Here is a 57,671-nt window from a genome sequence, read left to right as displayed (position 1 = left end):
TCGCCCCCGGTCCGGTGCGTACCGAGGAACCCGATCCGGCCGAGGCGTCGATCGTCGACAAATTGGTCCCGGACTTCCTGTGGATCTCGAGCGAGCACACCGCGAAGGTCTCGCTCGACGCGCTCGCCGCGAACCGCATGCGCATCGTGCCCGGCGTGATCAGCAAGGCCATGTCGGCCGCCGGTCAATTCTCGCCGCGATCGGTCTCCGCGCCGATCGCCGGAGCGTTCTACAAGAAGCTCGGCAGCAACTGACACAGCAACACCTCACCGCCTCGGCGGCAGCAACACTTCACCGCCTTCGGCGGCGTCCCGTGCCGAAGAGGCTCCGGCCGATCTCGCGGCCGGCCGCGGACGCCGCCGAACGGATGAAGCTGCGCACCGCCGCGCTGCCGAGCACCTGCTCCACGACCGACGGCCCGGCTTCGTCCGGCGCCGGCGACGGCACGTCCGGGACGGGCTCGACATCGGCCGCCCCGACCATCGACGCGGTGAGCTTCTCGTACGCCGATTCCCGGTCGATGGTGCGGCCGTACTTTCCGTACAGCGGGTTCGCCTGCGCCGACGCGCGCATCGCGCTCTCCCCCACCGTGCCCGTCAGCGAACGCGGCGGTCGCAGACGCGTCCAGGCGACGGGCGTCGGCGCGCCCAGCTCGGACAGGACCGTCACGATCGCCTCGCCGGTACCGAGCCCGGTCAGCGCCTCGGCGAGGTCGTAGGCGTCCGTCTTCGGGAAGGTGCGCACGACCTTCGCGAGCGCGGCCTCGCCCTCGGGGGTGAAGGCGGGTAGCGCGTGCTGCACCCACGCGCCGAGTTGCGACAGCACGCTCCTGGGAAGGTCGGTGGGTAGCTGCGTGCAGAAGACCACGCCGACCCCTCTGGAACGAATGAGCTTCACCGTCTGCTCGATCTGTTGCACGAAGGCCTTCGACGCGTCCGTGAAGAGCAGGTGCGCCTCGTCGACGAAGAAGACGAGCCGGGGCTTGTCGACGTCACCCACCTCCGGCAGCGCCTGGAACAGGCCGGCGAGCAACCACATCAGGACGGTCGAGAACAGCGCAGAACGGGTGGCGTCCTCGCCGAGTTCGAACAGGTTGATCGTCCCGTGGCCGTCGATCACACGCAGCAGGTCCTCGACCTCGAGTTCGGGTTCCCCGAAGAATCCGTCGCCACCCGCGCTCTCGAGGCCGACGACGGCGCGAAGGATCACACCGGTGGTCGCGGGCGACACGGCGCCGAGTTCGTCGAGTGCGTCGCGTCCTTCGTCGCTCGTCAGGTACCGGATCACCTGCCGCAGGTCGGCGAGGTCGAGCAGCGGAAGTCCGTTGCGGTCGGCCCAGTGGAAGATCAGTCCGAGCGTCGATTCCTGAGTCGTGTCGAGGCCGAGCACCTTCGAGAGCAGGATCGGGCCGAAGGAAGTGACGGTGGCACGGACCGGGATGCCGACGCCGTCGGTGCCGACCGAGTAGAAGGCCACGGGATGACCCGTCGGGGTCCATTCCTCGTCCCCGGTGTCGGCCGCCCGGGTGAGGACGCCCTCGTTCGGCTCGCCTGCGGCCGACAGGCCGGACAGATCGGACTCGACGTCCGCCATCACCACCGGAACCCCCGCCGACGACAGCTGTTCTGCCATCATCTGCAGCGTCTCGGTCTTGCCCGTGCCGGTAACACCGGCGACGAGAGCGTGACGGTTGATCGTGGCGAGCGGGATGCGCACCTGCGCGTCCGGGTCGGCGACGCCGTCGAGAACGACACTTCCCAGTTCGAGCGCCTCGCCGATCACGTCGTATCCGGACGCGATGGCAGCAGTGGAAACTTCCGGGTTCTCGGTCATGCTCGCCCCCTCCGGCGTCGACCTGCCCACCGTGACGGTACCGGCCCCTCACGCTACGGAAAGACCATTTCTATCGAGCGCCAGAATTGTCGCATTACAGTGATTCCGATCACAACCGATGTCGCGCGAGCGTTTAGCCCGACACCCTTCATGACCTGCATGTTCTTCGGGAGAACTCGAAGCGGCGAGGAAACGAAGATCATTCGCAAAAACAATGACTTGTGCTAGCAACGAACTACGCGAAACATTTCACGAGCACAGGAGAAGCACATTGACGCCGAAGATCGCCATTCTCGGAGCAGGTCCCAGTGGACTCGCGCAGCTGCGCGCATTCGAAGCAGCCCGAAAGGCCGGTCTGGAGCAGATCCCCGACATCGTCTGCTATGAGAAGCAGCCCGATTGGGGCGGAATGTGGAACTACACCTGGCGCACGGGACTCGACGAGAACGGTGAACCCGTCCACGCGAGCATGTACCGCTACCTGTGGTCCAACGGCCCCAAGGAATGCCTCGAGTTCGCCGACTACTCCTTCGAAGAGCACTTCGGCCGCCCGATCCCGTCGTACCCGCCACGGGCCGTCCTGCTCGACTACATCATGGGCCGCGTCGCCAAGAGCGACGTGCGCAAGTACATCCGCTTCAACACTGCAGTGCGGTGGGTCGACTGGTCGGACGAGACGCAGAAGTTCACCGTGACGGTGATGGACCACAACCGCGGCGTCCTCGAATCCGACGAGTTCGACTACGTCGTCGTCGCGACCGGCCACTTCTCCACTCCGAACGTTCCCCACTTCGAGGGCCTCGACCGGTTCCCGGGACGCGTACTGCACGCCCACGACTTCCGCGACGCCCGCGAGTTCACCGGAAAGCGCCTGCTCCTCGTCGGCAGCAGCTACTCCGCCGAGGACATCGGCACCCAGTGCGTCAAGTACGGCGCCGAACAAGTGACCTTCAGCTACCGCACTGCCCCCATGGGTCACGACTGGCCCGAACAGTTCTCCGAGGTACCGCTGCTCACCCACGTCGACGGCAAGGTCGCCCACTTCCAGGACGGCAGCACGCGCGAGGTCGACGCCATCGTGCTGTGCACGGGATACAAGCACCACTATCCGTTCCTGCCCGACGAACTGTCGCTGCGCACCAACAACCGGTTGTACCCGCGCGACATCTACAAGGGCATCTTCTTCCAGCGCAATCCGAGGTTGATGTACCTCGGCGCACAGGACCAGTACTTCACGTTCAACATGTTCGACGCGCAGGCCTGGTACGCACGCGACGTCATGCTCGGCCGCGTCGACCTGCCCGATCTCGCCACCCGCGAGAAGGACATCGACGTGTGGCGGGCACGCGAGGAGAAGCTGTCGTCACCGGTGGAGGACATCGACTTCCAGGCCGCCTACATCCGCGATCTCGTCGACCGCACCGACTACCCCGAATTCCACGTCGAACGCCAGGGCGAGGTGTTCAAGCAGTGGAAGAAGGACAAGAAGAACGACATCATGGGGTACCGGAACAAGAGCTACGCCTCGACGTTGACCGGCACCCTCGCTCCGCCGCTGCCGGCGCCGTGGATGGAGATCCTCGACGACTCCCCCGAGTCCTTCCTGAGTCAGGATTTCACCCGCAACGGCTCGGGGCAGCTCGGGCCGGCAGTGCAGAACGGGACCGCAGTGCAGAACGGGACCGGCGAAGGCCGGACGATCGGCCGGCACCGTGCCCCGGCCGCGCGCCGCCCGGTCCGGCCGACCGCATCACGCACCGTTCCCGTCAAGGCGTGATGTCGGGCATTTCGTCGCCGGCCCTCGATGCCGCCCCTCGGGAGTGCGCATCCGATGGCTAGTCTGTCTGTCGTGCAGGACAAACTCGTATGGATCGACTGTGAGATGACGGGGCTGCGTCTCGGCAGCGACAAATTGATCGAGATCGCAGCTCTGGTCACCGACAGTGATCTCAACGTGCTCGGCGAGGGCGTGGACATCGTCATCCACGCCGATGACGACGCCCTCGCCGACATGCCGGCGGTCGTGCAGCAGATGCACGAGCGGTCCGGGCTCACCGAGGAGGTGCGGCGCTCGACGGTCAGCCTCGCCGAGGCGGAGAAGCAGGTCCTCGCGTACATCCGCGAGCACGTCACCGAGGCCGGCACGGCCCCGCTGGCGGGCAACTCCATCGCGACCGACCGCGCATTCATCACCCGCGACATGCCCGAGCTCGACAACTACCTGCACTACCGCATGGTGGACGTCAGCTCGATCAAGGAGCTGTGCCGGCGCTGGTATCCGCGCATCTACTTCGGCCAGCCGGAGAAGGGACTGTCGCACCGGGCACTCGCCGACATCAAGGAGTCGATCCGCGAACTGCGCTACTACCGACGCACGGCGTTCGTGGCGCCCCCCGGCCCCACCCCGGCCGACCTCGCAGCCGTCGTGAAGGACCTGGGACCGGCCTGACCAGCCGATTCGTCTTTTCCGTCATCGTCAGGCTAGTATCTGTACCGCAGGCGCAAGCGGCCGAGAGGTTGCCGGCGAATGCGATGGTGAGTGTAGTTCAGTTGGTAGAGCACCAGGTTGTGATCCTGGCTGTCGCGGGTTCGAGTCCCGTCACTCACCCCGAAGAAACCCCCGATCGGATTCCCGATCGGGGGTTTTCTCGTCCACGACGGATCTTCACGCGCCGAACCGGGGTTCGCCGACGTTACAGCGCGCGCACGGCCCGGTTCGGGGCGCGAGGCGGGTCTATTCGAACGAGCGGGCCACGAACGCGTCGACCTCGGGCAGCGAACGCTCGACCGTCGTGTAGTGCCCGGCCATGTAGACGCGATAGTCGACGTCCGCTCCTGCGGCCTTCATGTCGGCGGCGAGGGCCGCAGAAAGCGGCAGCGGGACCACCACGTCGTGGACGCCGTGGGCGAGGAACACCGGCCGGTCGTATCCGTTCGCCGGAGCGGCGAGATAATCGGCGAGCAGCGCCGCCATGGGCTCCTCGGCCAACGGACGCGCGAGCAACTCACCGACCCGGATGCCGCGCACCGACTCCTCGAGATCGTCGTAACACAGCTCTTCGGCCCGGTCGACGACCTCCCGGCCGACAGGAGTCAGGAAGCTGTCGACGTCCACCTCGGGGTAGGCATCGCGCAGCCCCGCGAAGATGTAGCCGCTGAAACTGACCAGACCCCCCAGCCCGGGATCCGGGAAACCCGGCACGCCGATCGTGAACGCCCGCTCGAGATTCGCCGGTGCGCCCGTGGCGACCGTTCCGCGGAAGTCGAGTTCGGGTGCCCGGAAGGTCGCGATCGTGGCGGTGTGCAGCGCCGCGTGCCCTCCTTGCGACTGGCCCATCACGAGCCACCGCTCGGACAGCGGTGCCCCGCCCGCGCGGGCCGCCCGGACGATGTCGACGATACTGTTCGCGGCACTGGGGCCGTCGAGATAACGATGGAGACCTTCGGAGCCGAGACCGGGGAAGTCGGCAGAGACGATCGCGTAACCGGAGTCGAGCCAGTGCCGCAGATAGGTGCGTTCCAGAGCGGATCGCGGCGTGCGGGTCGTGAGTGCGCAGTCGTCGCCCACGCCGGTCGTGCCGTGTGCCCACGCGATGACGGGCCAGCCACCTTCGGGGGCGTCACCTTCGGGCAGGAACAACGCCCCGGTGGCGACGGTCGGCTCTCCCGACCGCCACTCGGTGCGGTATTCGAGCTTCGTCGCGGTGCCCGCGCCTGGCAGCGACACCTCCTCGGGCAGCGGCTGCTGTGAGACGACGGCACCGGGCGTCGATGCGGTCGACGACGCGACCGGAGCCGCCGCAGCCCCCGTCGGCGTCAGCGATGCGAGCAGTACGGCACCGCAGAATGCGGCGCGCAACGGTCGCCCCCGAACGGCCATCGATCCCCTCTGATCCGTCACGCCGCAGCGTTACCGGCCTTCCATGTGGACCACGGAATGTTCCAGTCACCGAGTCCGTCCGTCCCCGGGAGAACACCGCCGACCGTGTTACGGACCACGACGATGTCGCCGCGCTTGGTGTTGTCGAAGATCCATTTCGCGTTGGCGGGGCTCAGGTTCAGGCAACCGTGGCTGACGTTGCGGACGCCCTGGTCGCCGAGTGACCACGGTGCAGAGTGGAAGAAGATGCCGCTGTAGGACATCCGCGTCGCCCAGTCCACCGGAGTGCGGTAGCCCTGCGCCGAGTCGGAGGGAACGCCGTAGGTGGACGAGTCCATGATCATGTTCTCGAACCGGTCGCCGATGATGTAGACGCCGTTCGGGGTGGGCGTGGAGTCCTTGCCGAAGGACGTCGCCATCGTGATGACGTCGACACCGTTTCGGGTGACGGTGACCTGCTTGGTCGCGTCGTCGGCGGTGATGATCACCGCATCGCCGATGGTGAAGGACGAATGGACGTCGGACTGGCCGAAGAGACCGTCGCCGAGATCCTTGCCGTAGACGTTCACGTCGACGGTGACGGTGGTGCCGGGAGTCCAGTAGTTTTCCGGGCGCCACCGCACCTCACGGTTGTTGACCCAGTAGAAGGCGCCCTCGACCGGAGGGTTCGTGGTGACGGTGACGGCCGATTCGGCCGCGAGCCGGTCCGGGATGTTCTCGTCGAACTGCACGGCGATCGGCTGACCGATGCCCACGACCGAGCCCTCACCGGGCAACACGTAGGGCTGGGTGAGATTCGCGGGCGACGACGTGGTGAACGCCGCGGTCGAGGTGGTCGCGCCGCCGAGTCCGTACGCGACCGTCTCGAGGGTGTAGGAGCGGTTGTAACCGAGGGGTTCGGTGTTCACCCAGGTCAGTCCGTCGGCGGCGAGTTCGCCCTGCACCGGCTCCCCCGCCGGGTCGAGCAGGGTCACCGAATCGAGCCTGCCGTTGACGACCGAGACGGTCACCGGATCGATCGGCGAGAAGCCGACCGAGCCGTCGGCCACACTCGACGACACCGTCGGCTTGATGAGCGCGGCCACGGGATTGGAGTCGATCGGCACCTCCTCGGCGCCCGAACCCGTACCGCCCGCACATCCGGTGACAAATGCCACAACGCCGACGACGACCACTCCGAGGATCCCTCGCACCCGACGACCCCGGGGGTTCCGCGCACTCGATTCCGCCACTGTCATACTCCGATCCCGCCTCCCCCAAGGCACAGAAAACGCACGTCACAACACCGAACACGATGATGCCAGCCTCTGGTGCGGCCGACCCGACGCGACTCCCCCGTACGTCGGTAACGTTCGCATGACAATCGCTCCGACCACCCGAGCCGTTACGGCGACGACTTTACCGAAAACATTCTGACCAGGCGATTTGGTACGTCGCGAGACGGTGTGTAATGTTCTCTTCGTTGCTGGGACGGCATCCTGGGAACAGATCGTCCAGCGCCATTAGCTCAATTGGCAGAGCAGCTGACTCTTAATCAGCGGGTTCGGGGTTCGAGTCCCTGATGGCGCACAACACGAAGGCCGGGCACCCAGTGTCCGGCCTTCGTTCTGGCGGTCACGCCGTACCCTCTCGCCGAGACGACGACCGGGATACACACCGCCACGCGCCATTAGCTCAATTGGCAGAGCAGCTGACTCTTAATCAGCGGGTTCGGGGTTCGAGTCCCTGATGGCGCACGACACGAAGGCCGGATACCGGAAACGGTATCCGGCCTTCGTCGTTCGCGACCGATGACGCCGTCGCACGGTACTGTCCCCGCACTCGATGGCATTGTTCCCCGGAACGAGGAACACCCACGCCGAGTCGACGTGGGTGTTCTGCGAAGCGGTGGAGCGCGAAGGTCAGCGCAGGATCCTGCGCAGCACCAGCAATCCGACGACCGTGCCGGCCGCGACCGCCGCGTACTTCTTCACCTGCGGCTGGTTCACCTTTGCCAGGAGGGTCTGCTTCGTGCTCGCCACCAGATTCTTCGGGTTGGCGCGGACGCTCAGTTCGTCGAGTGTGCTCGCGAGCTGATTGCGGGCCTTCTCGATCTCCCGCTCGATGTCCTCGGTGTCCCTAGCCACGTGTCCTCCAGAAGGTCGCTGCAGTGTGCTGCGACCACGGTAATGGACGCGCGCCGGGAATGGCTGCACGGTCCACTACTGTCGCCCTCATGACGGAGAACAGCAGACTCACGCCCGGCGATCCCGCCCCCGATTTCACCCTCCCCGACGCCGACGGCAACGAGGTGTCGCTATCGGACCATCGCGGCCGCAAGGTCGTCGTGTACTTCTATCCCGCCGCGAGCACCCCGGGATGCACGAAGCAGGCGTGCGACTTCCGCGACAACCTCGCCGAACTGAACGAGGCGGGCCTCGACGTGATCGGCATCTCACCCGACAAGCCGGCCAAGCTCGCGAAGTTCCGCGACGCCGAACAGCTGACCTTCCCGCTGCTGTCGGATCCCGAGAAGACCACCCTCCGGGCGTGGGGTGCCTTCGGCGAGAAGAAGATGTACGGCAAGACCGTCACCGGCGTCATCCGGTCGACCTTCCTCGTCGACGAGGACGGGAAGATCGAGGTCGCGCAGTACAACGTCCGCGCGACCGGGCACGTGGCGAAGCTGCGCCGCGACCTGTCGGTCTGATCGGTCCTGCCGTTACCGCGGTGCCAGCGAGGTCAGCAACAGCGCTTCGGCGACGGCGAGATTCTCGATCTCGGTGGGGTCGACACTCTCGTTCGGCGCGTGGATGACGCAGCGCGGTTCCTCGACGCCGATCAGGGCGATCTCGGCCTGCGGCACAGCGCGTTGCAGCGCGGTGCACAGCGGGATCGAGCCGCCCTGCCCGGCAGTCCCGACCTCCCGGCCGTAGGCGGTCTCGAGCGCGGTTCGCAGCGCGGCGTAACCGGGCCCGTCCGTCGGCGCACGGAAGGGTTCGCCGAGGACGTCGCGGTCGATGCGCAGATGCGCTCCCCAGGGCACGTGGGCCTCGAGATGAGCGACGAGCGCGTCCTGGGCGGTGCGGGCGTCGATGCCCGGCGGCACGCGCAGGTTCAGGCGTGCGGACGCTCGCGGCACGACCGCCGCGGCCGAGCCGACGACGGGCGGGGCGTCGATCCCGAGGACGGTCAGGGCCGGTCGCGCCCACACCGCGTCGGCGACGGTGCCGGAAGTAGGCAGCGTGACACCGTCGAGCACGCCCGCATCGGCGCGGAAACGGTCCTCGGGGTACGGGACGCCGTCCCAGGTCGCGGAGCAGTCGAGTCCGTCGACGACCGTATTGCCGTGTTCGTCGCGGAGGGTGCCCAACAGGTGCACGAGCGCGGCGAGCGCGTCGGGGGCCGCTCCGCCGTACATCCCCGAGTGGATCTCGCCTCTCAACGTCTCGATGTGCACGTCGACGTTCGCGATGCCCCGCAGCGTGGTGGTGAGCGTGGGTTGCCCGACTGCGGTGTTGCCGCAGTCGCCGATGACGATGAGGTCGGCGTCGAACAACTCGGGTCGCTCGGCGACGAGGTGGTCGAGTCCGGCCCCGCCCATCTCTTCCGAGCCCTCGATGACGATGCGGACACCGACAGGCAGAGAGCCGTCCTCGCGCAGCGCCCGCAGTGCGAGCAGGTGCATGACGACGTTGCCCTTGCAGTCGGCGGCACCGCGGCCGTACCAGCGACCATCCCGTTCGGTGAGGGTGAAGGGCTCGCTGTGCCAGAGCGATTCGTCGCCGGGCGGCTGAACGTCGTAGTGGCTGTAGAGCAGAACCGTCGGTGCGCCCTCCGGTGCGGGTGTGTGGCCGAGGACGGCGAGCGAGCCGTCGGAGGTCTCGATCGTCTCGACGTTCTCGATTCCTGCGGCGGCGAAGGCATCCCGCACCCAGTTCGCGGCCCCTGTGCACTCCTCGGCGGGGAACTGACGCGGATCCGCGACGGAGCGGAAGGCGACGAGGGTTGCGAGGTCTGCCCGCGCGGCCGGCATCGCGATACGGATCCGCTCACGAATTCGGTCCGGGATGGTGGTGTCCACGCTGCTCATCGATCTCCGTCCGTCGAGGTTCTGCCGCCATCCTAAGACCGGCCGGGCGGGACCCGACGGGACTCGGCGACGCTCCGGCGCGGACGAGTCCCGTTCCCGGCGTCACATCTTCCATTTCTGACACTCGGACTCACAGCAAGTATTCGGTAAAGAGATGCCCTACGGCTAGCCTGGGCGCGTGGAGTCAGCAACGAACGGCCGCCGCGCCCCGCGCCGGATCGATCCGGCGCTCGAGGTTCAGGCCGAGCCCCAGGAGCTCGTGCCGCGTCGGCGGCCCACCCAGGAGCGGAGCCGCCGCAAGTTCGATGCCCTGCTGGCGGCCTCGCGTGAACTGCTCACCGAGGTCGGCTTCGAGTCGTTCACCTGCGAGGAGGTCGCGTCCCGCGCCGACGTCCCCATCGGCACCCTCTACCAGTTCTTCGCCAACAAGTACGTGATCGTGTGCGAGCTCAACCGGCAGGACCTCGTGGGGGTCCAGAGCGAGCTCGCCCAGTTCAACGGCAAGATCCCGTCGGTCGACTGGTTGCGCTTCCTGAACAGCTTCGTCGACCACCTCGCCGGGCTGTGGACCACCGATCCGTCCCGGCGCGAGGTCTGGCTCGCGATGCAGTCCACCCCGTCCACCCGCGCCACCGGCGCCATCCACGAACGCGAGTTCGCCGAGCAGGTCGCACGGATGCTCGCGCCGCTCACCCCCGACACCCCGCGGCCGCGCCGCAAGCTCATGGCCGAGGTGCTCGTCCACATCGTGTACTCGATGCTCAACTTCTCGGTGCAGGACGACCAGACCCACGCCGACGCCGTCGTCGAACTCAAGCGGATCATGGTCGCCTATCTGCAGATCGCCGAACAGGATTCCCGCGCGCAGGCCAAGCGACGCCGACGCCGCGAGGAACGCGCGGAATCCTCACGCGAACAGACCGATCGGCAGGAGACCGAAACGGATCAGGCCGAGGAAGCTCGCGCTCCCTCGGCCTGATCCTCACATCGTCGTCGGTCGGTCGCCGACCTCGTCGAGGACGACGAACGCGCCGGCCATGTCACCGTCGTGGGTGAGCGACACGTGGATCCGCATCCCGGTCAGCCTCTCCGCGACCTCCCGGTGCAGTCGGATGCTCGGGCGTCCCCACGCGTCGGACACCACCTCGATCTGCTGGTGGATCGTCTCCGGCAACACCGGTGGACTCCCGAACAGCGAGGCCGACCACGCCTTGATCACCGCTTCCTTCGCCGCCCACCGGGCCGCGAAGTGACGGGCGGGATCGGAGCTGCGGGTGTTCGCGTCGCGACGCTCACCCGGTGTGAAGTTCGCCAGCATCGTCGTTCCCGTACGACTCAGCTGTTCCGCGAACTCCGGCACCGACACGAGGTCGAACCCGACTCCCGCAACTCCCATTCCGAGACCCGTCTACTTACTTGCAGCCGGGCAGACCCGAGCGGTACACGTCGTCGTCACCGAGACGCGCCTCCGCCGAGAGCAGCATGTCCGCCTCGAGCTGACGCGTGGCCGCTGCAGGCACGTGATCGCCACCGAGGCGACGATCCGCGGGACGCTGGTAGAGCGACGCCCCACCGGTCATCGCGTCCACCAGGCGTCGCTTGCCGGCGACGGTGCGCTCGGCAGCCTCGGCCAGGTAGGCCTCCCGGCGCTCGGCCGGGACCGCCTCGACGAACGCCTGCGGATGCACCACGGCGATCAGACCCGACACGTGCCCGAACCCGAGGCTCGTGAGCAGACCCGCCTTGAGCGGGAGCTGCTCACCGAAGCGGATCGGTGTGCGCGGCCACACCAGGTGCTCGAACTCCGCCATCTTCTCGTCGACACAGTCGAGGCTGCGGTTCGGCGGAACCACACCCTGCGCGAGAACCTGGCACAGGCCGATCAGCTGGAAGGCGGCGGCGCCACCCTTGGCGTGACCGGTCAGCGACTTCTGCGAGACCACGAACATCGGGTTGCCCTCGCTGCGGCCCAGCGCACCGGCCAGACGCTCGTGCAGTTCGGCCTCGTTCGGATCGTTCGCCGCGGTCGAGGTGTCGTGCTTGGAGATCACCGCGATGTCGTCGGCCGTGAGGCCGAGCTTGCGCAGTTCCTTCGCCAGACCCGACTCGCGTCCACCGCGACCCGCACCGAGTGCACCGATGCCGGGCGCCGGGATCGAGGTGTGCACACCGTCGGCGAACGAACCCGCCCACGCGACCACACCGAGCACCGGCAGTCCCATCTCGAGCGCGACGTCGCCGCGGGCGAGCAGGATGGTGCCGCCACCGGCCGACTCGACGAATCCACCGCGACGACGGTCGTTGGCGCGGGAGAAGCGACGATCGCTGATGCCCTTGGCCTGCATGTCCTCCGACTTGGCGGTCGCGGACATGTCACCGAAGCCGACGATGCCCTCGATACCGAGATCGTCGAAGCCACCGGCGACGACCAGATCGGCCTTGCCGAGCTTGATCTTGTCCACGCCCTCCTCGACGGAGACCGCAGCCGTGGCGCACGCCGCGACCGGGTGCACCATCGCGCCGTAGCCACCGACGTACGACTGGACGACGTGCGCGGCGATGACGTTCGGCAGGGCCTCCTGCAGGATGTCGTTCGCGCGGGATTCGCCGAGCAGCGTGTCGATGTACAGCGACCGCATCGACGACATTCCGCCCATGCCGGTGCCCTGTGTGTTGGCGACCATCGACGGGTGCACCCAGCGCAGCAGCTCGGACGGGGTGAAGCCACCGGTGAGGAAGGCGTCGACCGTGGTGACGATGTTCCACAGACCCACCCGGTCCACCGAGTCCGCCATGTCGGCGGGGATGCCCCACTTCGTGACGTCGAAGCCGGTCGGGATCTGACCGCCGACCGTGCGGGTCAGCTTCGCCTTGCGCGGCACGCGGATCTCGGTGCCGGCCTTGCGGGTGACGGTCCAGTCGCCCGACTCGGCGTCGACCGACGCGACCGTGTTCTCCGGATCGGAGTCGACGAACGCGCGGGCCTCGGCCTCGGAACCGACGACGAAGGACAGATCCTTGTCGAGGAAGACCGAGGTCAGCAGCGGCGCCGTGTTGTCGATCATCGCGCCCTCGTCGCCGTAGCGGCGGATGCCGCAACGCTCGACCACCGCGTCGTGGTAGCGGTCGGCGATCTCCGCCTCCGGCACCAGCTCACCGGTCTCGGTGTCGTAGAAGCCCGGCTTCGGATCGTTCTCCCAGCCGATCAGGCCCGTGACCCACGCCAGTTCGAGCACACCGGCGGCCGACAGTTCCTCGTCGACCTCCATCTCGAAGCGGGTGCGAGCCGAACCGTAGGGGCCGAGCTCACCGGCACCGACGATGACGACCGTGTCGGACAGGTCGGCGGTGACCGTGCCCCACTCGGGGGTCGGCAGTGCCTCCGCGCGCGGAGGCTCGGGCAGCGCCGCGATGGTCGCGGTGCCGTCCTCGGTCTCCTCGACGGCGTCGACCGAGTCCTGCGCTTGCTTCGCGAGCGCCGGCAGGTCGACATCCACCTCGGACAGTCCACCGGTCAGGTCCGCGACGAGCGGGGCCTCGGCAGCGAGACGCGTGGCCTCCGGTCCGACCAGCTTCAGCAGCTCCTCGGCCATCTCGTCCGTCGACCAGGTGCGCACACCGGCAGCCTCGACGGCGTCGACCAGCGGGTCGTTGCCGCCCATCAGGCCCGTGCCGCGCACCCAGCCGATGAGGGCGTGGGCCAGGGTGACGCGCTCGGCCCAGGTGCGCTCGGCGCTCCAGCGGTTGATGACCGCGTCGAGTGCGGCCTTGGCCTCACCGTAGGCACCGTCGCCACCGAACTTGCCGCGGTTCGGCGAACCGGGCAGCACGACGTGCAGGTGGGTGTCGACGTCGCGGTCGTAACCGATCTTCGACAGTCCGGCGATCAGTCGCTCGACCGACCACAGCAGCACCCGCATCTCCATCTCGGCGCGCGCACCGGCGTCGGCGAGCGAACCCGCCACGCGCGGCGCGGCGAACGGGAAGAGCAGCGTCGGGGTGAGCGCGTCCTTGATCAGCTTCTTCGCACCACCGGCGACCTCGACGGTCTCGGTGCCGATCCACTCGATCAGGGCGTCGACGTCGCTGTAGGACGCCATGTTCGCGGGAACCACCCACAGAGCGGCACCGGCCCGCGCGTTACGTGCGTACAGCTCCTTGTAGAAGCCCAGGCGGCTGTCGTTCAGCGAGGACGTCGTGACGACGACCGTCGCACCACCGGCGAGCAGCTTCGCGGCGACCGCTGCGCCGATACCGCCCTTGCTGGCGCCGGTCACCACGGCGATCTCGTCCGCGTACTCGGCGCCCTCGGTGACGACGGCGGCCTCGGCGATCGCGGCGTAGGTCTGCGCCAGCTCCGTGCGACCGGCCTCCGTGGCCTTGCGGCCCCAGAACTCGGCGTGCGCGGCGACGGTCCGGCCCGAACCGGTGAACCGCTCGCTCCGGAGCTGCTCACCGAGCCAGACACGGGCCAGGTCCTCACGGGCGGTGGCCCAGCGGTCGTCGATCAGGACGGCCTTGCGCTCGTCGAAGGCAGGTGCGACCAGACGCGGCCAGTCGGAGCCGAGCTCCGCCGACACCAGGTCGACCAGTTCGTCGTCGGCCTTGTCGGCCGGACCCGACACCTGCTCGGTGTGGCCGAGCTGCTCGAGCACGAGGCGTGCGGCGTTCGCGAGAACTCCGTCGCGGCCGGTGATCTGCTCGGCGAACTCGCCGAGGGCAGCGGCGTCGACCGTGGCTCCCCCGCCGCCACCGGCGGACGGCATGGACACGGCGATTCCGCGACGCGAGGCCACCGCCTGCACGGCGGCGTCGATCAGCTTGTCGACCGAAGCGGCATCCGCCAGGGCACCGTCGGTCAGACCACCGAGGTCACCGCCGCGGACGGACGCACCGTCGCGGCTACCGAGTGCAGCTTCGGCGGTGACGTGCGACGCCCAGCCCTCGCCCAGACCCCACACCTTGGTGACACGGTCGGCGATGTAGGCGGGACGCTTGCCCGACGGGCCGAACACCTTGCGCAGGTGGTCGTTGATCGAGTCCGACAGCACCGGGCCGAAGGGACGGTAGGTGCGGGCGAGACGGTCGACCGTGCCGGCGAGGGCACCCATGTCGGCGTCGGCTGCACCGTCGATCGCACCGAGCGAGAGTTCGGAACCGAGGTCGACGAGCAGCTGGTTGCGGCGCGAGGACACGCCGTCGCACAGCGCCTCGATGGTGTCGGCGGGACCGATCTGATCCGGGCGCAGCTTCGTCCACAGGGCGATGAGCACCTTGGTGGCGTCGGCGGCCTTGAACGCGATGTCGTCCGGGGTGGGGCCACCGGCCGGCGCAGCAGGAGCCGCGGCGGGTGCCGGGGCCGCAGCGGCGGCGGGAGCGGCCTCGGCGGCCGGTGCGGCCGGCTCGTCGTCCTCGACCGGAGCCGGGTCGGTGTCGGTCGAGTACACGATCGACGCCTCGCGCTCGATGTTGAGCACCTCGACGGGCTGACCGAAACGACCGGGCAGCTTCAGCGTCTGCGACGCGAGGTTCGCGACGGTGGGCGCGCCACCGAGGCCGACCTCGACGAACCGCTCGACACCGAGACCACCGTCGGCCTCGTCGGCGAACAGCAGATCCTGGGTCTCGATCCAGCGCACCGGCGACGCGAATTGCCAGGCCAGCAACTCGGCGAGCACCACGCGGGTGAGCTCGACCGGAGTGACCGACCAGCGGTCGAAGTCCGCGAGGACCTCGGCGAGCGGCTGCGACGGCACCAGGTCGGCGATCTCCTGGATGAACTCGCGGCCCAGGTTGAACGGCTTGGGCACGAGGTTGGGGATGTACCGGCCGATGAGGATGTCCGGGTCGATCTCCTGCGGCAGCAGCGCCAGCAGGCGCTCGCGGAAGTCGTCGACACCGCCGCGCAGCACGGTCGAGTGGAACGGCACGTCGATGCCCGGGACCAGGATGAACGCGCGCTTGCCACCGAACTCGGCGACCTTGCGCTCGATCACGGATTCGAGGGCTTCGAGACCCGCGACCGTGCCGGCGATCGCGTACTGCGAACCGCGCAGGTTCAGGTTGACGATCTCGAGGAACTCCCCGGTCTCCTCGGCGACACCGGCGACGAAGGCCTGCAGGTCGGCATCGTCCAGACCGAACTGCGACGGCCGGATCGCGGCCATGCGGTAGTTCGAGCGGCCCCGCTCGTCGCGCGGCACGAGGGCGTGCATGGCGGAGCCGCGCTGGAAGACGACCTCGAGGACGGCCTCGAGCGGCAGCACACCGGCGACGGCGGCGAGCGCGTTGTACTCGCCCACCGAGTGACCGGCCAGGAAGGCGTCTTCGACGAACGCGCCGGCCTCCTTCAGCTCGGCGATCTGCGCGACACCCAGTGTCGCCATCGCGACCTGCGTGAACTGGGTCAGGTGCAGCACACCGTCGGGATGCTTGTGAGTGACCCCGCGGGCCTTGAGGACCGTCGGATTGTCGCGGACCACGGCGAGGATCGAGAAGCCGAGGGCCTCACGAGTGTGCTTGTCTGCGCGCTCCCAGATCTCGCGGGCGGCCTTCGAGCGGGCACGGGCGTCGAGACCCATGCCGGGACGCTGGATGCCCTGGCCCGGGAAGGCGTAGACGGTCTTCGGGGCGGCGATACGGCCGGTCGCGACCATCACCAGATCACCGTCGACACGGCAGCCCACCTCGACGACCTCGGCTCCACCGTCGGTGGCGATGCGGTCGACACGCACGTCGATCTTCGCGCCCGGACGGACCATGCCCAGGAAACGGGCGGTCCACGCCGTCAGACGACGGACCGGCAGCTTCGCGTCCTGCTCGATCGCGGTGACGACCTGCTGAGCCGCAGCCGACAGCCACATGCCGTGGACGATCGGGCTTCCGAGACCGGCGAGCAGCGCGGCGTTGTCGGAGGTGTGGATCGGGTTGTGGTCGCCGGAGACCCTCGCGAAGGCGCTCATGTCGGTCGGCGCGACGATCACGGCATCGCGACGGCGGCGACGCGGCGTGTCGGTGACGGCCTCGGTGAGAGCACCACCGGCGCGGACCGGATCGGCGAGATCGGCGGTGCCGGTGCGGCCACGGATCGCGAACCGCTCGGCCAGGGTGGCGACCACCCGGTCGCCCGAGCCGTCACCGCTGTCGGCGGTGATGACCACGTCGACCTCGACGACGCGACCCAGGTCGGTGTCGGAGACACCGGTGACCTCGGCCTTGACGCCCAGGAAGGCAGGCTCGGTCGGCAGACCGTTCTTGACGTCGATCGCGTGGTCCAGGTGGACCAGGTCGAGCATGCCCTCGATGACCGAGAGATCGGTCTCGGTGCGGGCGGCGCCCAGCGCGGCGAAGACGGCCGGCCAGCAGGCACCCACGAGCACGTCGGGCACACCGTTGCCGCTCGGCGTCAGGTTCGCGGGCAGACCCGAACCGGTGACACCGGCGTGGTCGGCGGTCTTCTCCGGCAGCCAGCCGAGGGTGATACGGGCAGCGCCCTTCCTGACCTCGGGGAGTTCCTGACCGGCGGCGACACCGAGCAGAGCGGACATCGACGCATCGGCGTCGACTTCGGTGACGACGGGCGCGCCACCGGAGACGACCGAGGCGGGCACGGTGAGGCGGATCTCGACGGCCTTGTCGCGCACCAGCGGAACCCGCAGGCCGACGTGCTCGTCGTCGAGGATCGTCAGGGTCGCACCCGTCGGGGCGTGCGAGGCAGCGGTCTCCGACTCGACGGTCCACTCGCCCAGATCACCGAGGCGGTGGATCGGGTTACGGGTCTGGCGACCCGCCCACGAGACGTCCGGCGAGGACAGCACGGCGTCGAGCAGGCCCGGCGCGATGTCGCGGTGGCGACGCGCGGCGAGCTCCACCGGCACCGCGCCCTCGGCGACGAGCTCGTCGGCCGTGGCCTTCTCGAAACGGTCGAGGAGTTCACCGACCGGCTCGTCGACACGGGTGATGCCGGCAACGGCGACGGTGCCGGGGATCACGCACACCTGGTCGGCGGAGTAACGCGGATCGTGGGCCTGCCACAGCGAATCCGAACGCCACCAGCGACGCACGTCCTGGTCGACGACCGGAACGAAGTTGACGGGCTTGCCGGGGGTGCGGCACAGCGACACGAAGAACGGCACGTCGGCGGGATGCAGCACGACGTCACCCGCGTCGGGATACTGCGCGAGCAGCGACTTGATCGCGGCGTACGGGCGCTCGAGCACCGCGTCGTCGTCGAACAGCGTCGGGATCGGGCCCCGGCAGACGGGATGCAGGCGGGCCTCGGCGCGCTGCAGCATGTCGCGGAAACGCTCACGCCACGACACGTCCAGCCACGGGCTGGTGTGCGCCTCGGCGAGGACATCACCGAGATCGCTGCCGCAGTCGAACTCGGCGCCGTTGTCCGCACCGACCGCCAACTCGAGGTAGCGCTCGAGCCACTGCAGGTAGGTCATGGTGTCCAGGTCGCCGAAGTACGGCTTCGCCGTTCCGTTCAGCGCCTCGACGATCTCGGCGCGGCGCGCGGCCACGGCGTCGGCATCACCGGCGACCTCGTCGAGGAGGCGGCCCGTGCGCGAGGCGGCGTTGTCGATCTCGTGGATGTCGGCGCCGAGCTGGCTGCGGCCGGAGGCCATACCGCCGGTCGCGGTGCCGGCGGCGACCCAGTCGGGCGTGCCGGGGGTGTCCACGAGAAGCTGCTTGACCTCGGGGGCCGTGGTGGCCTCGAGGGTCGCCATCGCGGCGGTACCGACGAGGATGCCGTCGAGCGGCATCGCCGGGAAACCGTAGACGGTCGACCAGCGGCCGGTCAGGTACTCGGCGGCCTTCTCCGGCGTACCGATGCCACCGCCGACGCACAGCACCAGGTTCGGGCGCGTACGCAGCTCCGCATAGGTGTCGAGAAGCAGGTCGTCGAGGTCCTCCCACGAATGGTGACCACCGGCGCGGCCGCCCTCGATGTGGGCGATGACCGGGTAGTCCGGGACCTCGTTGGCGATGCGGATCACCGAACGGATCTGCGCGACCGTGCCCGGCTTGAAGGCGACGTGCTCGATGCCGGCCTCACGCAGATCGGAGATGATCTGCACTGCCTCGTCGAGCTCCGGGATACCGGCGGTGACGACGACACCGTCGAAGGGCGCACCTGCCGCACGGGCCTTGGGCACGAGGCGCTTGCCGCCCACGTGCAGCTTCCACAGGTACGGGTCCAGGAACATCGAGTTGAACTGGACCGCGCGGCCCGGCTCGAGCAGCTCGGTCAGCTCGGCGACATGCTCGGCGAAGATCTGCTCGGTGACCTGACCGCCACCGGCGAGCTCGGCCCAGTGACCGGCGTTCGCGGCCGCGGCGACGATCTTCGGATCGACGGTGGTGGGCGTCATGCCCGCGAGCAGGATCGGCGAGCGGCCCGTCAGGCGGGTGAAGGCCGTCTCGACGGCGATGCGGCCGTCGGGCAGCGCGACCGGCTTCGGAGCGAACTCCGACCAGGCACGCGGAACCTCGGGCTCGGCGCCCGGGGTGAGGAGATTGCGCTGGCCACCGCGGGTCGCGGCGGCGATGATGCCGACGCCCTGACCCCGCAGGCCCGAGCTGGTCATGCGGGTGAGGAGCTCACCCGGACCGAGGTCGAGGATCCACGAGGCACCGGACGCGACGGCGGAGTCGACCTGCTCGACCCAGTCGATCGGGGCGACGAGAATCGCGTCCGCGAGCGAACGCGCGAGCTCGGCGTCGAGCTCGCAGCGAGCGGCCCACTCGGCGACCTGCTCGACGGCGTCGGCGAAAGCGGGGTGATGGAATCCGACCTCGGCCGCGACAGGTTCGAAGGTCGGGGCGAAGACCGCACCGCCGCGCTTCTTGGCCTCGCGCTCGCGGGTCTCGGCGGCCGAGATCTGCTCGCAGCGCTGCTGCACGCGCTCGAGTGCGGCGGGCGGGCCCGACAGCACGACGCGACGACGAGCGTTGCGGATGGCGACGACGGCGCTGCGCTCGGGATCCTGGTCTTCGAAGACCTCGGCGACGATCGTGCGCAGGCGCTCGGGGTCGACGTTGGCGACGGCGAGCATCGGGTACTTGCCGGCGCCGGAGATCAAGCCGCGGCGACGACCGACGAGGGTCGCGGCGGCACCGATGAGCTGGGCGATCGCAAGGATCTCGGCGTCCTTGCGGCCGGCGGCGGCGACGGACTCGACGGCGAGGACACCCTGCGAGTGGCCGATGACCGCGCTCGGTGCGACGGAGTCGACGTCGAGGCCCTGGTTCGCGAGCGCGCGCAGCGCGGCGACCTGGGTGAGGAAGACGCCGGGAAGCGACACGGCGGCAGAGGTGAGAGCTGCTTCGGAGGGGCCGGCGGGCGCGTCGTCCTCGTCGGCGAGTTCGGCCTCGAGGATCCACGCGACGGGGTCGAAGCCCGTCGGACGGACCACGACGAGATCGCTCGCGACCGGGGCGAGGTGCGCGGTGGCGCGGTTGACCAGGTCGGTGAGGACCGGTTCGAGTCCGTTGTCGCGGCTGAGCTCCTCGAGCGAGGTGAGCCAGGGGGCTCCCTGACCGCCGAATGCGAGCGCGTAGGGCTCGCCCGCGAGGAGCTTGTCGACCAGGGCACGGGCCGGAGCGGCTGCCGTGGACCGATCGGTGGTGCGTCGTGATGCCTTCGAGTTCCGTCCGTTGTCGCCTGGTGTGGTCTCGTCGATCGTCACGCGTGTGGTTCCTCTCCTGAACACCCCGGCGTCGAGGCTTCGTGTGTCAGCGCTGCGCGCCGGTGTGCTGCTGGACTAGTGGTCCGCTGTTCGGGCACGCCCAGGTTCGCACAGAATCATGAGGGGTTCCTCATGTTTTGTTTCGCATAGTTTGCCCGACACCCCTCTTGCCAGTGATTTCGCTCACAATTCGGAACAAAAGCAACCGGTCGGTAACCCGAGTCATTCCTGGCTACGCCGATGCGTGGACGTCCATGAACCCGAGGAATCCCTCACGTTTTTCGTTATCAAATTGTTATCTATTGACGGGCGGCGTAGATCGTGCATCGCAAGATCGAAAACGTGTCGGGCCCACGCGGTAACTTCCGGACGATTCGAACACACATTCGACAGGGGGCCGAGATGAGGAAGCGGATCGGATACACGAAGGAACTACTCGAGGAGGCGGTGGCGGCGTCCATCAGCACGGCAGGTGTCCTCCGATATCTAGGACTGCGGGCGGGCGGGGGTTCCTACGTTGTCGTCAACCGAAAGATCGAGGCCTACGGGATCGACACATCCCACTTCCGAGGAATGGCCCACCAGAAGGGGCGACCGGCCCGGAACCGGCTGCACTGGTCGGACGTGCTCACGGTTGCACCGGCCGGTGCGAATCGGAAGGAGACCAAGACACTCAGACGGGCGCTCCTCGAATACGGTCGCGCCCACGAGTGTGAGATGTGCGGTATCGGACCGGAATGGCTCGAATCCCGACTCGCGCTCCATATCGATCACATCGACGGCAATCCGAACGACTCCCGACCGCACAACGTCCGCTTCCTGTGCCCCAACTGCCACAGCCAGACGCCGACGTGGGCAGGCCGAAACATACGTCGCGTTCTCGACGAATCATCCGAACGGATTCCCGGCCGAATCGGATCGAATTCCGACGAGGTGGCGTGATGGCGAGGCCGGTCAAATACACGAAGGAGATGCTGGAAGAAGCGGTTCGGAACTGCGTCAATTTCGCCGAGGTCATGCGTCACTTCGGCCTCAAACCGAATGGCGGACACCACACCCACCTGAGCCGTAGGATCCGCGCACTCGGTATCGACACCTCCCACTTCACCGGGCGACCCCGGACAACCGAGCGCAGACCGTACGTCCGTCACGAGTGGCGCGACCTGCTCATCGAGAAGCCGTACGGCTCTCGGCGCACGAGACCGGATCAGCTCCGACGGGCACTCGTCGAGTACGGACGCCCTTACCGGTGCACCCGATGCGGTATCGAACCCGAATGGAACGGAAGGCCGCTCACCCTGCATGTCGATCACATCGACGGGAACCCCGGCGACTCCCGCCCGGAGAACCTTCGCTTCCTCTGTCCCAACTGTCACAGTCAGACGCCTACCTGGGCCGGACGAAATGTGCAGCACCGTATCGCGCCGGAGTGACATCTATGCCGTATCCTGCTGAGGTCTGGCGCGAGTGGCGGAATTGGCAGACGCCCGGGTTTTAGGTATCCGTGTCTTCGGACGTGGGGGTTCGAGTCCCCCCTCGCGCACCACGTGACCTCACCCACGGTGCACCGACCGGTCTTGGCAGGTCGGTGCACCGTTCGGGTACCGTCGAGGGCGTGTCCGAGCATCGCCCTCCCCGCCGGTTGGCCCTGATCATTCTGGTCCTGGTGGCCGCGGCCGGATGTCTCGGCCTCGGATACTGGCAGTGGGTCCGCTTCGAGGCGGTCGGCGGTACCTATCAGAATCTCGGCTACGCACTCCAGTGGCCCGCCTTCGCCTTCTTCTGCGTCTACGCCTACCGGCGCTTCGTGCGCCTCGAGGCCGAGGAGCAGGAAGCCGAGAGCACCGGCGGGCGACGCCCGTCCGAGCCGGACGAGCCCACCGAGATCCCCGAGGATCTTCTTCCCACCCGTCCGCGCACGCTCGCCGAGGCCCGCGAGCAGGAGGCCGCGGATCCCGACGCACGACAGATCAACGAGTACAACGAGTACCTCGCGCAGCTCGCGCGCAGGTCCGATAGGAGCGCTCAGTGAGCACCACCCCCGAGCAGGCGTCCGGCCAGGCCACCACGCCGCGCGTCGTCAGTGACGCCGACCGGAAGAAGATCCGGTCCGCCCTGCTGCGTTACCGCGTGCTCGCCTACGCGACCGGTATCTGGCTGCTGATCCTCACCGGTGAGATGGTCGCCAAGTACATCATCGGTGTCGAGAACGTGCCGGCCTGGATCGCGATCGTGCACGGCTGGGTGTACGCGGTGTACCTGGTCCTCACCTTCGACCTGTCGATCAAGGTGCGCTGGCCGATCGCCCGCACGGTGTGGACGCTCCTGGCGGGTACCATCCCATTCCTGTCGTTCTTCGTCGAGCACAAGCGCACCCAGCAGGTGAAGGCCGATTTCGGCGTCTGAACCACCACCTCCACGAGACCTTCACGAACACGAATCGGGCGGATCCCTTTCAGGATCCGCCCGATCTCGTCTGTGCAGCGCGAACTCAGCGGCGCGGCAAGCGCACCACCTGGACGAAGAATTCGTCGATCTGGCGCACCGCGCGTATGAACTGGTCGAGGTCGACCGGCTTCGTCACGTACGCGTTGGCGTGCAGCTTGTAGCTGCGCAGGATGTCCTCTTCCGCGGCCGAGGTGGTGAGGACCACAACGGGAATGTCGGTGAGGTCGTCGTCGGACTTGACGTGTTCGAGGACCTGCCGCCCGTCGTACTTGGGCAGGTTCAGGTCGAGGAGGATCAGATCGGGCCGAGGAGCATCCGCATGCTCCCCGCGCCGGTAGAGGAAGTCGAGCGCTTCCTCGCCGTCGCGTACCACATGCAGATTGTTGCCGATCTTGTTGTCCTCGAACGCTTCTCGCGTCATCAATTCGTCGCCGGGGTCGTCCTCCACGAGGAGGACGTCGATCGGCCGCCCGGAAACGCTCATGCAGATGCCCCTTTCAGAGCGACTTCGGTTGCAGACATGTCGTCGCCTGCCTTGGGAATCGTAAAGCAGAAACGACTGCCCTCCCGATACTGCGGGTCGAGCCAGATCTCTCCACCGTGGTACTCGACGATCTTGCGGCAGATCGCCAGACCGATACCGGTTCCGGTGTAGACATCCCGGCCGTGCAGCCGCTGGAAGATCACGAAGACCTTGTCGGCGAACTCCTCGGCGATACCGATGCCGTTGTCCTGCACGGAGAACCGCCAGAGTTCGTCGTCTCCCTCGACGATCTCCTCGCAGGCGACGCGGATCTCCACCGGCCGGTCCTCGTGGCGGAACTTGATCGCGTTCCCGATCAGGTTCTGCCACAACATGATCATCAGTGTGGGATCGCCCACGATCGTCGGCAGGGAGTCGGGCCGGAGGATCTTCGCGCCGGATTCCTCGACGGCATGGGAGATATTCGTCAGGGCCGCGTCGAGTGTGACGTCGAGTTCGGTGCGGACGTGCGCATCGCTGACGCGTCCGACCCGAGAGAAGGTCAGCAGATCGTTGATGAGCACCTGCATGCGTTTGGCGCCGTCCACCGCGAACGCGATGTACTGGGTGCCGCGCTCGTCGAGTTTGTCGCCGTATCTCTTCTCGAGGAGCTGGCAGAAGGACGCCACCTTGCGAAGCGGCTCCTGCAGGTCGTGGGAGGCGACGTAGGCGAACTGCTCCAGTTCGGAGTTCGAACGCCGGAGTTCCGTCGCCTGGCTCTCGAGCTGCTCCTCGCGCTCGTGCGCGACCTGCAGTTCGTGCACGATCCGCTCGCGCATGTCCTCGACGTCCCGGCCGAGGGCGTAGATGTCGGCAGGACCCTGAGGTTCGATCTCACGCCCGAAGTTCGCCCCTGCGATCACGGCGCGCGACGCCTGCCGCAGACGCTGGATCGGCCGCACCACGATCATCTGGAGCAGGACAGCGAGGCCCACCCCGGTGAGAAGGAACACCCCGACCATGCCGGCAAGGATCCGATCACGGGTCGCCCGAATGTCCTCGAGTGACTCGATACCTTCCGTCTTGGCCTGCAAGAGATCGGCGTTCTGGACCTCGAATGCCTCGCGGAGACGATCGAATGCGACACGACCTGCATCGACGGCGGCGGGGTCGACGAAGCGCGGCTCTCCCGGCATCACCGCGGAGACGAGAGGCTCGGCGTACACACGCCGCCATTCGGCGGCGTGGACCTCGATCGACCGGAGGTCGGCGAGCAACTTCGCGTCGTCGCCCACCAGTGTGCGCAACTCGGCAGCGGCCGCAGCTTCCTCCTGCCTACCTTGCTCGTAGGGGGAGAGGAAGTCGGGATCGGCAGCCAGGATGTATCCGCGGGCGCCGGTCTCCTGGTTCAGGAGTGCGCCTTGAAGGCGGTACGCCTCCGCTCGGGCGGGCTGGATGCGATCCCGCACGTAGGTGGAGGCCTCGGTCGTCTCTCGAAGGTAGTAGCTGCCCACCACCGTGCCGACGATCACCAACAGCCCCATCACGCTCAGTACGAGCAGGAACCAGCCCTGGACCGTCATTCCCCGGGGCGGAGGGCGACGCGTGTCCCCCGCCTCTGCCGTTGCGTCGCTCTCGGTCATGCGGTGGTGATCACTTCCTGTTCCATTGCACGTGGACGACTGCCACGTCGTCGGACAGTCCCCCTCTACTGTCCGCGAGCTTCTCGGCGCCGTCGATGAGGGCGTCGGTGAACTCGGCGGGCGAGAGATGGGCACGTTCGCGCGCGAGCTCGAGAAGTCCTTCCTCGCCGAGTCGTTCCGGTCCCGGTCCGCGGTGGCCCTCGAAGAGTCCGTCGGTGAACAGCACGATCGCGCCGCCCTCGGGCAGATCCATCGTGTGGACGGGCCAGGTGGCCGTTCCCGGCAGCAGGCCCAGAGCAGGGCCGCCGGGGGCTTCCACCCAGTCGACGGTTCCGGCGTGGCGCAGCAGGAGGCCGGGGTGCCCTGCTCTCGTGACCTCCACGGTGCGTCGATCGGCCCACATCGTGAGGTTGGTCATGGACGCGAAGAATCGGCTCTCGGTGCGTTCGGCGACGAGGAGTTCCTCGAGTTGCTGCAGCCGCCGGGGACCGTCGACGCCGCTGAGCACGAGCGTGCGCCACGCGATCCGGAGCCCCACCCCGAGAGCGGCTTCGTCGGGACCGTGGCCGGAGACGTCGCCGATGAGGACGTGCACGGTGCCGTCGTCGGTCTGCACGACGTCGTAGAAGTCGCCACCGAGCAACGCGGAGGACCGGCCGGGACGATAGCGGGTGACGACGTCGAAGTCCTGGGCGTCGCGCAGGAGCGGAGACGGGAGCAGACCGCGCTCGAGCCGGGCGTTCTCCTGCGCGTGCAATTGGCTCGCCTGGAGTTCCGCCGCCGCGATCTCGGTCTGCTTCCGCTGGATGGCGTAGCGGACGGCACGGCCGAACAGATCGGGCTCGACGCGTCCCTTGACGAGGTAGTCCTGGGCGCCGACCGAGAGTGCGGCGAGGCCGGTCTGTTCCTCGGCGAGGCCGGTGAGGACGACGATGGGTACCGAATCGGTGATCTCCTGGATGCGCGCGACCGCTTCGAGGCCGCTCGCATCGGGCAGGTGGAGGTCGAGAAGTACGCAATCGGGATGGGATGCGGTGAGTTCGTCGCGGGCCTGCGCGAGTGTCTGAACCCACACGACAGTCATCTCGGGGGCGCTGTCGACCACCAGCTCCTCCACGATGAGTGCGTCACCGGGGTCGTCCTCGATGAGGAGCAACGACGGCGGTTCGACCGACTCACCCTGCGCTCGGTGCATGTCCACTCGGTCGCCCCTCCCTCCCTGGTCGAAAGGGAACATTACAGACTCCACGACACCGTGCTCACAGGGTGGCCACGGAGCGCCGGGGCTACGACGAATGGACCGATGTGTGCATCTGTCGGCACGATCTTGCATGATGACAAGGTGAACGATCCATTGACCGCGCATCCACATATGACTCTTTCGACAGCTCGCAACGGTTCCGTTGCTGTGCTGTCCGTCGACGGTGAAGTCGACATGACGAGCGCTCCACTGCTCGAGAACGAAGCCCTGGGGTTGCTCGACACCGACATCACCGGACTGATCGTCGACCTCAGCGGTGTTGATTTTCTCGCTTCGATGGGTATCGCTCTGTTGGTCGAGTTGTCCAAGCGTGCTACCGACGCCGTCGGTTTCGCCGTGGTCGCACACGGTAGTGCCACGGCACGCCCGCTCGAGCTCCTCGGCCTCGGAGAGGTCCTGGCGATCCACCCGAAGCTCGACGACGCGCTCGCCGGCCTCGGTGCCTCGCCGGAAGGAGTCTCCGAGTAGGCCGCCGCACCCGACGAACCGAGGAGTCATGTCGTCTGCCCCCGAGGAGTCAGCCTTGCTCTTTCCCGACGATATCCGGTCGTCGGGTGTGCGAGCCGACCCGACCGAGATTGCAGGCCTGCGGGTCGTCACGAGGCGGTGGCTGGCGAAGCTGCCGCTCGATGAGGACCGACGACAGGACATTCTGCTCGCGAGCTACGAAGCGCTCGCGAATGCCGTCGAGCACGCCTATGCGCCGGACGATGCGCACGGGACCCTCGACTACGAGGCGACCTTCCTGCCCCACGAGGGTGAGGTGCTCGTGCGTGTCAGCGACCACGGTTCGTGGCACGAGGCCGTCGACAGCGACGCCCGGCGTTCACGCGGTCACGGGCTGACGCTGATCCGTAATCTGGCCAGCGACGTCCACGTCTCGGCCGGCCCCGAGGGCACGGTCATCGAGATGCGGTGGGCGCTCGACGACTCGGAGAAAGCAGAGGGCGACGAACTCTCGTCACACGACGCGGGCTGATCTGCGCGGTAGGCGCGCGTCTCACGTTCCCGAAAGCACACGGCCGTGGGAGGAACACGATGTTCCTCCCACGGCCGTTGTCGTCACCCCTGCAGGGCGCCGGCCTCTGGTTTCGCGGTGCCGAACTTCGGTGCCGGTTCGCGCCGTGCGGCACGGTCGCCGAGATGCTCGAGCAGCCGGCGTTCGGGTGTCGATCTCTTCGGAACCGCGACTCGCACGGGCCGCAGAAATCGGTCCGGGCTCGCTGTGGCGGGGCTTCCTCGCAAGGAGGCCGTCGTCGCGGAGGTTGTCGACCGCCCGACGAGAAATGTGCCTGACCGGAGATGTGACTGCCCTGACGGGAAGAAGCAGGTGTTCCTCGCTATCGTGGCGGGAACCCTGTGACTTCGACAGGGGGTCCCGCCCGGCACTGTGTACTCGAAGTGGCCGACGCGGGGCGGTGAGTGAGGAGGCGACGATGGCGCTGTGGAACCCACGGGCGGTACTGGACTGGTTACGGGCGGGATATCCCGAAGGGATCCCGGCCAAGGATCATTTCGCGTTGCTGGCCGTTCTCAAACGCCGACTCACGGACGAGGAACTTCTCGAGGCGATCGAGACGGCAGCGGCGACCGCGTCCGAGCACCCGGAGCGGAAGGTGGATCACGACACCCTGCGGAAGATCGTGGCAGGGGTGATCCACGAGGAACCCGACCCGCAGGACGTCGAGCGGGTCCGCGAACTGCTGGTCGCTGCGGGCTGGCCCGTCGTGGGTGGTGAGCTCTCCCGCGGGGACGAGCCGGGCGAGCTCGACGAGCCGGATGGGCAGGTCGCATCCGGCACGACCGCGGTGCCGCCGTCCGATGCCGTTGCCACACCGCATACCGGCGCTGCGGAACCCCTCCACGAGGAGCGCAGAACGCAGGCCCGCGTGCGTTAACCGGTCGCGGCGAGCGCAGCGAGGGCGGGTACGAGCTGGGCGAGTGCCCGTCCTCGGTGCGACTGTGCGTCCTTCTCGTCCGCGGACAGTTCGGCGGCGGTGCGTTCCTCGCCTTCGGGGCGGAAGACCGGGTCGTATCCGAAACCGTTGTCGCCGCGCGGTTCGCGCACGATACTGCCGCGCCACTCACCGCGCACGACGGTCGTGACGAATCCGTCGTCCGACGGCACGACGAGCGCGCAGGCCGACACGAAGGCGGCCCCGCGCCGCTCGTCCGGCACGTCCTGCAGTTGTCCGAGCAGCAGTGCGGTGTTGGCCTCGTCGTCGCCGTGACGTCCGCTCCAGCGCGCGGACAGCACTCCTGGCATGCCGCGGAGGGCGTCGACCTCGAGACCGGAGTCGTCGGCCACACACGCCATGCCCGTGGCCGCGGCGCCGTCGCGCGCCTTGGCCCCGGCGTTCGCCTCGAAGGTCTCCCCCGTCTCGGGAGCCTCCGGGTAGGGCGGGACGGTGTCGAGGCCTACGAGCTCGATGCCTTCGATCCCTGCGCGGTCGAGCACGCGCTGCAGTTCGCGCAGCTTCTTCGCATTGCGGCTTGCGACCAGCACCCGCACGTCAGACTCCGAACTTCTTCTTGACGGTCTCGAACTCGACCGGCTCGGGAAGAGCACCCGGGTACGGGTCGGCGAGCACCTCGCGCTGGATCCGGCACAGTTCCGCGATCCCGGCGAGCGACGAATCGAGCATCGCGTCGAGCGTGGAGCGCGGGAAGGTCGCACCTTCGCCCGTGCCCTGAACCTCGACGAGGGTGCCCGTCTCGGTCGCGACGACGTTCATGTCGACCTCGGCGCGCACGTCCTCCTCGTAGGGCAGGTCGAGGCGGACACGCCCGTCGACCACGCCGACGCTGACGGCGGCGATCTGGCACGAGATGGGCTGCGGGTCGGCGAGGCGGCCTGCGGCACGCAGGTAGGTGACCGCATCGACCAGGGCGACGTAGGCGCCGGTGATCGCTGCGGTGCGGGTACCTCCGTCGGCCTGCAGCACGTCGCAGTCGATCGCGATGGTGTTCTCGCCGAGCGCGGCGAGGTCGATGCACGCGCGCAGCGACCGGCCGACCAGGCGGCTGATCTCCTGGGTGCGGCCGCCGAGCTTGCCCTTGACCGACTCGCGTCCGCTGCGGGTGTGGGTGGCGGCGGGGAGCATCGCGTACTCGGCGGTCAACCAGCCGAGCCCGGATCCCCTACGCCACCGCGGGACGCCTTCCTCGGCGCTGGCGGTGCACATCACGCGGGTCTGCCCGAATTCGACGAGCACCGAGCCCGCCGGATGATTGGTGAATCCGCGGGTGATGCGAATGGTCCGGAGTTCGTCGTCCGCTCTGCCGTCTTCTCGTGTCGTCACCCGTCCGAGCCTAGGCGATCGCGGGACGGGCGTTTCAGATGCGGTACACGTCTCCGGCCGAGACCGCGTGGACCGGTCCGGAGTACTCGGCCTTGGCTTCGGCGATGACGTCCTCGCGGGAGGTCCACGGCGGAATGTGGGTGAGGAGGAGTTCGCCGGCACCGGCGAGAGCCGCGATGCGACCGGCTTCGGTTCCGGACAGATGTATCCCCTCCGGGCGTTGCCCGGGTGCGTGGGTCCACGATGCCTCGGCCAGCAGCACATCGGCTCCGCGCGCGAGCTCGACCACCTCGTCGCACATCCCGGTGTCGCCGGTGTAGACGAGGGTGCGACCGGAATCGCTGGAGATACGGAAACCGTAGGCTTCCGGCGGATGATGGACGCGCCCCGGGCAGATGGTCAGGCTCCCGAACCGGATCGGCTCGCCGTCGCCCAGTATCCGGACGTCGAGGGTGTCGCTGACGTCGTCGACCTCGCCGGGGATCTCGGCGGACGCCACGCCGATGCGGTGGGCGGTCCCGGCGGGGCCGTAGGTGAGGACGCGGCCGTGCGGGCGGGACGGCGAGTAGCGGCGCCACACCAACAGACCGGGCAGGTCGAGGCAGTGATCGGCGTGCAGATGGGAGAGCAGGATCGATACTTCACCGGGATCGGCGTGCCGTTGGAGCGCTCCGAGGACGCCGGGACCGAAGTCGATGACCAGAGGCGGGGTGTCCGGTGCCGTCAGCAGGTAGCCGGAGGCTGCGGAATCCGGCCCGGCCACACTGCCCGAGCACCCCAGAACGGTCATGCGCATACACGCCATGCTGCCATGCCGAAGGTCCCTCGATGAAGCCAACGCGCGTATTACGGGCGCAGACTCACAGTGGCCGTGACGGTGTGACGCGCGGATCGCTCGGCCACCTTCCGCGGCCGGTCGGTGGAGTTCAGCGAGGGAGGGCCGACGTCGTGGTGGTGCGGCGCGCACGACGCGCGTCGGCGGACAACGCCCACGCCGCGAGGACGCCCCCGACCGCGCCGAAGAAGTGCCCTTCCCAGGAGATCCACGGTTCGCTCGGCAGCACACCCCACAGCATGCCGCCGTAGAGGAACAGCACCACCACACCGAGCACGATCTGCCCCGCCTTACGCGTGAACACGCCGCGCACGATCAGGTAGGTGAGCCAACCGAAGATCAGGCTCGACGCACCGATGTGGGTCTCGCCCGAGCCGGCGATCAGCCACGTCCCCAATCCGGCGACGACCCAGATGATCGCGGTCGCGGCCAGCCCGCGGCCGATACCGGAGAGCAGCACCAGGAACCCGAGGACGAGGGCGGGCACGGTGTTCGCGGTCAGATGGGACCAGTCGGCGTGCAGGATCGGCGCGAACAACACACCCCACAGTCCGTCGGCGGTGCGGGGCTCGACACCGGCGGCGTCGAGATCGGCCGGGAGCACCGCGTCGGCGGCTTCGACGCCGTAGAGCATCGCGACGAATCCCCCGATCCACAGTCCGGCACGTTGCCAGATCGGCCGGAGACGGGTGTCGGCGCCGGTACCGCTGGGAATGGTCATGGAACCATTCTGCCGTCATATATCGGTCAGCGGCCGAAGACCGATGGCAGCACGTCGCGATAGGCGGGAATGTCGGCGACGGAGGTCGCGGAGAGGATCGCGTCGACGATTGCGCGTTCGACCACCACGGCCGCGGCCTCGCAGACCGCGGCGAGGATCGGCAGTTCGGCGGCGAAGGCCGGGATCGACGGCGCGGCGCGCAGGGTGTCCGATACGTCGGCGGTGCCCGTCGACAGAGCGAAGATCGTGTCGCCGTCCAGCGGGGAATGCGCGGGACGGATCGCGCGCCCGAGCCCGTCGTGACCGGTGACCGCGACCCGACGGCACGCCGCTTTCGACAGCGGCGCGTCTGTGGCCACCACGCCGATCGTGGTGTTGAGGACGGTGCCTTTGTCGCCGAGCGCCCGGGCTGCTGCCAGGTCCGATGCCGAGGGCGACGACAGTCCCAGTTCTTCGGCGCGCGCGGCGTCGACGCCCCAGGGCAGGCCGGTCACGCGGTCGAACACCGACCCGACGGGATTGGCGACCATCAGCGCCGCCACGGTGATTCCCGCCGCGGGACCGTCCGTGATCTGCACGCTCGCCGATCCGAGTCCGCCCTTGAGCGCCCCCGCGCGGGCACCGGTGCCCGCGCCGACGCTCCCCCGGGCGAAGTGCGTGGAGCTCGCGGTGGCCGCGGCAGCCCATCCGGAATCGGTGGTCGGCCGCACCGACCACTCCCCCACGGGAAGATCGAAGACGACGGCGCCGGGGACGATCGGGACGACCGCGCCGGGGGCGCCCATCGGGATCCCCCTGCCGTTCTTCTCGAGATAGCGCATCACGCCGTCGGCGGCGGCCAGCCCGTACGCGCTGCCTCCGGTGAGGAGGACCGCGTCGACACGCTGCACCGAGTGGCTCGGATCGAGCAGGTCGGTCTCCCGCGTGCCCGGTCCCCCGCCGCGCACGTCCACCGACGCGACGGCCGACGGGTCGGCGAGTACGACGGTGCATCCGGTGGCGGCACCCTCGCCGGGAATCTCGGGTGTGCCGACGGTGACCTCGGAGTCGAGGCGGTGCCAGTGACCGACGCTCAGCCCCGCGACGTCGAGCAGGGAGTCGGTCGGTCCCGGCACGATCACGGCTGCAGCGCCTGGACGAGGGAGTCCTGCATCCACGTGAGCCAGTGGTAGACGTCGAGATGCGGGGCGCGCGGATCGTCGTCGTCGAGGACGTCGGGGGTGTCGGCGTCGATGCCGAGGGTGGTGCCGAGTGCGAGCCGCACGTCGTTGAGTCCGTACAGCCACGCTTCGGCCTGTTCGGGGTTGAGCACCACTTTGCCACCGCTTTCGGGCACGGTGCGGAGAATGACCGCGCCGGCCGCGAGCTTGGCGTCGATGATGCTCGGCTCGTGCAGGCTCCGCATCGCACCGTTGAGGTCGGCAGCGTCGTCGCCGACGTTGGCGGCGGAGTCGGAATCCGGGCGGTGGAAGTCGGGCAGGAGGCGGCGCAGCGCCGGGATCTCGGGGGGGACGGCGTTACCGGTGCGCAGACCGGTCAAGGCGGCGAGGTCGTCCTGCGGGGCCTGCCCGGCGCGTTCCTCGAGCATGCCCAGCACGGAGGACACGAGCGAGCGCAGCACCGACGCTTCGTGGGCGTCCATCTCCGACCGGAGCTTGGGGCCGCTGAGCGAGTTCTTCCTGGTCCACTGCCGCACGTCGGTCGGGCCCTCCTGTGGGGATCATTCGTCGCGTTGCATCGTCGCCCACAGTCCGGCGGCGTGCAGACGCTGCACGTCGTGTTCCATCTTGTCACGCGAACCACTGGACACGACGGCCTTGCCCTCGTTGTGGACTTTGAGCATGAGCTCGGTGGCCTTGGCCTTGCTGTACCCGAACAGTTTCTGGAAGATGAACGTCACGTAGTGCATGAGGTTGACGGGGTCGTCCCAGACCACGGTCACCCATGGTTTGTCGACCGCTTCTACTTCCTCGACGATTTCGGCTTCGGCCGGGACGGCCTGTCCTGCCATCGACTGGACGTCGAGCGGAGTGGTCGTGCTACACGGCGCCATGTTCCCAGGGTACGACTTCGGAGCACCGCGAAAAACCCGCCTCGGTACCCGTGGCTCTACAGTGATCGAGTGCCCGAAGCCATTCTCCGTGCCGGTCGCTCCGGCACCGCACTGTTCACCGACAAATACGAACTGACGATGCTCGAGGCTGCCCTGGCAGACGGTTCGGGCGACCGCCCGTGTGTCTTCGAGGTCTTCGCCCGCCGCCTCCCCGCAGGTCGGCGGTACGGCGTCGTGGCGGGCACCGCACGGCTGGTCGAGGCGCTCGAATCGTTCCGGTTCGACGAGGCCGAACTCGAACTCGCGGCCGGTTTCCTGGCGCCGGGCACCGTCGAGTGGCTGCGCGACTTCCGGTTCTCCGGCGACATCGACGGTTACCGCGAGGGCGACTTCTACTTCCCGGGTTCGCCGATCCTGGCGGTGAGCGGCACCTTCGCCGAGTGCGTGCTGCTCGAGACGCTGACCCTGTCGATCTTCAACCACGACAGCGCTGTCGCCTCGGCGGCGGCGCGCATGGTGAGTGTCGCCGACGGCCGCGCCCTCATCGAGATGGGTTCGCGACGCACCCACGAGGAAGCGGCGGTCGCAGCGGCGCGCGCGGCCTATCTCGCCGGTTTCGACTCGACGTCCAATCTGCAGGCCGCGAAGCGGTACGGCATTCCCGCCGCGGGCACTGCCGCACACGCGTTCACCCTCTTGCACACCACGACGGAGGGCCGCGACGAGGCGTCCGCCTTCCGCAGCCAGGTCGAGAGCCTCGGTGTGGGCACGACCCTGCTGGTGGACACCTACGACATCACCGAGGGCGTGAACACCGCGATCGCGGTGGCCGGCCCCGAACTCGGCGGAGTGCGCATCGATTCGGGTGATCTCGGTGTGCTCGCGCGCCAGGTGCGTGAGCAGCTCGACAAGCTCGGCGCGACCGGCACGAAGATCGTGATGTCCGGTGATCTCGACGAGTACGGCATCGCGGGTCTGCGGGCGGAGCCGGTCGACGCGTACGGGGTGGGCACGTCGGTGGTCACCGGTTCCGGTGCCCCGACCGCCGGGATGGTCTTCAAGCTCGTGGAGGTCGACGGTCTCCCGGTCGAGAAGCGCAGCGCGGCGAAGGAGTCCCGAGGGGGCGCGAAGAAGGCCGTGCGGTACGCGCGGCGAACCGGCACGCTCGTCGAGGAGGTCGTCTATCCCGCGCGGGCCGAGCAGGTTCCGTCGGGCGAGGGTTCGCAGGTCCACCCGCTGATGATCCCGCTGATCCGCGGCGGCGAGCCGGTCGACGATCTGCCTACCCTGGAGGAGAGCCGGGAGTTCCTCCGCCGGAGCATGGTGAGTCTGCCCTGGGAGGGTCTGACGCTCTCGGCCGGGGATCCCGCGATCCCCACCCGTTTCGTCCGTGAGAGGTGAGTGCGATGCGCGCACTACTGGTCGTCGACGTCCAGAACGACTTCTGCGAGGGCGGTTCGCTCGCCGTGGTCGGCGGGTCGCAGGTGGCGTCCGACATCACCCGTCTGCTGCAGGTGCGCGGTGACGACTACGCGCACATCGTCGCCACCCGCGACCACCACGTCGATCCGGGAGAGCACTTCTCTCCCGAACCCGATTTCGTCGACTCGTGGCCGCCGCATTGCCGGGCGGGCACGCCGGGCGCCGACTTCCATCCGGAGCTGACCACCGACCGGTTCGAGGCGATCTTCTCGAAGGGTGCTTCCGACGCGGCCTATTCGGGATTCGAGGGAGTCGACGACGACGGCACGGCGCTGGTGTCGTGGTTGCGCGACCGCGACGTGAGCGATGTCGACATCGTCGGTATCGCCACCGACCACTGCGTGCGGGCCACCGCGCTCGACGCGATCGCGGAGGGTTTCGGGGTCCGGGTGCTGCTGCCCTACACGGCAGGGGTGTCGGAGACGACGATCCGCGACGCGCTCGAGCGGATGCGGCAGGCCGGCGTCGAGCTGCTCACCGAGGTCCCGGATATCACGGAAGTCACAGGTCGCGGGGCCGCAGACCGAACGTGACGGTGGAGACCGATACCCTGTGCCGGTGCCGGATCTCCCCGAAGTCCCAGAATTGCTGCGAACCGCGGTACACGCGCTGGGTGGTAGGGAGCGGCGCAATCAGCTGACGATGGCCTCGGCCGTCGCGCACAGCATCGACACCGGCGAACACCTCGCCGTGCAGGCCGGCACGGGTACCGGCAAGTCGCTGGCCTATCTCGTGCCGAGCATCCGGTATGCGGTGAAGACGGGCCGCACGGTGGTGGTCTCCACGGCGACCATCGCGTTGCAACGGCAGCTCGTCGAGCGCGACCTGCCGCGGCTCGCCGATGCCCTCACCGGCTCCCTCGGCCGACGCCCGCGTTTCGCGATCCTCAAGGGGCGCGGAAACTACCTGTGCCTGAACAAGATCCACACCGGCCTCGCCGAGGAGACCCCCGACGCCGAACTGTTCGACGCGTTCGCCCTCTCCCGCATCGGCCGCGAGGTGCGCCGGGTGACCGAGTGGTCGTCCACCACCGAGACCGGCGACCGCGACGACCTCTCCCCCGGCGTCTCCGATCAGGCCTGGCGCCAGCTCAGCGTCACCGCGCGCGAGTGCCTCGGCAAGTCGCGGTGCCCGGTGGGAGAAGACTGCTTCGCCGAGATCGCGCGCGCGGAGGCCGCACAGGTCGACGTGGTCGTCACCAACCACGCGCTCCTCGCGATCGACGCGATCACCGGCATCTCGATCCTGCCCGAGCACGATGTCGTGGTCGTCGACGAGGCCCACGAACTCGTCGACCGCGTCACGAACGTCGCCACGGCCGAACTGTCGTCGGGCACGGTGTCGGCGGCCGCGCGGCGCTGCGTCAAGCTCGTCGAGGACGAGGAGATCGACCGGCTCGAAGGCGCCGCCGAGAACTGGGAGTCGTTCCTCGACGAGCTTCCCGCGGGTCGCTGGGACGACCTGCCCGAGGGTGCCGCGGCCGCGCTGGCCTCGATCCGCGACGCCGCCTGGGCCGTGCACACGGCGATCGGACCGGCCAAGCCCGGCACCGATCCCGAGGTCGCCGCCGCGCGCAGCCAGGCACTGGCGGAGATCGACGAGGTACACGACTGCGCGGTCCGGGTGCTCACGACCTTCGAGCAGCGCGATCCCTCGCAGCGACCCGACGTCGTGTGGCTGGCCGTCGACGAGTTCCGCGGCAACGCCCGCCGCACCGTGCGGGTCGCGCCGCTGTCGGTCGGTGGGCTCCTGCGCAGCCGGTTGTTCGGCGAGTCGACCGTCGTCCTCACCTCCGCGACCCTCACGGTCGGCGGATCGTTCGACGGTCTGGCGGTCAACTGGGGTCTACCGCCGCAGTCGCCCGCGCGCAGCGACACCGCCGCCGCGTCCGGTGCCGAACCACCGTCCGACAAGGGCGATCTCGCGTGGAACGGCATCGACGTCGGCTCGCCCTTCGACCACGCGAAGGCCGGGATCCTCTACATCGCCAAGCATCTGACACCACCCGGCCGCGACGGCCTGCCGCCTTCGCATCTGGACGAGATCGCCGAACTCGTCACCGCAGCCGAGGGCCGGACACTCGGATTGTTCTCCTCGATGCGCGCCGCGAAGGCCGCCACGGAGGCGCTACGCGAGCGCCTCGACACACCGATCCTGTGCCAGGGCGACGACGCCACCGGCGCGCTGGTCGAGAAGTTCGCGGCCGACGAGGCGACGAGCCTGTTCGGCACCCTGTCGTTGTGGCAGGGCGTCGACGTCCCGGGCCCGTCGTTGTCGCTGGTGATCATCGACCGGATCCCGTTCCCCCGGCCCGACGATCCGCTGCTGGTCGCCCGGCAGCGCGCCGTCGAGGCCCGCGGTGGCAACGGGTTCATGGCGGTCGCCGCCAACCACGCCGCCCTTCTGCTCGCGCAGGGGGTGGGGCGATTGCTGCGCAGCACCGACGACCGGGGTGTGGTGGCGGTACTCGACTCGCGCCTGGCGACCGCGCGGTACGGCGGCTATCTGCGCGCGTCGCTGCCGCCCTTCTGGGAGACCGCCGATCCTGCGGTGGTCCGCCGGGCACTCACGCGTCTGCGGGAGTGAGCACCCGGCGGGCCCCGGCTCTCACGGGAGCGCGACCATGCCGAGCTCGGCGGGCGAGGCGAGCAGTCCGTGCCGGGGCAGCACCCGCACCGTGTACCCGACGGCGCCGGCGAGCGGCAACGGCACCGTCGCGGTGAACTCCTCCCCCAGCGGATCGGAACCGATGTGCTCCATCGGCACGGTGACGGGGTCGCTGAGCACGTCGTCGGAGCCCACACGTCCGACCACGGCCTGCACCTCCACGTCCTCCGGGGCCAGGTCGCCGAGTTGCACGTGCGCGGTCAGCCCCAGCGGCAGACCGATCTGCGGAACCTCCGGAATCGGAGTCGAATCCACCTGCGCGACACGCACTCCCGGCCAGGAGGCGTCGATGCGGTGCCGGTACTCGGCCACCGCCCGCGCCCCCGCGTAGTCGTCGGCCGTCACCTCCGCGGCCGCGGCGGCAGCGGGGATGTAGTAGTCGACGGCGTAGTCGCGCACCATCCGCGAGGCGAGCACCTTCGGACCGAGATTCTCGAGCGTGTGGCGCACCATCTCGATCCAACGTGCCGGCACACCGTCGGGGTCGCGGTCGTAGAAACGCGGCAGCACGGAGCGTTCGAGCAGTTCGTACAGGGCGGCGGCCTCGAGGTCGTCGCGACGGGTGTCGTCGACACCGTCTGCAGTGGGGATGGCCCAGCCGTTCTCGCCGTCGAACATCTCGTCCCACCATCCGTCGCGGATGGACAGGTTGAGGCCGCCGTTGAGGGCCGACTTCATGCCCGACGTGCCGCACGCCTCGAGTGGGCGCAGCGGGTTGTTCAGCCACACGTCGCAACCCCAGTACAGATAGCGGGCCATCGACATGTCGTAGTTGGGCAGGAAGACGATGCGGTGCCGCACGTCGTACTCGTCGGCGAACCGCACGACCTGCTGGATGAGCGCCTTGCCACCGTCGTCGGCAGGGTGGCTCTTACCGGCGACGACGAGCTGCACGGGTCGTTCGTCGTCGAGCAACAGGGTGCGCAGCCGTTCGGGGTCGCGCAGCATCAGCGTGAGGCGCTTGTAGGTCGGCACGCGCCGCGCGAACCCGACGGTGAGCACGTTCGGATCGAAGACCGACTCGATCCAGCCCAGTTCGGCGTCGGTGGCACCGCGTTCGATCCACGACTCGCGCAACCGGCGACGCACTTCGGCGACGAGCTGGGCGCGCAGCGCGTTCCGGGTGGACCACAGTTCCTTGCGATCGATGGCCTGGAGCAGTTCCCAGCCGCGGGCCTCCTCGACGCGATCGGGTCCGGCGAGGCGGTTGGCGAGCGCGATCCATTCGCGTGCGGCCCAGGTGGGGGCGTGCACGCCGTTGGTGACCGAGCCGATCGGCACCTCGGCGGCGTCGAATCCGGGCCACAGTCCCTCGAACATGCCGCGGCTGACCTCGCCGTGCAGTTTCGACACGCCGTTGCAGCGCTGGCCGAGACGCAGGCCGAGATGGGCCATGTTGAACACGTTCGGGTTGCTCTCGCGCCCGAGGGCGAGAATGCGATCGACGGTGAGGCCGGGCAGCAGTGCCGACTCGTTCTCACCGTTGGTTCCCGAGAAGTAGTGGCGCACCAGATCGATCGGGAAGCGGTCGATGCCCGCGGGCACGGGGGTGTGCGTCGTGAAGACGGTGCCTGCGCGCACCGCGGCGAGCGCCTCGTCGAAGTCGAGTCCGGAGCCGGTGACGAGTTCGCGGATGCGTTCGGCTCCGAGGAATCCCGCATGCCCTTCGTTCATGTGGAAGACGTCGGGGTCGGGCAGGCCGTGGATGCGCGTGTAGGCACGCACCGCGCGAACACCGCCGACGCCGGCGAGGATCTCCTGCTTGATCCGGTGATCCTGGTCGCCGCCGTAGAGGCGGTCGGTGACCCCGCACAACTCCTCGTCGTTGGAGGGGATGTCCGAGTCGAGCAGCAGCAGCGGCACCCGCCCCACCTGGGCGATCCAGATCCGCGCGTCGAGTGTGCGTCCGCCGGGTACGGCGACCTGCACGAGCGCGGCGGTGCCGTCGGCCTCGGTGAGCAGGCGCAGCGGCAGACCTTGCGGGTCGTAGGAGGGATAGTGCTCCATCTGCCAGCCGTCGGCGCTGAGCGACTGCCGGAAGTAACCGGAGCGGTAGAGCAGGCCGACGCCGATGAGCGGCAGGCCGAGATCGGAGGCGGCCTTGAGGTGGTCGCCGGCAAGGATGCCCAGGCCGCCGGAGTAGTTCGGCAACACCTCGGTGACACCGAACTCCATCGAGAAGTAGGCGATGCCGGCGGGCAGAGTCGTGCCGCGTTCCTGCTGTTCCTGGAACCAGCGGGGGCGGGCGAGGTAGTGCTCGAGGTCGGCCGCCGCGGCGTCGAGACGGGCGAGGAAGTCGCCGTCCTCGGCGAGCGCATCGAGGCGGGCGGGCGGCACCTCGCCGAGCAGCCGGACGGGATCGTTGCTGCACCGGCGCCACAGCTCCGGGTCGACCGATTCGAACAGGTCCTGGGTCTGCGGGTGCCACGACCATCTCAGGTTCGCGGTCAGGGCTCCCAGCGCGGCCAGCCGCTCGGGAAGATGGGCTCGTACAGTGAACCGGCGCAGTGCTTTCACGGGGTGCACACTACCCACCGGGGACGCTCCGTGACGGACGGGCGGATCTCACGTACCGGCATCCGCGCCGGTCGCGCAGAGATCCCCCGGCAGACGGGAAGGCCTCGCGACGTGCACACCGCGTGGCCTTCACTCCCACGGCCCGGCCACCAGAAGTGAACGCCGAGTTACAGATATTTTCGGTGTCGCACCGGGGATCCTTCGCGGGTCCCGCCGCATGCACAGCCGTGCGCCGCGACCTCCATTACGGTGGTGCGAGACACGGTCGTTGCCCCCATCGGCCCTGCTCGTCCACCCGGACCCGCACGGAACGGAGCTAGTGTGACAGGTCGGCTCGCCATCGACGACGTACAACCCTCCATCGACGGAGGGCGTTATCCGACGAAAGCGGTCGTCGGGGAGGTGGTGCCGGTCTCCGCCGTCGTGTGGCGCGAGGGCCACGACGCGATCGCCGCGACACTCGCGGTCCGAGGACCGGCCGACGACCCCGACTCCGCGGGCAAGCTGGTGCGGATCCCCATGGTCCCCGGGAGTGAACCCGACACCTTCCACGCCACCTTCTCCCCCACGAGCGTCGGTGCATGGACCTACCGGGTCGAGGCGTGGAGCGACCCGGTGGCGACCTGGCGACACGCGGTCACCGCGAAGATGGACGCCGGGCAGGATGCCACCGAACTCGCCAACGATCTCGAGGTCGGGGCACGGACCTTCGAGAAGGCCGCGAAGGGCGCTCCCCGCGGCAGCCGACCCGCCCTGCTCGCGGTCGCGCTGTCGCTGCGGTCCGACCGTCCGCTGCCCGAGCGCGTCGCCCCCGCCTTCTCCCCCGACGTCACCGAGATCCTCCGCGCTCATCCGCTCCGCGAACTCGTCACGCGTGGAAGGGCGTTCACAGCGTTCGCCGATCGTCGCCGCGCACTGTTCGGTTCGTGGTACGAGTTCTTTCCGCGGTCCACCGGAGGGTGGCACGAGGACGGAACCCCGCGGCACGGCAACTTCTCCACCGCCGCCGCCGATCTTCCGCGCATCGCGGCGATGGGCTTCGACGTCGTCTATCTGCCCCCGATCCATCCGATCGGCAAGATCAACCGCAAGGGACCGAACAACACGCTCGTCGCCGGTCCGCACGACGTCGGGTCGCCGTGGGCGATCGGCTCCGACGAGGGCGGTCACGACGCGATCCACCCCGAACTCGGCACCGAACAGGACTTCCGCGATTTCGTCGCCCGCGCGAGGGAACTCGATCTCGAGGTCGCCCTCGATCTCGCTCTGCAGTGCGCTCCCGACCACCCGTGGGCGCGGGAGCATCCGGAGTGGTTCACCGTGCTGCCCGACGGCACGATCGCGTACGCGGAGAACCCGCCGAAGAAATACCAGGACATCTATCCCATCAACTTCGACGACGACCCGGACGGCATCTACGCCGAGGTCCTGCGCGTGGTCCGGCACTGGATCCGGCTGGGCGTCGACATCTTCCGCGTCGACAACCCGCACACCAAGCCCCCGAGCTTCTGGGAGCAGCTCATCGCCGAGGTCAAGCACACCGATCCGGACGTGCTGTTCCTGTCGGAGGCGTTCACCCGTCCGGCCCGCATGTACGGGCTCGCGCGGCGCGGATTCACCCAGTCCTACACGTATTTCACGTGGCGGGTCGCGAAGTGGGAGCTCACGGAGTTCGGTACCGAGATCGCCGCGAAGGCGGACGAGGCGAGGCCGAACCTGTTCGTGAACACCCCCGACATCCTGCACGAAACCCTGCAGCACGGCGGGCCGGGCATGTTCGCGTTGCGGGCGGCGCTCGCCGCCACCCTGGCGCCGTCCTGGGGTGTCTACTCGGGTTACGAACTGTTCGAGCACCTCGCGGTGCGGCCGGGCAGCGAGGAGTATCTGGACTCGGAGAAGTACCAGTTGCGGCCGCGACGGTTCGACGAGGCGCGCCGGCGCGGCGAGTCGCTCGAACCGTGGCTGACCACCCTCAACCGCATCCGGCGGGCTCATCCGGCTCTGCAGCAACTACGCAACATCACCTTCCACCACGTCGACAACGACGCCCTGATCGCCTACTCGAAGTTCGATCCGTCCACCGGCGACTGCGTGCTCACGGTGATCAATCTCAACCCCTACGGAGCCGAGCAGGGCACCGTCTGGCTCGACATGCCGGCGATCGGACACGACTGGCAGGACCATTTCCCCGTTTACGACGAGGTGAGTGGGGAACAGTACTCGTGGGGACAGGCCAACTATGTGCGCCTCGAGCCGTGGCGGGCGGTGGCGCACATCCTGACACTGCCCCCGATCGGCATCCCCACCCGCACAACGCTCGCCTACAGGAGGCAGTCGTGACCGTGCCGCCCCAGACGCCGGGCGCCGAGGTGCCGCGCCGGCGCCACAGCCCGCGACCGGAGGATCTGGCGCTGCTCGCCGCCGGTGAGCACCACGATCCGCACGCGGTGCTCGGCGCCCACCCGCACCCGGAGGGGACGGTCATCCGAGCGCTGCGGCCCGGGGCCGAGAAGGTCGCCGCCCGCATCAGCGGCCGCGATCATCCGCTCGAACCCGTGGGAGAGGACGTCTTCAGCGCCCTGATCCCCGTCTTCGATCTCGCCGACTACCGCCTGGTGGTGACCTACCCGTTCGAGCACGTCGAAGTCGTCGCGGACGGTTACCGCTTCATGCCGACGCTGGGCGAACTCGACCGGCACCTGCTGAGCGAGGGCCGGCACGAACGTCTGTGGGAAGTGCTCGGGGCACATCCGCAGACCTACGAGACCCCCGACGGCCCGGTGACGGGCACCTCGTTCGCCGTGTGGGCGCCGGGAGCACGCGGAGTCACCGTCGTCGGCGACTTCGACGGCTGGGGTGGGCGCACCGCCCCCATGCGGGTGCTCGGATCGAGCGGTGTCTGGGAGGTCTTCCTGCCCGGCATCGAACCGGGTGCGCTCTACAAGTACCGGGTGCACGGCCGCGACGGGTCGATCCGCGACAAGGCCGATCCGATGGCGTTCGCCACGGAGGTACCGCCGGCGACGGCGTCGAAGGTCACCGAGAGTCGCTACACCTGGAACGACGAGGACTGGATCGCGACCCGCGAGAAGTCGCAGCCCTGGCAGGAACCGATGGCGGTGTACGAGGTGCACCTCGGTTCGTGGCGTCCGGGCCTGAACTACGCCGAACTCGCCGACCAGCTGGCCGAGTACATCCTCGGGACCGGTTTCACCCACGTCGAGTTGCTGCCGGTCGCCGAGCATCCTTTCGGCGGGTCGTGGGGCTACCAGGTCACCTCCTACTACGCCCCGACCTCACGGTTCGGCAGCCCCGACGAGTTCCGCGCGTTCGTCGACCGTCTCCACGCCGCCGGGATCGGCGTGATCATGGACTGGGTGCCCGCCCACTTCCCCAAGGACGAGTGGGCCCTCGCGCGGTTCGACGGCAGCCCCCTGTACGAACATCCCGATCCGCGCCGCGGTGAGCAGCTGGACTGGGGTACCTACGTCTTCGACTACGGCCGGCCGGAGGTGCGCAACTTCCTCGTCGCCAACGCCCTGTACTGGATCGAGGAGTTCCACATCGACGGTCTGCGTGTCGATGCGGTCGCCTCGATGCTGTACCTCGACTACTCGCGTCCCGAGGGCGGATGGACACCGAACATCTACGGCGGACGCGAGAACCTCGAGGCCGTGGCCTTCCTGCAGGAACTCAACGCCACCGTCCACAAGCACTACCCGGGGATCGTCACCGTCGCCGAGGAATCGACGTCCTGGCCGGGCGTGACCCGCCCGACGAATGTGGGCGGGCTCGGGTTCAGCATGAAGTGGAACATGGGCTGGATGCACGACACCCTCGGCTATCTCGGCCGCGACCCGGTGCACCGTACCTATCACCATCACGAGATCACGTTCTCGCTCGTGTACGCGTGGAGCGAGAACTTCGTGCTGCCCATCAGCCACGACGAGGTCGTCCACGGCAAGGGCACGCTGTGGACGCGCCTGCCGGGCGACGACGCGACGCGTGCCGCCGGTCTGCGGTCGATGCTCGCCTACATGTGGGCGCATCCGGGCAAACAGTTGCTGTTCATGGGCCAGGAGTTCGGACAGGTCGCCGAGTGGTCGGAGGAACGTGGGCTCGACTGGTGGCAGCTCGACGAGCCGCTCCACGCCGGCATCCACCGTCTGGTGTGCGACCTCAACGGCATCTACCGCTCGCATCCGGCGCTCTACACGCTCGACACCACACCCGGCGGGTATTCGTGGATCGACGCGAACGACGCCCATAACAACGTCCTGTCGTTCCTGCGCTACGGCAGCGACGGCTCGGTGGTAGCGTGCCTGCACAACTTCTCGGGCACGACCTACGCCGACTATCGTGTCGGATTGCCCGAACCGGGCACGTGGGAGGAAGTCCTCAACACGGACGCCACCGACTACCAGGGCAACGGAGCAGGTAACTTCGGTGCCGTGGAGGCGGGCGAGCACTCGTGGCACGGACGCCCCGCATCGGCTCGGGTGACCTTGCCTGCGCACGGCGCGATCTGGTTGTCGCTGCGGAGGTGACGCTGCCCGACGACAGGAGCACAACGACATGCGACGGACACACCGGTTCACGCGACTGGTGGTGCCCGCACTGACCGTCGTCCTGCTGGCGGGATGCGCCCAGCAGATCGAAGGAACGGCGGTGTCGATCTACGACAACCCCTTCACCGTGGCGGGTCTGCCCGTCACCTCCGGGGCGTCGGGTCCGCGCAGCGGGGTGCCCGATGCGGCCGTGGAGATCGAGAACACCGACGGCGGCCCCGTCGACGTCCTCGCCGGCAACGCGATCGCCGACATCGAGGAGTACTGGCGTCAGGAGTTCGAGTCCGTCGCCCGCGGCACCTTCCGCCCGGTCGAGACGATCGTGTCGTGGGATCCGTCCGAACGACGGGGTCCGCGGTTCTGCGGCAAACCCACCTACGACTTCATCAATGCGGCCTACTGCAGTGGCGGCGACGAGATCGGCTGGGACCGCACCTTCCTCATGCCGCAGCTCATCGACAGCTTCGGTCCGATGGCTGCGGTGACGGTCCTCGCCCACGAGTACGGGCATGCCGTCCAGCACACGGCGGGTCTGGTCGCCGAGGACGATCCCGGCATCGTGTTCGAGCAGCAGGCCGATTGTTTCGCCGGCGCCTTCATGCGGCACGTCGCGGAGGGACGCGCGACGCACTTCCAGCTCGACACCTCGGACGGGCTCAACAACGTGCTCGCGTCGATGGTGCTCTTCCGCGACGTCGACCCGAACGATCCCGACTCGATCCACGGCTCCGCCTTCGAGCGCGTGACGGCCGTGCAGATCGGTTTCACCGACGGGGCCGCCGCGTGTGCGCGCATCGACGCCGCCGAGATCGAGTCGCGTCGCGCCGACCTGCCGCAGTACTACGACAGCGCGGACGACGGCGAGCTGCCGGTCACCGGCGAATCGGTCGAGTCGATCTTCGAGTCGTTCCATCAGGTTTTCGATCTCGGGGCTCTGCCGCGGCTCGATCTGGCGGGTGCCGACCTCGCCTGCGCGGACGCGCAGGCCACCTCACCGGTGTCGTACTGCCCCGCGACGAACACCGTGGGCGTCGACATGGAAGCACTCTCGGAGCGCGGGACGGCTGCCCCGTCGGGAAACGGGTTCGATTCCGGTGTCCGCGGCGACTACAACGCCTACGTGCTCGTCGCGTCGCGTTACGCCCTCGCGGTGCAGAAGGAGGCGGGGCAGTCGCTCACCGAGCCGCGCACGGCACTGCGGGCCGCCTGCCTGTCCGGGGTGATCAGCGCGGCGCTGAGCCCGGACAGCACCGTCGCGTCGAACGTCGACCCGAGCCGGGTGCTGGTGTGGCTGTCCCCCGGCGACCTCGACGAAGCGGTTTCGGGTCTGCTCACCGACGGTCTCGCGGCGAGCGACGTCAACGGCAACACGGTGCCGAGCGGGTTCGCGCGGGTGGACGCCTTCCGCACCGGGGTCCTCGGCGGTGAGGCGGCCTGCAGCGGGCGCTACCGCTGAGACGACACCGGCCGCTCACCCGGGAGGTGAGCGGCCGGTACGACGGGTCGATGACGGATCAGTACAGCGCCATCGCGAGCTTGCGACGCGACGCCACTACGACCGGGTCGGCGGCGTCGAACAACTCGAACAGTTCGAGGAGCCGGGTGCGTGCCGCGGTTCGTTCGTCCCCGGCGCTGCGACGCACGAACTCGATGAGACGACCGAACGCCGCCTCGGGTTGCTGCGCGAACAGTTCGGCGTCGGCCGCCGCGAACTGTGCTTCCAGATCGGTCGGCGCGGCATCGGCCCGCTCGACCGCATCCTCGGGGAGGATGCTCGCGCGGGCCAGGAAACGCACCTGGCGCAGAGCGGCCTGAGCCTCGGTGTTACCCGGCTCGGAATTGAGGACGAGCTGGTAGGCAGCCTCGGCGCCTTCGAAGTCGCCGTTCTCGAGCGCCTGCTCGGCAGCCTCGAGACGCGGATCGACGGGTTGCTCCTCCGGCTCGGCGCCGGGCGGGCCCGACAGCTTGCCGGCGACCGCGTTCCGGATGGCATCGAGCCACTGACGCAGCGCGGGTTCGGGCTGGACGCCCTGGAAGTCGGCGAGCGGCTGCCCGGCGGCGATCGCGACGACCGTGGGCACCGACTGCACACCGAACGCCTGCGCGATGCGTGGGCTCGCGTCGACGTCGACCTTCGCGAGGACCCACGCACCGCCGGCTTCGTTCGCGAGCTTCTCGAGGACTGGTGAGAGCTGCTTGCACGGCTCACACCAGGTGGCCCACAGGTCGACGATCACGGGCACCTGCATCGAACGCTGCAGCACCTCGGTCTCGAACGTCGCTTCGGTGACGTCCACGATCGGGGCGAGAGCACCGGGCGCGGCGCCGTCGCCACCGGCAGGAGGCGGAGGCGGCGCGGTGGCCCTCTCCTTGAGCGGTGAGAGATCCACCGCGCCGGACATCGCCGCGGCGACGGCGGCAGAAGGTGCTGGACGGGAACCGGGTCGAGTCACGTCCACCAGTTTGTCACGAGCGACCGGGATCGTGCTGCGCGGTCCGAGGGTGCGACCGCGAGGTCAGGCGTTGACCGTGGCTTGTTCGCGGGTCGCGGGAGCGGACAGCTCCCCGAGGCGGCCGGTGCGCACGGCCCAGCGCTCGAAGACGATGGTGCCGAAGGGCGGAACACTCGAGACGAGGGCGAGGAAGGTGGTCTTCAGGTCCCACTTCAGCTGCAGAGCGGTGAGGAGGGCGAGGGCGACGAACGGGATGAACCCGGCGACTCCGTGCACCATGCCCGGGATGGCGATCGCCTCTTCGTATCCGAGCACCCACTTGAAGAACATCGCGATCAGCAGGGCGAGCCAGGTCACGGCCTCCCAGATCGCGACGAGGCGGAAACGCTTCGCGGGCGTGGACAGGTCGAAGATGTTCGTCATGAGCCCCATTGTGCAGGAGCTTCTACGACGGCCCGTAGTGCCGTGAGAGACATCACGGCCCCGACGCGACGCGCCGGGGCCGTGTTCGTGCTCTCGGAATACGTCAGGCCTTGGGCACCCGCACGATGAGGGCGTCGCCCTGGCCGCCGCCACCGCACAGGGCGGCCGCACCGACGCCGCCACCGCGGCGCTTCAGCTCGAGCGCGAGGTGCAGCACGATGCGCGCACCCGACATGCCGAGCGGATGGCCGAGCGCGATCGCACCGCCGTTGACGTTCACCTTCGCCGGATCGATGCCCAGCTCGCGGGCCGAGACGATGCCGACGGCGGCGAACGCCTCGTTGATCTCGACGAGGTCGAGATCGGCCGGGTCGATGCCCTCACGCTCGCAGGCCGTGGCGATCGCCCGTGCCGGCTGCGACTGCAGCGTCGAGTCCGGTCCGGCGACGACACCGTGGCGGCCGATCTCGGCGATCCAGCTCAGGCCGAGCTGTTCGGCCTTGGCCTTGCTCATCACGACGACCGCCGCGGCACCGTCGGAGATCTGCGAGGCCGAACCGGCGGTGACGGTGCCGTCCTTCGAGAAGGCGGGACGCAGCGCCCCGAGCGATTCGGCGGTGGTCTCCGGGCGGATGCCCTCGTCGGCGGCGAAGACGATCGGCTCGCCCTTGCGCTGCTTGATCGACACCGGCACGACCTCGTCGTCGAACAGGCCGTCCTTCCAGGCTCGGGCGGCGTTCTGGTGCGAGGCGGCGGCGAAGGCGTCCTGCTCGTCGCGGGAGACGAAGCGATCGCCGGAGTTGGCCGACTCGGTGAGGTTGCCCATCGCCTGGTCGGTGAAGATGTCGTGCAGGCCGTCGTAGGCCATGTGGTCGCGCAGGGTCACATCGCCGTACTTGAAGCCGGCGCGGGACCCCTCGAGCATGTGCGGGGCCCGGCTCATCGACTCCTGGCCGCCGGCGACGACGACGTCAAACTCGCCCGCGCGGATCAGTTGGTCGGCCATCGCGATCGCGGTGATACCGGACAGGCACACCTTGTTGATGGTCAGCGCCGGCACGTTCATCGGGATGCCGGCGGCGACGGCGGCCTGACGGGCCGGGATCTGGCCGGCGCCGGCGGTGAGCACCTGGCCCATGATGACGTATTCGACCTGCTCAGGGGCCACACCGGCGCGCTCGAGCGCACCGGAGATCGCCACGCCACCGAGATCCGATCCGGAGAAATCCTTGAGCGAACCCTGCAGGCGCCCCATGGGCGTACGGGCTCCGGCGACGATGACAGAACTGCTCACGGGACATTCCTCCGAAAGATCGGCATGTGATCGGAAAACTCCACCGGTATTCACCTGAATCCCGGTAGGAGTGCACTCAACGGTACCGCTACCGTCTAGAGCATGACCGAGACCTCTCCCACATCCTCTCCGGCAGCGTCCGTTCTCGCTTCCGGGCTCGTCACCGCCATCGACCACGTCGGCATCGCAGTTCCCGACCTCGATGCCGCTCTCACCTGGTACGCCGAGAACCTCGGCCTCGTGTCCACCCACGAGGAAGTCAACGAAGAGCAGGGGGTGCGCGAGGCGATGCTGGCCGTTCCGGGGACCCCCGAAGGGTCCACCATGATCCAGCTGCTCGCCCCGCTGAACGAGAACTCCACCATCTCGAAGTTCATCGACCGCAACGGCCCGGGTCTGCAGCAGCTCGCCTACCGCGTCTCCGACATCGACGCCGTCTCCACGGCGCTTCGTGAGCGCGGCGTCCGGCTGCTGTACGACGCACCCCGTCGCGGCACCGCCGACTCGCGTATCAACTTCCTGCACCCGAAGGACGCGGGCGGCGTCCTCGTCGAGCTCGTCGAGCCCGCAGCGCATTCCGCTCACTGACGGCTCTTCCGGATGCGCTCCCGAACACGGATGGGCGGGAGCGCATCCGGGTCGTACCCGCATCCAACGGGTAGATTGTCTCCATGGTCTTCGATCGTGATCGCGCACCCAGCCACCTGCCGTTCTCCATCGTGCGGAAGGGCTTCGACCGCGACGAGGTGACCAACTACTTCGCCCGGTTCGAAGCCGAGCTGCGCGTGACCGCCACCGACCGCGACGCCGCCGCCGCGCAGGCCCGCGATCTGGCCCGTCAGCTCGAGAACGCCCGCAACGAAATCGACGAACTCCGCAAGGACGTCGACCGGCTGTCGGTGCCTCCCACCACTGCAGAGGGCATGAGCGACCGCATCTCACGGATGCTGCGGCTCGCCTCCGACGAGGCCTCCGAGCTGCGTGCCCGTGCCGAGGCCGACGCCGCCGAGATGATCTCGCTCGCGGAGCAGGAGGGCATCCGCCTCCGGGGCGACTACGAGAAGAAGCTCGCCGAACTCGAGGACACCCGCGTCGCCTTCGCGGCCGAGCACGAGCGGACGATGACCGCGGCCCGCGCGGAGGCCGAACGGATCGTCGCTGCGGCCCGCGCGGAAGCCGAGCGACTTGCCGCCGAGGCCGAGGCCAAGCGCGAGCAGGTGCAGCAGGATTTCGAGATCACGATGGCCGAACGCCGCACCAAGGTGCTCGGCTCCCTCGACGAACTCGAACGGACGAGCAAGGCCGAAGCCGAGCGCCGTCTCGAGGAAGCCACGCAGGAAGCCGAACGGCGACTCACCCAGGCCACCGAACAGTCCGAGCGGAAGGTGTCGAACGCGCGCGACCTCACCGAGGAACTCCGTGTGCTGCGCGGGCGCATCCTCGGCCAGCTCGACGCCGTTCGCGAACAGCTCGACGACGTCCCCACCCTGCTCGCAGCGATCACCCGCGAAGGCGAACTGCTCGACCGGGAGATCTCCCTCGACGAGCCCCGCACGACCGTCCTCGGCACGGCGCGCGACAACAAGCAGGGCGGCGACAAGCAGGGTTCGGACGACGAGAGTCCGAAGGAGCCGGCATCCCCCGAGGCCGACGCGAAGGCGGACAAGACCGCGCCGCTGCCGCAGACCGACAAGACCACGCCCATGCCGCAGGCCGACCGGACGGTGCGGATCCCGAAGAGCGACGCCTCCGGCCCGAACTCGGCCGCGCAGCCGAACAGCGGTGCACAGGGATCCCAGTCCACTCCGCGTACGCCGAACGCCTCGGCGCCGCATCGCTCGCCCTCGGTCGGTGCCGGTGCGCAGGGTCGCTCCCCTGCCGTGGCCAGCAAGGTCCGCAACTGACGGTCGCCGGCCGTCGGGCTTGACCTTCGAGTCGGTCGAAGCTTCATGATGGGCCTGTGACCGACCCGGAGATGATGTCGATCGGCGTGTTCGCCGAACTCGTCGGATCGACCGCGAGCGCATTGCGGTTCTACGACGACGCCGGCCTGCTGTGTCCCGAGCAGGTCGATCCGTCGACGGGATACCGGTTCTACAGTCGCTCCCAGGTCCCGCGCGCCTGCCGGCTGCGGCAGTTGCGGGAGATCGGGATGCCGCTGCTCGCCATCGGCGAGTTCTTCGCCACCGACGCGGACGAGGCCGCACGGCTGCTCGACGACCACGTCGCCGGGATGACCACGGAGGCCGAGAGGCTCCGACGGGCCGCCGAGACACTCGGGGCGTCCTTGCGTGCCGAATCCCGCCGCGTGATCTGCACGGTGCCGGGACCCGTCCTCGCCGGCGCCGTCGATCAGATCTCCGCCTCCACCGGTCACGACCCCGACATCCCGGTGCTGAACGGCGTGCACATGGAAACCGGATCCGGCTGCGTGAGGCTGACTGCCACCGACCGGTACCGGCTCGCCACCCGGACGCTCGTGCCCACCGATCCGACCTGCCCGTCCTGGGCCGGCACACTCGCCGGCGACGACCTGCTGCTCGACATTCGCGGCACCGATCTGCCCGTCACCGTCCGGTCGGCCGACGACGGGGATCTCACCACACTCGTCATGCCGCGCGGCGCCCCCTGAAGCACTCCCCCTCAGCAGCGCCCTCCGGAACAGCGACACCCGGATCCGCCGAAGACCTCGACAGGAGCCCCGCCATGTCCACTTCCCCCTCGACGCTGCCGATGTCCTCACCGACGAGCGCGCCCGAAAACACCACGACACCCTCCGCGGCGCGGGCTTCCATCCGAGCCTGCACCTGAACCTGGCAGACGACTTCCGCCGTCTCGGGTCGTTCCGGGCGGCCGCGGAACATCTCGACCGCGCGCAGGACCACATGTCCGCGCTCCCCGACGATCCCTACGGCGACACCATCCGCACAGCCCTGCACGAGGTGCGGCAGGCGATCACCGACCGCGACACAGCGCCGCGAGCGTCCGCACCGGGTACCGCCCGCTGACGGATCCGCTACGACCGGGACCTCAGCGATCCGTCGTGGCTAGGACCAGCGTCGGGTGGGTCGGCGGGTGCCGCGTCCCGCCCAGCATCCGCTGTGCCAGTGCCGCCGGTCCTCCGTCCCGCCGAGCGCATCGGTCGGCCACGCGACGACGTGGGGCGTTCCCGGCGCGATCTCGTGATCGCATCCCGGGCACCGGTACGGCTTCGTGGCGCGCGAGCCCGGCACGGTGCGCACGGTGAAGCGCTCCCCCTCGGCCCCCGCGGGTCCGTTCTCGGTGCGCACCGTCGCCCCGAAATAGGTCGGGGCCTCGCCGGACGCCCCGCCGCGCTTGCGGTCGGTGCGGGATCTGTTGCGGCGCGGCACGATCAGAACAATCTGAACTCGGTGCTCTCGGTGCCCCGCATCGCCTCGTAGTCGAGCACGAGGCAGCGGATGCCGCGGTCGGTGGCCAATGTCCGTGCCTGCGGCTTGATCTGCTGCGCCGCGAACACGCCGCTGACCGGAGCGAGCAGCGGATCCCTGTTGAGCAGTTCGAGGTAACGGGTGAGCTGCTCCACACCGTCGATCTCCCCGCGACGCTTCACCTCCACAGCGACGGTCGCACCGTCGGCGTCGCGGCACAGCAGATCCACGGGCCCGATCGCCGTGGGGTATTCGCGCCGGATGAGAGTGAAACCCGTCCCGAGGGTCTCGACGTGCTCGGCGAGCAGTTCCTGTAGGTGTGCCTCGACGCCGTCCTTGATCAGACCGGGATCGACACCGAGTTCGTGGCTCGAATCGTGGTCGATCTCTTCGAGAGTGATCCGGAGCTGTTCGCCTGCCTTGTTCGTGACCACCCACAGGGCCTCGGCGTCCTCGGCCGATTCCTCTTCGAGCCAGCAGGGTGGGCTCATCCAGTTCAGAGGCTTGTAGGCACGGTCGTCGGCGTGGACACTCACCGAACCGTCGGATTTGACGAGAAGGAGACGTCGGGCCGTCGGCAGATGAGCCGTCAGGCGTCCGATGTAGTCCACACGGCAACGGGCAATCACAAGACGCACACAGCCACCCTAGAGGATCGACTCGACTAGTCTCGAACGACCATGCCCGCACGCAGTCACCGCACGGCCCCGCTCGGATCGGCGATCCTGGGAGAGCCTGCCGAACCGATCCGACGGCAACGCATCAGAATCCAGACCCTGCTGACGTTCTCCCTGATCGGCACGCATCTCGTCGGCGCTCTCATCGTGGCCGCGCTGATCAACGTCGTCATCCCGGGCCCGTCCGTGCTGACCTCCGACTTCCTCGTGATCACCGCGATCCTCGCCCCGGTCTACGTGGTCTCGGCCGTCGTGATCGGCTCGGTCCTCGGCACCCGGGCGACGCTTCGCCGGCTGCGCTGGGCGCTCGAGAACCGCCCTCCCACAGCACAGGAGCAACGGATCGCGCTGCGAATGCCCTGGCGCACCACCCTCCAGCAGGGAGCACTGTGGTTCATCGGGCTGATCCTGTTCACCGTCGGCTTCGGGATCATCGATCCGCAGACCATCCCGAAGGTCGCGCTGACCATCACCCTGGCCGGCATCACGGTATGCGGATTCGCGTACATGTTCACCGATTTCGCGCTACGTCCTATCGCCGCGCGCGCACTCGAGGCCGGAACGCCGCGCCGTCCGCGCCTGGCCGGCACCACCGGACGGGTGATGCTCGCATGGACCCTGGGCAGCGCGGTACCCGTCGTGGGCCTGCTGTTCATCGCGGTGTTCAGCTTCATCCGTCCCGTCACCCCCACCCGACTGGCGATCACCATCCTCGCCATCGGCGGGCTCGGTCTGTTCACCGGTTCGCTGCTGATGTTCCTCACCATCCGGACGACCATCGCGCCGATCGAATCGGTACGGGCCGGGATGCAACGCATCGCGTCGGGCGACTTCGACACCGCCGTCGTCGTCTACGACGGAACCGAACTCGGGCAACTGCAGACCGGATTCAACCGGATGGCCGAGGGCCTGCGCGAACGCGAGAAACTGCGCGACGTGTTCGGCAGACATGTCGGACGGGAGGTCGCGGCCGCCGCACTCACCAATCCGAGTGTGCTCGGCGGGGAGGAACGGGATGTCGCGGTGCTGTTCGTCGACATCGTCGGATCCACCGCGCTGGCCGCCGGCCGCCCACCGACCGAGGTGGTGGCCCTCCTCAACCGGTTCTTCGCGGTCGTCGTCGAAGAGGTTCATGCCGCCGAAGGATTCGTCAACAAGTTCGAGGGCGATGCGGCGCTGGCCATCTTCGGTGCGCCGGTCGCCCTCGGCAATGCGGCCGGAGCCGCGCTCGGTGCCGCGAGACGGATGGCGCGACGCCTCGCGGACGAAGTGCCCGAGTGCCGTGCGGGAATCGGGGTCACGGCAGGTCGCGCGGTCGCGGGGAACATCGGCGCGCAGGAACGCTTCGAGTACACCGTGATCGGCGATCCGGTCAACGAAGCAGCGCGACTGTCGGATCTCGCGAAGACCGTTCCCGGCTGTGTCGCGGCGTCGGCACGCACCGTGCTCCTCGCACCCGACGACGAACGTTCCCGGTGGGAGGAGGGCGAGGAGATCACCCTGCGCGGCCGTTCCGAGCCGACCCGGCTGGCCGTTCCGCGCCCGGATTGACGGCCGGTCTCACTCCCCCGCCAGCACCGCGTCGAGGAACTTGCGTGTGCGTTCCTCCCGGGGATCGGTGAAGATGCGCTCGGGTGGTCCCTCCTCCACGATGCGGCCCCGATCGAACATCAGCACGCGATCGGAGACGTCGCGGGCGAAGTGCATCTCGTGCGTCACGATCAGCATCGTGATGTCGGTCGTCTCGGCAATCGTCCGCAGCACGTCCAGCACGTCCGCGACGAGTTCGGGGTCGAGGGCCGAGGTGACCTCGTCGAGCAGAAGGATCTCCGGATCCATGGCGAGGGCACGAGCGATGGCGACCCGCTGCTGCTGACCACCCGACAATTGCGTCGGGTGCGCGTTCTCCTTGTCGGACATGCCGACCATCGCGAGCAGTTCCCGCGCACGGTCGCGCGCGTCGGCCTTACTGCGGCCGAGCACGTGGACCGGAGCCTCGGTGAGGTTCTCCATGACGTTCATGTTGGGGAACAGGTTGAACTGCTGGAACACCATCCCGATGCTGCGACGCATCGACCGGAGGTAGCGTTCGGAGGCCGGAACGAGACGTGAGCCCTTGCGTTCGTGGCTGAGCGGCTCCCCCTTGACCCACACCACGCCGTCGTCGACCTTCTCGAGGGTCATGAGCAGGCGCAGTATGGTCGTCTTGCCCGAGCCGCTCGGACCGATCAACGTCACCCGCTCTCCCGGAGAGACGGTGAAGTCGAGATGGTCGAGGACCACGTGATCGCCGAATCTCTTGACGACGGAATCGAATCGGATCATGGATCCGTCGGAGGTGGCGGCAGGCAGCGAGTCGCCGTCCGCGCCGGCTTCCTTGTTCATCTCAATAGGCAAGGCGACGCTCCAATCGGCGGACGAGCAACGACGTCGGATAGCTGGCGATGAGGAAGATGAGACCGGCCAGGGTGAGCGGCTCCAGATACTGGAAGTTGCGCGCACCGAACTGCTGGGCGGCCGTCACCATTTCCACGACGGAAATGGTGAACAGGAACGGGGTGTCCTTGAACAGCGACACCGCATAGTTGCCCAATGCGGGCACGACACGACGTACGGCCTGCGGGAGGATCACCGCTCGCCAGGTGCGCAGCGGCGACAGCGACAACGCCCGGCACGCCTCCCACTGCCCCTTCGGCACCGCCTCGATACCCGCCCGGTACACCTCGGCCATATAGGTCGCGTAGTGGATACCCAGCACCGCGATGCCGATCTGCAGCGCGCTGAACTGCGGAAGCAGGTAGTACACGAACAGCAACTGCACCACCAGCGGCGTGAGCCGGATGAACTGGACGACGGCGGACAGCGCGGTCGCGAGAACCTTCGGCAGCGAACGGCGCGCGACTGCAACGATCAGCCCGAGCACTGCTGCCACCACGAACCCGAGGACCGTGGCGAGCAAGGTGATCCGGAATCCTTCGAGCAGTACCGGTAGCGCCTCGGCCGCCCGTTCCCAACTCCAGTCGACGTTCATGATCGTGCCCCCACCGGCTGGTCGAAGACCGGGGCGAGTCCGAAGATCTCACGTAGTGTCGGACCGCTCCCCAGGCGACTCTTGGCGCGTACCTCGAGCGCGTTCATCAACAGGGTCAGCACGTAGCCGAGCACGAAGTACAGCACCAGCCCCACACCGAACGCGAAGATGGTGTCGCCGCTTCCCCGACGGAGCTGCTCGATCTGGAAGGTGAGGTCCTGCAGCAGGATATAGCTCGCCAACGCCGTTCCCTTGAGCAACTGGATGAGCAGATTCGTCAGCGGCGGAATCATCTCGGCCCATGCCTGGGGGAAGATCACTCGTCGCATGCGTTGCCAGTAACCGAAATTCAGCGCGGTCGCCGCCTCCAGCTGCGGCGTGGGCACCGACGCGATCGCACCACGCACCACCTCGGCACCGTAGGCACCGTAGTTGAGCGACAGCGCGAGGATCCCGCACACGATCGATTCGAGCCGGAATCCGAACAACGGCAGGACGTAGAAGAGCCAGAACAGCTGCACGAGAAGCGATGTGCCGCGGAAGAACTCGATGAACACCCGCGCGCTCCCACGCAGGGCGACGTTCTTCGCGCCTGCCGCCAGTCCGAGCGCGACGGCAAGCAGGAACGCGAAGATCGCGCTCCCCACAGTCAATTCGACGGTGACGAGCAGACCGTCGAACAGTTGCGGCAGGGAGTTCCACAGCAGATCGATCTTGGAACCGAAATCCATGACTACGCAGCCGAGGTCAGGAAATGCCCTCGCAGAGCATCTCGGTCGTCAGTTCCGGATCGGGCATCTCCGCTTCCGTGAAACCGAACTCGCCGACGATGGACAGATACTTCTGCGGGTCGGACGTGATCTTGGCCAGTTCCTCGTTGTAGGCATCGCGCAGTTCGGTGTCCTCCTTACGGAACACCGTTCCGCCGGCACCCACCTGGGGCACGCCGTCGATCTCCGCGACGAACGACTCGGTGACCTCGACGGGCGCGTCCTCGTTGTTCTGCTTCATCCAATTGAGCGAGATGCCGGTCAGCGCGAAGACGTCCGCACGTCCGTTGACGACCGCGTCCATCCCGTCCTGGGGAGACGCCACCTGCATCGCGTCGATTCCGAGCGAGGAGGCATAGTCGGCTTCGATGGCGCCGGTCATGACCGCCATCCGGACGCCGCTCTCGGCGATCGACTGCATGTCGTCGAGCTGTTCCGGATTGCCCTGCGGGACCATGAGGGCGGTCGTGTAGTTGAACTCCGGCTCGCTGAACAGCGCCTGTTCACACCGCTGCGGCAGGATCGACATACCGGCGCTGACGACGTCGAACCGTCCTGCCTGCAGGCCCGGGATGAGCGCGCCGAAGTCCGTCGCCACCCCTTCGACGTTGTCGATACCGAGATTCTCGAAGATTTCGCGGTGGAGTGCGACGGTGGCGCCGGTGAGCTTGCCGTCCAGCATGAAGCTGTAGGGTGCCTCGCCCGCGAAACCGACGGTGACGGTGCCTTCCTCCCGGAGCCGGTCGAGAGTCGATCCCTCGCTGCCGGTATCGACGCTCGTGCATCCTGTGACGGCCGCGCCGACGAGTCCCAGTCCCGCGATCACCGCCGTGAACCTGCCGGCGGTACCCGTAGTCGATCGATTCGTCATCGTCTCGCCCCTCCTCGTCGTCGACGAGAACGCCCCCGACAGGCGCTCACACGCCGAACCCGCACGAACCGTGCGATCGTGCATGAGCGGACGTTACCGACATAAGGAGGCACGACCTGGAACAGAGCGTGTTCGTTACGAGGTCGTGATCCCCGGGAAGCCGGCAGCGGCACGCCATACCCGGAAGACAACCGGAAGACAATAGGACGCGCAGAACCTTGCTCAGGAAACACGAAAGGGGACCCACTGCTGTGGGTCCCCTTTCGGAACGGGTGTTCGGCGGTGTCCTACTCTCCCACACCC

The 57,671-nt window shown here is 68.4% G+C and carries 50 protein-coding genes, 4 tRNA genes and 1 pseudogene (1 of these 55 running past the window's edge); 27 read left to right on the top strand and 28 right to left on the bottom strand.

All coding sequences use genetic code 11. From position 1 onward, the window contains the following. Positions 1 to 254 carry the end of a mycolate reductase gene (gene cmrA, locus EQ874_RS22335; RefSeq protein WP_129978228.1) on the top strand. Its footprint begins 553 nt before the window's first position, so only the last 254 of its 807 coding nucleotides appear in the window; its start codon lies beyond the left edge, outside the window; its stop codon occupies positions 252 to 254. A 37-nt stretch (positions 255 to 291) separates the two neighbouring features. Here the strand turns inward: cmrA and EQ874_RS22330 are convergent, their stop codons facing one another. Continuing rightward, positions 292 to 1,833, bottom strand: a complete 1,542-nt coding sequence (locus EQ874_RS22330; protein WP_129978227.1) for a helicase HerA-like domain-containing protein — start codon at positions 1,831 to 1,833, stop codon at positions 292 to 294. 271 nt (positions 1,834 to 2,104) lie between these two features. Here EQ874_RS22330 and EQ874_RS22325 point away from each other — a divergent pair, with 271 nt between their 5' ends. The 3 genes from EQ874_RS22325 (at position 2,105) to EQ874_RS22315 (ending at position 4,441) form a co-directional block, all read left to right on the top strand. Beyond that, a complete protein-coding gene (locus EQ874_RS22325; RefSeq protein ID WP_129978226.1) occupies positions 2,105 to 3,610 on the top strand; it encodes an NAD(P)/FAD-dependent oxidoreductase in 1,506 nt (501 codons plus the stop codon). A gap of 72 nt (positions 3,611 to 3,682) precedes the next feature. Beyond that, entirely contained in the window at positions 3,683 to 4,282 is a 600-nt protein-coding gene (orn, locus tag EQ874_RS22320) for an oligoribonuclease (RefSeq protein WP_129978236.1), read from the top strand. An 86-nt stretch (positions 4,283 to 4,368) separates the two neighbouring features. Next, positions 4,369 to 4,441, top strand: a tRNA-His gene (locus EQ874_RS22315). Between the two features lie 126 nt (positions 4,442 to 4,567). Here the strand turns inward: EQ874_RS22315 and EQ874_RS22310 are convergent. Beyond that, a complete protein-coding gene (locus tag EQ874_RS22310) occupies positions 4,568 to 5,713 on the bottom strand; it encodes a lipase family protein (RefSeq protein ID WP_129978235.1) in 1,146 nt (381 codons plus the stop codon). Positions 5,714 to 5,730: 17 nt separating this feature from the next. Further along, on the bottom strand, positions 5,731 to 6,951 hold the full coding sequence (locus tag EQ874_RS22305; RefSeq protein ID WP_207213609.1) for an Ig-like domain-containing protein: 1,221 nt from the start codon (positions 6,949 to 6,951) through the stop codon (positions 5,731 to 5,733). Positions 6,952 to 7,209: 258 nt separating this feature from the next. Here EQ874_RS22305 and EQ874_RS22300 point away from each other — a divergent pair. Then, positions 7,210 to 7,282, top strand: a tRNA-Lys gene (locus tag EQ874_RS22300). Positions 7,283 to 7,376: 94 nt separating this feature from the next. After that, a tRNA-Lys gene (locus EQ874_RS22295) sits at positions 7,377 to 7,449 on the top strand. 165 nt (positions 7,450 to 7,614) lie between these two features. Here EQ874_RS22295 and EQ874_RS22290 read toward each other — a convergent pair. After that, the gene (locus EQ874_RS22290) at positions 7,615 to 7,839 is read right to left on the bottom strand and encodes a DUF3618 domain-containing protein (RefSeq protein WP_129978225.1); all 225 of its coding nucleotides are present in this window, start codon (positions 7,837 to 7,839) and stop codon (positions 7,615 to 7,617) included. An 89-nt stretch (positions 7,840 to 7,928) separates the two neighbouring features. Here EQ874_RS22290 and bcp point away from each other — a divergent pair, with 89 nt between their 5' ends. Continuing rightward, positions 7,929 to 8,402 carry a thioredoxin-dependent thiol peroxidase gene (gene bcp, locus EQ874_RS22285; protein WP_016933370.1) on the top strand — a complete coding sequence of 158 codons (474 nt, stop codon included), beginning with the start codon at positions 7,929 to 7,931 and terminating at the stop codon, positions 8,400 to 8,402. Positions 8,403 to 8,414: 12 nt separating this feature from the next. Here bcp and EQ874_RS22280 read toward each other — a convergent pair whose 3' ends face one another. Next, positions 8,415 to 9,785 (bottom strand): dipeptidase, encoded by a 1,371-nt coding sequence (locus EQ874_RS22280; RefSeq protein WP_064063254.1) that lies wholly within the window; start codon positions 9,783 to 9,785, stop codon positions 8,415 to 8,417. Between the two features lie 217 nt (positions 9,786 to 10,002). Between EQ874_RS22280 and EQ874_RS22275 the strand changes: the two genes are divergently transcribed. Next, positions 10,003 to 10,764, top strand: a complete 762-nt coding sequence (locus EQ874_RS22275; RefSeq protein ID WP_232284725.1) for a TetR/AcrR family transcriptional regulator — start codon at positions 10,003 to 10,005, stop codon at positions 10,762 to 10,764. 3 nt (positions 10,765 to 10,767) lie between these two features. On the opposite strand, the gene EQ874_RS22270 is transcribed toward EQ874_RS22275, so the two are convergent. Together EQ874_RS22270 and EQ874_RS22265 are read right to left on the bottom strand one after the other, a co-directional pair. Beyond that, positions 10,768 to 11,181, bottom strand: coding sequence for a holo-ACP synthase (locus tag EQ874_RS22270; protein ID WP_064063255.1), 414 nt, complete (start codon positions 11,179 to 11,181; stop codon positions 10,768 to 10,770). 16 nt (positions 11,182 to 11,197) lie between these two features. Then, positions 11,198 to 20,479, bottom strand: a complete 9,282-nt coding sequence (locus EQ874_RS22265) for a type I polyketide synthase (RefSeq protein ID WP_129978224.1) — start codon at positions 20,477 to 20,479, stop codon at positions 11,198 to 11,200. Between the two features lie 402 nt (positions 20,480 to 20,881). Between EQ874_RS22265 and EQ874_RS22260 the strand changes: the two genes are divergently transcribed. The 5 genes from EQ874_RS22260 to EQ874_RS22240 all read left to right on the top strand — a co-directional run bounded on the left by EQ874_RS22260 (position 20,882) and on the right by EQ874_RS22240 (position 22,885). Beyond that, the gene (locus EQ874_RS22260; RefSeq protein ID WP_129978223.1) at positions 20,882 to 21,421 is read left to right on the top strand and encodes an HNH endonuclease signature motif containing protein; all 540 of its coding nucleotides are present in this window, start codon (positions 20,882 to 20,884) and stop codon (positions 21,419 to 21,421) included. After that, positions 21,421 to 21,912, top strand: a complete 492-nt coding sequence (locus EQ874_RS22255; protein ID WP_016934295.1) for an HNH endonuclease — start codon at positions 21,421 to 21,423, stop codon at positions 21,910 to 21,912. The genes EQ874_RS22260 and EQ874_RS22255 overlap by 1 nt, the downstream gene beginning before the upstream one ends. Before the next feature lie 28 nt (positions 21,913 to 21,940). Then, positions 21,941 to 22,025, top strand: a tRNA-Leu gene (locus EQ874_RS22250). A gap of 69 nt (positions 22,026 to 22,094) precedes the next feature. Next, positions 22,095 to 22,511: a hypothetical protein gene (locus tag EQ874_RS22245; protein WP_026003323.1), complete on the top strand. Its 417-nt coding sequence runs from the start codon at positions 22,095 to 22,097 to the stop codon at positions 22,509 to 22,511. Then, positions 22,508 to 22,885 carry a DUF3817 domain-containing protein gene (locus tag EQ874_RS22240; protein WP_016934294.1) on the top strand — a complete coding sequence of 126 codons (378 nt, stop codon included), beginning with the start codon at positions 22,508 to 22,510 and terminating at the stop codon, positions 22,883 to 22,885. Before EQ874_RS22245 ends, EQ874_RS22240 begins: the two co-directional genes overlap by 4 nt. Positions 22,886 to 22,970: 85 nt before the next feature. Here EQ874_RS22240 and EQ874_RS22235 read toward each other — a convergent pair whose 3' ends face one another. The 3 genes from EQ874_RS22235 to EQ874_RS22225 form a co-directional block, all read right to left on the bottom strand. After that, positions 22,971 to 23,411, bottom strand: a complete 441-nt coding sequence (locus EQ874_RS22235) for a response regulator (protein ID WP_016934293.1) — start codon at positions 23,409 to 23,411, stop codon at positions 22,971 to 22,973. Then, positions 23,408 to 24,973, bottom strand: coding sequence for a sensor histidine kinase (locus tag EQ874_RS22230; RefSeq protein WP_129978233.1), 1,566 nt, complete (start codon positions 24,971 to 24,973; stop codon positions 23,408 to 23,410). Before EQ874_RS22230 ends, EQ874_RS22235 begins: the two co-directional genes overlap by 4 nt. Positions 24,974 to 25,043: 70 nt before the next feature. After that, a complete protein-coding gene (locus EQ874_RS22225; protein WP_129978222.1) occupies positions 25,044 to 26,234 on the bottom strand; it encodes a fused response regulator/phosphatase in 1,191 nt (396 codons plus the stop codon). A gap of 171 nt (positions 26,235 to 26,405) precedes the next feature. On the opposite strand from EQ874_RS22225, the gene EQ874_RS22220 reads away from it, so the two are divergent. The 3 genes and pseudogenes from EQ874_RS22220 to EQ874_RS23445 all read left to right on the top strand — a co-directional run. Further along, positions 26,406 to 26,762 carry an STAS domain-containing protein gene (locus EQ874_RS22220; protein ID WP_129978221.1) on the top strand — a complete coding sequence of 119 codons (357 nt, stop codon included), beginning with the start codon at positions 26,406 to 26,408 and terminating at the stop codon, positions 26,760 to 26,762. Positions 26,763 to 26,817: 55 nt separating this feature from the next. Beyond that, positions 26,818 to 27,273: an ATP-binding protein gene (locus tag EQ874_RS22215; RefSeq protein ID WP_129978220.1), complete on the top strand. Its 456-nt coding sequence runs from the start codon at positions 26,818 to 26,820 to the stop codon at positions 27,271 to 27,273. A gap of 457 nt (positions 27,274 to 27,730) precedes the next feature. Further along, positions 27,731 to 28,024 (top strand): annotated as a pseudogene (locus EQ874_RS23445) (DUF3349 domain-containing protein); the annotation flags it as partial. 164 nt (positions 28,025 to 28,188) lie between these two features. Here the strand turns inward: EQ874_RS23445 and rdgB are convergent. From rdgB to clpS, 7 genes are all read right to left on the bottom strand, one after another. After that, the gene (gene rdgB, locus EQ874_RS22200; RefSeq protein ID WP_129978232.1) at positions 28,189 to 28,800 is read right to left on the bottom strand and encodes an RdgB/HAM1 family non-canonical purine NTP pyrophosphatase; all 612 of its coding nucleotides are present in this window, start codon (positions 28,798 to 28,800) and stop codon (positions 28,189 to 28,191) included. 7 nt (positions 28,801 to 28,807) lie between these two features. Beyond that, positions 28,808 to 29,596, bottom strand: coding sequence for a ribonuclease PH (gene rph, locus EQ874_RS22195; protein ID WP_129978218.1), 789 nt, complete (start codon positions 29,594 to 29,596; stop codon positions 28,808 to 28,810). Between the two features lie 34 nt (positions 29,597 to 29,630). After that, on the bottom strand, positions 29,631 to 30,392 hold the full coding sequence (locus EQ874_RS22190) for a cyclic nucleotide-degrading phosphodiesterase (protein ID WP_129978217.1): 762 nt from the start codon (positions 30,390 to 30,392) through the stop codon (positions 29,631 to 29,633). Between the two features lie 130 nt (positions 30,393 to 30,522). Further along, positions 30,523 to 31,152, bottom strand: a complete 630-nt coding sequence (locus tag EQ874_RS22185) for a rhomboid family intramembrane serine protease (RefSeq protein ID WP_129978216.1) — start codon at positions 31,150 to 31,152, stop codon at positions 30,523 to 30,525. 26 nt (positions 31,153 to 31,178) lie between these two features. Then, the gene (locus EQ874_RS22180; RefSeq protein WP_129978215.1) at positions 31,179 to 32,273 is read right to left on the bottom strand and encodes a P1 family peptidase; all 1,095 of its coding nucleotides are present in this window, start codon (positions 32,271 to 32,273) and stop codon (positions 31,179 to 31,181) included. Further along, positions 32,270 to 32,848 (bottom strand): DUF2017 domain-containing protein, encoded by a 579-nt coding sequence (locus EQ874_RS22175; RefSeq protein ID WP_016935701.1) that lies wholly within the window; start codon positions 32,846 to 32,848, stop codon positions 32,270 to 32,272. Before EQ874_RS22175 ends, EQ874_RS22180 begins: the two co-directional genes overlap by 4 nt. Before the next feature lie 24 nt (positions 32,849 to 32,872). Next, positions 32,873 to 33,205: an ATP-dependent Clp protease adapter ClpS gene (gene clpS / locus EQ874_RS22170; RefSeq protein WP_129978214.1), complete on the bottom strand. Its 333-nt coding sequence runs from the start codon at positions 33,203 to 33,205 to the stop codon at positions 32,873 to 32,875. Between the two features lie 69 nt (positions 33,206 to 33,274). Between clpS and EQ874_RS22165 the strand changes: the two genes are divergently transcribed. From EQ874_RS22165 to EQ874_RS22155, 3 genes are read left to right on the top strand one after another with little or no spacing between them, the layout of a single operon-like run. Next, positions 33,275 to 34,606: a nicotinate phosphoribosyltransferase gene (locus EQ874_RS22165; RefSeq protein ID WP_129978213.1), complete on the top strand. Its 1,332-nt coding sequence runs from the start codon at positions 33,275 to 33,277 to the stop codon at positions 34,604 to 34,606. 5 nt (positions 34,607 to 34,611) lie between these two features. After that, on the top strand, positions 34,612 to 35,220 hold the full coding sequence (locus EQ874_RS22160; RefSeq protein ID WP_064063263.1) for an isochorismatase family protein: 609 nt from the start codon (positions 34,612 to 34,614) through the stop codon (positions 35,218 to 35,220). A gap of 25 nt (positions 35,221 to 35,245) precedes the next feature. Beyond that, positions 35,246 to 37,273 (top strand): ATP-dependent DNA helicase, encoded by a 2,028-nt coding sequence (locus tag EQ874_RS22155; protein WP_207213608.1) that lies wholly within the window; start codon positions 35,246 to 35,248, stop codon positions 37,271 to 37,273. A 21-nt stretch (positions 37,274 to 37,294) separates the two neighbouring features. Here EQ874_RS22155 and glgP read toward each other — a convergent pair whose 3' ends face one another. Continuing rightward, complete coding sequence (gene glgP / locus EQ874_RS22150) at positions 37,295 to 39,871, bottom strand: alpha-glucan family phosphorylase (RefSeq protein ID WP_064063265.1); 2,577 nt, start codon at positions 39,869 to 39,871, stop codon at positions 37,295 to 37,297. A gap of 321 nt (positions 39,872 to 40,192) precedes the next feature. Here glgP and EQ874_RS22145 point away from each other — a divergent pair, with 321 nt between their 5' ends. Genes EQ874_RS22145 through EQ874_RS22135 form a run of 3 tightly spaced genes read left to right on the top strand, consistent with a single transcriptional unit; the run spans position 40,193 to position 45,895 of the window. Then, positions 40,193 to 42,211 (top strand): maltotransferase domain-containing protein, encoded by a 2,019-nt coding sequence (locus tag EQ874_RS22145; RefSeq protein WP_129978211.1) that lies wholly within the window; start codon positions 40,193 to 40,195, stop codon positions 42,209 to 42,211. Positions 42,212 to 42,240: 29 nt separating this feature from the next. Continuing rightward, complete coding sequence (gene glgB, locus EQ874_RS22140) at positions 42,241 to 44,418, top strand: 1,4-alpha-glucan branching protein GlgB (RefSeq protein WP_165369316.1); 2,178 nt, start codon at positions 42,241 to 42,243, stop codon at positions 44,416 to 44,418. Between the two features lie 28 nt (positions 44,419 to 44,446). Next, positions 44,447 to 45,895 (top strand): neutral zinc metallopeptidase, encoded by a 1,449-nt coding sequence (locus EQ874_RS22135; RefSeq protein ID WP_129978210.1) that lies wholly within the window; start codon positions 44,447 to 44,449, stop codon positions 45,893 to 45,895. Between the two features lie 58 nt (positions 45,896 to 45,953). Here the strand turns inward: EQ874_RS22135 and EQ874_RS22130 are convergent, their stop codons facing one another. The 3 genes from EQ874_RS22130 to EQ874_RS22120 form a co-directional block, all read right to left on the bottom strand. Next, positions 45,954 to 46,841, bottom strand: coding sequence for a tetratricopeptide repeat protein (locus EQ874_RS22130; protein WP_129978231.1), 888 nt, complete (start codon positions 46,839 to 46,841; stop codon positions 45,954 to 45,956). A 114-nt stretch (positions 46,842 to 46,955) separates the two neighbouring features. Further along, positions 46,956 to 47,315 carry a DUF3817 domain-containing protein gene (locus EQ874_RS22125; RefSeq protein ID WP_129978209.1) on the bottom strand — a complete coding sequence of 120 codons (360 nt, stop codon included), beginning with the start codon at positions 47,313 to 47,315 and terminating at the stop codon, positions 46,956 to 46,958. Between the two features lie 103 nt (positions 47,316 to 47,418). Next, complete coding sequence (locus tag EQ874_RS22120) at positions 47,419 to 48,609, bottom strand: acetyl-CoA C-acetyltransferase (protein ID WP_064063270.1); 1,191 nt, start codon at positions 48,607 to 48,609, stop codon at positions 47,419 to 47,421. Between the two features lie 102 nt (positions 48,610 to 48,711). On the opposite strand from EQ874_RS22120, the gene mce reads away from it, so the two are divergent. From mce to EQ874_RS22105, 3 genes are all read left to right on the top strand, one after another. After that, positions 48,712 to 49,197, top strand: a complete 486-nt coding sequence (gene mce / locus EQ874_RS22115) for a methylmalonyl-CoA epimerase (RefSeq protein WP_129978208.1) — start codon at positions 48,712 to 48,714, stop codon at positions 49,195 to 49,197. A gap of 83 nt (positions 49,198 to 49,280) precedes the next feature. After that, positions 49,281 to 50,513 carry a hypothetical protein gene (locus EQ874_RS22110; protein ID WP_064063272.1) on the top strand — a complete coding sequence of 411 codons (1,233 nt, stop codon included), beginning with the start codon at positions 49,281 to 49,283 and terminating at the stop codon, positions 50,511 to 50,513. A gap of 56 nt (positions 50,514 to 50,569) precedes the next feature. Then, positions 50,570 to 51,241 carry a MerR family transcriptional regulator gene (locus EQ874_RS22105; RefSeq protein ID WP_129978207.1) on the top strand — a complete coding sequence of 224 codons (672 nt, stop codon included), beginning with the start codon at positions 50,570 to 50,572 and terminating at the stop codon, positions 51,239 to 51,241. On the opposite strand, the gene EQ874_RS23330 is transcribed toward EQ874_RS22105, so the two are convergent. Next, positions 51,219 to 51,494, bottom strand: coding sequence for a hypothetical protein (locus tag EQ874_RS23330; protein WP_242496892.1), 276 nt, complete (start codon positions 51,492 to 51,494; stop codon positions 51,219 to 51,221). The two genes, EQ874_RS22105 and EQ874_RS23330, sit on opposite strands and share 23 nt — an antisense overlap. Here EQ874_RS23330 and EQ874_RS23405 point away from each other — a divergent pair, their 5' ends adjacent. Further along, positions 51,495 to 51,617, top strand: a complete 123-nt coding sequence (locus EQ874_RS23405; protein ID WP_255162605.1) for a hypothetical protein — start codon at positions 51,495 to 51,497, stop codon at positions 51,615 to 51,617. Positions 51,618 to 51,656: 39 nt separating this feature from the next. Here EQ874_RS23405 and EQ874_RS22095 read toward each other — a convergent pair whose 3' ends face one another. Together EQ874_RS22095 and nucS are read right to left on the bottom strand one after the other, a co-directional pair. Next, on the bottom strand, positions 51,657 to 51,980 hold the full coding sequence (locus EQ874_RS22095; RefSeq protein WP_064063274.1) for a hypothetical protein: 324 nt from the start codon (positions 51,978 to 51,980) through the stop codon (positions 51,657 to 51,659). Positions 51,981 to 51,982: 2 nt separating this feature from the next. Beyond that, complete coding sequence (gene nucS / locus EQ874_RS22090; RefSeq protein ID WP_064063275.1) at positions 51,983 to 52,657, bottom strand: endonuclease NucS; 675 nt, start codon at positions 52,655 to 52,657, stop codon at positions 51,983 to 51,985. A gap of 42 nt (positions 52,658 to 52,699) precedes the next feature. On the opposite strand from nucS, the gene EQ874_RS22085 reads away from it, so the two are divergent. Continuing rightward, a complete protein-coding gene (locus tag EQ874_RS22085) occupies positions 52,700 to 54,247 on the top strand; it encodes an adenylate/guanylate cyclase domain-containing protein (protein WP_129978206.1) in 1,548 nt (515 codons plus the stop codon). A 9-nt stretch (positions 54,248 to 54,256) separates the two neighbouring features. On the opposite strand, the gene ehuA is transcribed toward EQ874_RS22085, so the two are convergent. The 4 genes from ehuA to ehuB all read right to left on the bottom strand — a co-directional run bounded on the left by ehuA (position 54,257) and on the right by ehuB (position 57,368). After that, positions 54,257 to 55,021 carry an ectoine/hydroxyectoine ABC transporter ATP-binding protein EhuA gene (gene ehuA / locus EQ874_RS22080; protein ID WP_207213610.1) on the bottom strand — a complete coding sequence of 255 codons (765 nt, stop codon included), beginning with the start codon at positions 55,019 to 55,021 and terminating at the stop codon, positions 54,257 to 54,259. A gap of 61 nt (positions 55,022 to 55,082) precedes the next feature. Next, positions 55,083 to 55,727 carry an ectoine/hydroxyectoine ABC transporter permease subunit EhuD gene (gene ehuD, locus EQ874_RS22075; protein ID WP_064063278.1) on the bottom strand — a complete coding sequence of 215 codons (645 nt, stop codon included), beginning with the start codon at positions 55,725 to 55,727 and terminating at the stop codon, positions 55,083 to 55,085. Then, complete coding sequence (gene ehuC, locus EQ874_RS22070) at positions 55,724 to 56,458, bottom strand: ectoine/hydroxyectoine ABC transporter permease subunit EhuC (RefSeq protein WP_064063279.1); 735 nt, start codon at positions 56,456 to 56,458, stop codon at positions 55,724 to 55,726. Before ehuC ends, ehuD begins: the two co-directional genes overlap by 4 nt. Positions 56,459 to 56,474: 16 nt before the next feature. Beyond that, the gene (ehuB, locus tag EQ874_RS22065) at positions 56,475 to 57,368 is read right to left on the bottom strand and encodes an ectoine/hydroxyectoine ABC transporter substrate-binding protein EhuB (protein ID WP_064063280.1); all 894 of its coding nucleotides are present in this window, start codon (positions 57,366 to 57,368) and stop codon (positions 56,475 to 56,477) included. Between the last annotated feature and the right edge of the window lie 303 nt (positions 57,369 to 57,671).

Origin of the sequence: Rhodococcus sp. Q1 (genome assembly GCF_004153645.1) — a bacterium.
Lineage (GTDB): Bacteria > Actinomycetota > Actinomycetes > Mycobacteriales > Mycobacteriaceae > Rhodococcus > Rhodococcus gordoniae.
The sequence above is the reverse complement of the archived record's forward strand: the minus strand, read 5'-3'. Positions and strand labels throughout refer to the sequence as shown.

Bases quoted from the DNA above. Each gene is read 5' to 3' on its own strand.
- EQ874_RS22255 (WP_016934295.1), top strand. From the start codon at position 21,421: ATGGCGAGGCCGGTCAAATACACGAAGGAGATGCTGGAAGAAGCGGTT.
- EQ874_RS22160 (WP_064063263.1), top strand. From the start codon at position 34,612: ATGCGCGCACTACTGGTCGTCGACGTCCAGAACGACTTCTGCGAGGGC.
- EQ874_RS22190 (WP_129978217.1), bottom strand. From the start codon at position 30,392: ATGCGCATGACCGTTCTGGGGTGCTCGGGCAGTGTGGCCGGGCCGGAT.
- EQ874_RS22305 (WP_207213609.1), bottom strand. From the start codon at position 6,951: ATGACAGTGGCGGAATCGAGTGCGCGGAACCCCCGGGGTCGTCGGGTG.
- EQ874_RS22125 (WP_129978209.1), bottom strand. From the start codon at position 47,315: ATGACGAACATCTTCGACCTGTCCACGCCCGCGAAGCGTTTCCGCCTC.
- ehuC (WP_064063279.1), bottom strand. From the start codon at position 56,458: ATGGATTTCGGTTCCAAGATCGATCTGCTGTGGAACTCCCTGCCGCAA.
- EQ874_RS22220 (WP_129978221.1), top strand. From the start codon at position 26,406: ATGACTCTTTCGACAGCTCGCAACGGTTCCGTTGCTGTGCTGTCCGTC.
- EQ874_RS22280 (WP_064063254.1), bottom strand. From the start codon at position 9,785: ATGAGCAGCGTGGACACCACCATCCCGGACCGAATTCGTGAGCGGATC.
- ehuD (WP_064063278.1), bottom strand. From the start codon at position 55,727: ATGAACGTCGACTGGAGTTGGGAACGGGCGGCCGAGGCGCTACCGGTA.
- mce (WP_129978208.1), top strand. From the start codon at position 48,712: ATGACCGAGACCTCTCCCACATCCTCTCCGGCAGCGTCCGTTCTCGCT.
- EQ874_RS22310 (WP_129978235.1), bottom strand. From the start codon at position 5,713: ATGGCCGTTCGGGGGCGACCGTTGCGCGCCGCATTCTGCGGTGCCGTA.
- EQ874_RS22085 (WP_129978206.1), top strand. From the start codon at position 52,700: ATGCCCGCACGCAGTCACCGCACGGCCCCGCTCGGATCGGCGATCCTG.
- EQ874_RS22235 (WP_016934293.1), bottom strand. From the start codon at position 23,411: ATGAGCGTTTCCGGGCGGCCGATCGACGTCCTCCTCGTGGAGGACGAC.
- EQ874_RS22270 (WP_064063255.1), bottom strand. From the start codon at position 11,181: ATGGGAGTTGCGGGAGTCGGGTTCGACCTCGTGTCGGTGCCGGAGTTC.
- ehuB (WP_064063280.1), bottom strand. From the start codon at position 57,368: ATGACGAATCGATCGACTACGGGTACCGCCGGCAGGTTCACGGCGGTG.
- bcp (WP_016933370.1), top strand. From the start codon at position 7,929: ATGACGGAGAACAGCAGACTCACGCCCGGCGATCCCGCCCCCGATTTC.
- clpS (WP_129978214.1), bottom strand. From the start codon at position 33,205: ATGGCGCCGTGTAGCACGACCACTCCGCTCGACGTCCAGTCGATGGCA.
- EQ874_RS22185 (WP_129978216.1), bottom strand. From the start codon at position 31,152: ATGACCATTCCCAGCGGTACCGGCGCCGACACCCGTCTCCGGCCGATC.
- EQ874_RS22110 (WP_064063272.1), top strand. From the start codon at position 49,281: ATGGTCTTCGATCGTGATCGCGCACCCAGCCACCTGCCGTTCTCCATC.
- EQ874_RS22130 (WP_129978231.1), bottom strand. From the start codon at position 46,841: ATGTCCGGCGCGGTGGATCTCTCACCGCTCAAGGAGAGGGCCACCGCG.
- EQ874_RS22260 (WP_129978223.1), top strand. From the start codon at position 20,882: ATGAGGAAGCGGATCGGATACACGAAGGAACTACTCGAGGAGGCGGTG.
- EQ874_RS23405 (WP_255162605.1), top strand. From the start codon at position 51,495: ATGTCCGCGCTCCCCGACGATCCCTACGGCGACACCATCCGCACAGCC.
- ehuA (WP_207213610.1), bottom strand. From the start codon at position 55,021: ATGATCCGATTCGATTCCGTCGTCAAGAGATTCGGCGATCACGTGGTC.
- EQ874_RS22330 (WP_129978227.1), bottom strand. From the start codon at position 1,833: ATGACCGAGAACCCGGAAGTTTCCACTGCTGCCATCGCGTCCGGATAC.
- EQ874_RS22230 (WP_129978233.1), bottom strand. From the start codon at position 24,973: ATGACGGTCCAGGGCTGGTTCCTGCTCGTACTGAGCGTGATGGGGCTG.
- EQ874_RS22135 (WP_129978210.1), top strand. From the start codon at position 44,447: ATGCGACGGACACACCGGTTCACGCGACTGGTGGTGCCCGCACTGACC.